The organism is Psychromonas aquatilis, assembly GCF_038155185.1.
Lineage (GTDB): Bacteria > Pseudomonadota > Gammaproteobacteria > Enterobacterales > Psychromonadaceae > Psychromonas > Psychromonas aquatilis.
Genome location: NZ_JBAKAZ010000023.1, coordinates 1 through 47,367, shown reverse-complemented (window position 1 = coordinate 47,367; position 47,367 = coordinate 1). Strand labels below are relative to the sequence as shown.

53 protein-coding genes are annotated in these 47,367 nt (G+C 37.2%); 20 read left to right on the top strand and 33 right to left on the bottom strand.

Annotation, left to right across the window (positions count from 1 at the left end; all coding sequences use genetic code 11):
- The first annotated feature begins 454 nt into the window (after positions 1 to 454).
- The 5 genes from leuS (at position 455) to V6256_RS07835 (ending at position 5,756) form a co-directional block, all read left to right on the top strand.
- A complete protein-coding gene (leuS, locus tag V6256_RS07855; protein WP_341597542.1) occupies positions 455 to 3,043 on the top strand; it encodes a leucine--tRNA ligase in 2,589 nt (862 codons plus the stop codon).
- Between the two features lie 142 nt (positions 3,044 to 3,185).
- Positions 3,186 to 3,713 carry an LPS-assembly lipoprotein LptE gene (locus V6256_RS07850; RefSeq protein WP_341597540.1) on the top strand — a complete coding sequence of 176 codons (528 nt, stop codon included), beginning with the start codon at positions 3,186 to 3,188 and terminating at the stop codon, positions 3,711 to 3,713.
- 6 nt (positions 3,714 to 3,719) lie between these two features.
- Entirely contained in the window at positions 3,720 to 4,718 is a 999-nt protein-coding gene (gene holA, locus V6256_RS07845; protein ID WP_341597538.1) for a DNA polymerase III subunit delta, read from the top strand.
- An 8-nt stretch (positions 4,719 to 4,726) separates the two neighbouring features.
- Complete coding sequence (gene nadD / locus V6256_RS07840) at positions 4,727 to 5,398, top strand: nicotinate-nucleotide adenylyltransferase (protein ID WP_341597536.1); 672 nt, start codon at positions 4,727 to 4,729, stop codon at positions 5,396 to 5,398.
- Between the two features lie 46 nt (positions 5,399 to 5,444).
- The gene (locus V6256_RS07835; RefSeq protein ID WP_341597534.1) at positions 5,445 to 5,756 is read left to right on the top strand and encodes a hypothetical protein; all 312 of its coding nucleotides are present in this window, start codon (positions 5,445 to 5,447) and stop codon (positions 5,754 to 5,756) included.
- Between the two features lie 77 nt (positions 5,757 to 5,833).
- On the opposite strand, the gene V6256_RS07830 is transcribed toward V6256_RS07835, so the two are convergent.
- The 4 genes from V6256_RS07830 to V6256_RS07815 all read right to left on the bottom strand — a co-directional run bounded on the left by V6256_RS07830 (position 5,834) and on the right by V6256_RS07815 (position 7,640).
- A complete protein-coding gene (locus V6256_RS07830; RefSeq protein ID WP_341597533.1) occupies positions 5,834 to 6,253 on the bottom strand; it encodes a GNAT family N-acetyltransferase in 420 nt (139 codons plus the stop codon).
- On the bottom strand, positions 6,254 to 6,565 hold the full coding sequence (locus tag V6256_RS07825) for a putative signal transducing protein (protein ID WP_341597532.1): 312 nt from the start codon (positions 6,563 to 6,565) through the stop codon (positions 6,254 to 6,256).
- Positions 6,566 to 6,624: 59 nt separating this feature from the next.
- Positions 6,625 to 7,101, bottom strand: coding sequence for an acyl-CoA thioesterase (locus V6256_RS07820; RefSeq protein ID WP_341597531.1), 477 nt, complete (start codon positions 7,099 to 7,101; stop codon positions 6,625 to 6,627).
- Positions 7,102 to 7,241: 140 nt separating this feature from the next.
- Complete coding sequence (locus tag V6256_RS07815) at positions 7,242 to 7,640, bottom strand: MerR family transcriptional regulator (protein WP_341597530.1); 399 nt, start codon at positions 7,638 to 7,640, stop codon at positions 7,242 to 7,244.
- A gap of 105 nt (positions 7,641 to 7,745) precedes the next feature.
- Between V6256_RS07815 and V6256_RS07810 the strand changes: the two genes are divergently transcribed.
- From V6256_RS07810 to V6256_RS07790, 5 genes are all read left to right on the top strand, one after another.
- Positions 7,746 to 8,399 carry a cation efflux transmembrane domain-containing protein gene (locus tag V6256_RS07810; protein ID WP_341597529.1) on the top strand — a complete coding sequence of 218 codons (654 nt, stop codon included), beginning with the start codon at positions 7,746 to 7,748 and terminating at the stop codon, positions 8,397 to 8,399.
- 457 nt (positions 8,400 to 8,856) lie between these two features.
- Entirely contained in the window at positions 8,857 to 9,492 is a 636-nt protein-coding gene (locus tag V6256_RS07805) for a glutathione S-transferase (protein WP_341597528.1), read from the top strand.
- Between the two features lie 12 nt (positions 9,493 to 9,504).
- A complete protein-coding gene (locus V6256_RS07800; RefSeq protein WP_341597526.1) occupies positions 9,505 to 10,032 on the top strand; it encodes a cytochrome b in 528 nt (175 codons plus the stop codon).
- Between the two features lie 27 nt (positions 10,033 to 10,059).
- Entirely contained in the window at positions 10,060 to 10,629 is a 570-nt protein-coding gene (locus V6256_RS07795) for a YceI family protein (RefSeq protein ID WP_341597525.1), read from the top strand.
- Positions 10,630 to 10,784: 155 nt separating this feature from the next.
- Entirely contained in the window at positions 10,785 to 12,209 is a 1,425-nt protein-coding gene (locus V6256_RS07790) for an anti-phage deoxyguanosine triphosphatase (protein WP_341597524.1), read from the top strand.
- A 140-nt stretch (positions 12,210 to 12,349) separates the two neighbouring features.
- On the opposite strand, the gene V6256_RS07785 is transcribed toward V6256_RS07790, so the two are convergent.
- From V6256_RS07785 to yceD, 21 genes are all read right to left on the bottom strand, one after another.
- On the bottom strand, positions 12,350 to 13,789 hold the full coding sequence (locus V6256_RS07785) for an FAD-dependent oxidoreductase (protein ID WP_341597523.1): 1,440 nt from the start codon (positions 13,787 to 13,789) through the stop codon (positions 12,350 to 12,352).
- Positions 13,790 to 13,871: 82 nt separating this feature from the next.
- On the bottom strand, positions 13,872 to 14,546 hold the full coding sequence (locus V6256_RS07780; RefSeq protein ID WP_341597521.1) for a phosphoglycolate phosphatase: 675 nt from the start codon (positions 14,544 to 14,546) through the stop codon (positions 13,872 to 13,874).
- A 139-nt stretch (positions 14,547 to 14,685) separates the two neighbouring features.
- Positions 14,686 to 15,483, bottom strand: a complete 798-nt coding sequence (locus V6256_RS07775) for a DUF2189 domain-containing protein (RefSeq protein ID WP_341597520.1) — start codon at positions 15,481 to 15,483, stop codon at positions 14,686 to 14,688.
- Positions 15,484 to 15,623: 140 nt separating this feature from the next.
- On the bottom strand, positions 15,624 to 16,331 hold the full coding sequence (gene cobB / locus V6256_RS07770; protein WP_341597518.1) for a Sir2 family NAD+-dependent deacetylase: 708 nt from the start codon (positions 16,329 to 16,331) through the stop codon (positions 15,624 to 15,626).
- A 165-nt stretch (positions 16,332 to 16,496) separates the two neighbouring features.
- Positions 16,497 to 16,802: an integration host factor subunit alpha gene (locus V6256_RS07765; protein WP_341597516.1), complete on the bottom strand. Its 306-nt coding sequence runs from the start codon at positions 16,800 to 16,802 to the stop codon at positions 16,497 to 16,499.
- A gap of 3 nt (positions 16,803 to 16,805) precedes the next feature.
- A complete protein-coding gene (pheT, locus tag V6256_RS07760; RefSeq protein ID WP_341597515.1) occupies positions 16,806 to 19,193 on the bottom strand; it encodes a phenylalanine--tRNA ligase subunit beta in 2,388 nt (795 codons plus the stop codon).
- A gap of 12 nt (positions 19,194 to 19,205) precedes the next feature.
- Positions 19,206 to 20,186: a phenylalanine--tRNA ligase subunit alpha gene (pheS, locus tag V6256_RS07755; RefSeq protein ID WP_341597514.1), complete on the bottom strand. Its 981-nt coding sequence runs from the start codon at positions 20,184 to 20,186 to the stop codon at positions 19,206 to 19,208.
- A 190-nt stretch (positions 20,187 to 20,376) separates the two neighbouring features.
- Positions 20,377 to 20,988, bottom strand: a complete 612-nt coding sequence (locus V6256_RS07750; RefSeq protein ID WP_341597513.1) for a fumarylacetoacetate hydrolase family protein — start codon at positions 20,986 to 20,988, stop codon at positions 20,377 to 20,379.
- A gap of 37 nt (positions 20,989 to 21,025) precedes the next feature.
- Positions 21,026 to 21,802, bottom strand: a complete 777-nt coding sequence (locus tag V6256_RS07745) for a TatD family hydrolase (RefSeq protein WP_341597512.1) — start codon at positions 21,800 to 21,802, stop codon at positions 21,026 to 21,028.
- A gap of 2 nt (positions 21,803 to 21,804) precedes the next feature.
- Positions 21,805 to 22,848 (bottom strand): DNA polymerase III subunit delta', encoded by a 1,044-nt coding sequence (gene holB / locus V6256_RS07740; protein ID WP_341597511.1) that lies wholly within the window; start codon positions 22,846 to 22,848, stop codon positions 21,805 to 21,807.
- Positions 22,849 to 23,502 carry a dTMP kinase gene (gene tmk, locus V6256_RS07735; RefSeq protein WP_341597510.1) on the bottom strand — a complete coding sequence of 218 codons (654 nt, stop codon included), beginning with the start codon at positions 23,500 to 23,502 and terminating at the stop codon, positions 22,849 to 22,851. It lies immediately after the preceding gene.
- Between the two features lies 1 nt (position 23,503).
- Positions 23,504 to 24,499, bottom strand: coding sequence for an endolytic transglycosylase MltG (gene mltG / locus V6256_RS07730; protein WP_341597509.1), 996 nt, complete (start codon positions 24,497 to 24,499; stop codon positions 23,504 to 23,506).
- A 2-nt stretch (positions 24,500 to 24,501) separates the two neighbouring features.
- Entirely contained in the window at positions 24,502 to 25,317 is an 816-nt protein-coding gene (gene pabC, locus V6256_RS07725; protein WP_341597508.1) for an aminodeoxychorismate lyase, read from the bottom strand.
- A 109-nt stretch (positions 25,318 to 25,426) separates the two neighbouring features.
- Positions 25,427 to 26,668: a beta-ketoacyl-ACP synthase II gene (gene fabF, locus V6256_RS07720; protein WP_341597506.1), complete on the bottom strand. Its 1,242-nt coding sequence runs from the start codon at positions 26,666 to 26,668 to the stop codon at positions 25,427 to 25,429.
- A gap of 193 nt (positions 26,669 to 26,861) precedes the next feature.
- Positions 26,862 to 27,095, bottom strand: a complete 234-nt coding sequence (gene acpP / locus V6256_RS07715; RefSeq protein ID WP_025562459.1) for an acyl carrier protein — start codon at positions 27,093 to 27,095, stop codon at positions 26,862 to 26,864.
- A 175-nt stretch (positions 27,096 to 27,270) separates the two neighbouring features.
- Positions 27,271 to 28,005 carry a 3-oxoacyl-ACP reductase FabG gene (gene fabG, locus V6256_RS07710; RefSeq protein WP_341597504.1) on the bottom strand — a complete coding sequence of 245 codons (735 nt, stop codon included), beginning with the start codon at positions 28,003 to 28,005 and terminating at the stop codon, positions 27,271 to 27,273.
- A 1-nt stretch (position 28,006) separates the two neighbouring features.
- Positions 28,007 to 28,948: an ACP S-malonyltransferase gene (gene fabD, locus V6256_RS07705; protein WP_341597502.1), complete on the bottom strand. Its 942-nt coding sequence runs from the start codon at positions 28,946 to 28,948 to the stop codon at positions 28,007 to 28,009.
- Positions 28,949 to 29,003: 55 nt separating this feature from the next.
- Positions 29,004 to 29,963: a beta-ketoacyl-ACP synthase III gene (locus tag V6256_RS07700; RefSeq protein ID WP_341597501.1), complete on the bottom strand. Its 960-nt coding sequence runs from the start codon at positions 29,961 to 29,963 to the stop codon at positions 29,004 to 29,006.
- Positions 29,956 to 30,996 carry a phosphate acyltransferase PlsX gene (gene plsX / locus V6256_RS07695; RefSeq protein WP_341597500.1) on the bottom strand — a complete coding sequence of 347 codons (1,041 nt, stop codon included), beginning with the start codon at positions 30,994 to 30,996 and terminating at the stop codon, positions 29,956 to 29,958. The genes V6256_RS07700 and plsX overlap by 8 nt, the downstream gene beginning before the upstream one ends.
- 9 nt (positions 30,997 to 31,005) lie before the next feature.
- Positions 31,006 to 31,176, bottom strand: a complete 171-nt coding sequence (gene rpmF / locus V6256_RS07690; RefSeq protein ID WP_025562454.1) for a 50S ribosomal protein L32 — start codon at positions 31,174 to 31,176, stop codon at positions 31,006 to 31,008.
- Between the two features lie 18 nt (positions 31,177 to 31,194).
- Entirely contained in the window at positions 31,195 to 31,716 is a 522-nt protein-coding gene (yceD, locus tag V6256_RS07685) for a 23S rRNA accumulation protein YceD (RefSeq protein ID WP_341597499.1), read from the bottom strand.
- Positions 31,717 to 31,852: 136 nt separating this feature from the next.
- Here yceD and V6256_RS07680 point away from each other — a divergent pair, with 136 nt between their 5' ends.
- On the top strand, positions 31,853 to 32,434 hold the full coding sequence (locus V6256_RS07680) for a Maf family protein (RefSeq protein WP_341597497.1): 582 nt from the start codon (positions 31,853 to 31,855) through the stop codon (positions 32,432 to 32,434).
- Between the two features lie 46 nt (positions 32,435 to 32,480).
- Here the strand turns inward: V6256_RS07680 and uvrB are convergent, their stop codons facing one another.
- Positions 32,481 to 34,508: an excinuclease ABC subunit UvrB gene (uvrB, locus tag V6256_RS07675; protein ID WP_341597496.1), complete on the bottom strand. Its 2,028-nt coding sequence runs from the start codon at positions 34,506 to 34,508 to the stop codon at positions 32,481 to 32,483.
- 1,032 nt (positions 34,509 to 35,540) lie between these two features.
- On the opposite strand from uvrB, the gene V6256_RS07670 reads away from it, so the two are divergent.
- Entirely contained in the window at positions 35,541 to 36,131 is a 591-nt protein-coding gene (locus V6256_RS07670) for a YajG family lipoprotein (protein ID WP_341597495.1), read from the top strand.
- A 36-nt stretch (positions 36,132 to 36,167) separates the two neighbouring features.
- Positions 36,168 to 36,701 carry a peptidylprolyl isomerase gene (locus tag V6256_RS07665; RefSeq protein ID WP_341597493.1) on the top strand — a complete coding sequence of 178 codons (534 nt, stop codon included), beginning with the start codon at positions 36,168 to 36,170 and terminating at the stop codon, positions 36,699 to 36,701.
- Positions 36,702 to 36,837: 136 nt separating this feature from the next.
- Here V6256_RS07665 and minE read toward each other — a convergent pair whose 3' ends face one another.
- From minE to minC, 3 genes are read right to left on the bottom strand one after another with little or no spacing between them, the layout of a single operon-like run.
- On the bottom strand, positions 36,838 to 37,104 hold the full coding sequence (gene minE, locus V6256_RS07660) for a cell division topological specificity factor MinE (RefSeq protein WP_341597492.1): 267 nt from the start codon (positions 37,102 to 37,104) through the stop codon (positions 36,838 to 36,840).
- 2 nt (positions 37,105 to 37,106) lie between these two features.
- Positions 37,107 to 37,919: a septum site-determining protein MinD gene (gene minD / locus V6256_RS07655; protein ID WP_341597491.1), complete on the bottom strand. Its 813-nt coding sequence runs from the start codon at positions 37,917 to 37,919 to the stop codon at positions 37,107 to 37,109.
- 21 nt (positions 37,920 to 37,940) lie between these two features.
- Positions 37,941 to 38,666 (bottom strand): septum site-determining protein MinC, encoded by a 726-nt coding sequence (gene minC / locus V6256_RS07650; protein WP_341597489.1) that lies wholly within the window; start codon positions 38,664 to 38,666, stop codon positions 37,941 to 37,943.
- 126 nt (positions 38,667 to 38,792) lie between these two features.
- Here minC and V6256_RS07645 point away from each other — a divergent pair, with 126 nt between their 5' ends.
- The 4 genes from V6256_RS07645 to arsC are packed head-to-tail and all read left to right on the top strand — an operon-like array spanning position 38,793 to position 40,919.
- On the top strand, positions 38,793 to 39,080 hold the full coding sequence (locus V6256_RS07645; RefSeq protein ID WP_341597487.1) for a YcgL domain-containing protein: 288 nt from the start codon (positions 38,793 to 38,795) through the stop codon (positions 39,078 to 39,080).
- A complete protein-coding gene (locus tag V6256_RS07640) occupies positions 39,080 to 40,093 on the top strand; it encodes a lytic murein transglycosylase (protein WP_424141052.1) in 1,014 nt (337 codons plus the stop codon). The genes V6256_RS07645 and V6256_RS07640 overlap by 1 nt, the downstream gene beginning before the upstream one ends.
- A 10-nt stretch (positions 40,094 to 40,103) precedes the next feature.
- A complete protein-coding gene (locus tag V6256_RS07635; protein WP_341597486.1) occupies positions 40,104 to 40,544 on the top strand; it encodes a YcgN family cysteine cluster protein in 441 nt (146 codons plus the stop codon).
- Between the two features lie 24 nt (positions 40,545 to 40,568).
- A complete protein-coding gene (arsC, locus tag V6256_RS07630; RefSeq protein ID WP_341597485.1) occupies positions 40,569 to 40,919 on the top strand; it encodes an arsenate reductase (glutaredoxin) in 351 nt (116 codons plus the stop codon).
- 312 nt (positions 40,920 to 41,231) lie between these two features.
- On the opposite strand, the gene hda is transcribed toward arsC, so the two are convergent.
- Together hda and V6256_RS07620 are read right to left on the bottom strand one after the other, a co-directional pair.
- Positions 41,232 to 41,960 (bottom strand): DnaA inactivator Hda, encoded by a 729-nt coding sequence (hda, locus tag V6256_RS07625; RefSeq protein WP_341597483.1) that lies wholly within the window; start codon positions 41,958 to 41,960, stop codon positions 41,232 to 41,234.
- Between the two features lie 8 nt (positions 41,961 to 41,968).
- Positions 41,969 to 43,006, bottom strand: coding sequence for a DUF2066 domain-containing protein (locus V6256_RS07620; protein WP_341597482.1), 1,038 nt, complete (start codon positions 43,004 to 43,006; stop codon positions 41,969 to 41,971).
- Positions 43,007 to 43,279: 273 nt separating this feature from the next.
- Here V6256_RS07620 and purM point away from each other — a divergent pair, with 273 nt between their 5' ends.
- Both purM and purN read left to right on the top strand, forming a co-directional pair.
- Positions 43,280 to 44,320 (top strand): phosphoribosylformylglycinamidine cyclo-ligase, encoded by a 1,041-nt coding sequence (gene purM, locus V6256_RS07615; protein WP_341597481.1) that lies wholly within the window; start codon positions 43,280 to 43,282, stop codon positions 44,318 to 44,320.
- 4 nt (positions 44,321 to 44,324) lie between these two features.
- Entirely contained in the window at positions 44,325 to 44,978 is a 654-nt protein-coding gene (purN, locus tag V6256_RS07610; protein ID WP_341597480.1) for a phosphoribosylglycinamide formyltransferase, read from the top strand.
- 90 nt (positions 44,979 to 45,068) lie between these two features.
- Here purN and V6256_RS07605 read toward each other — a convergent pair whose 3' ends face one another.
- Both V6256_RS07605 and V6256_RS07600 read right to left on the bottom strand, forming a co-directional pair.
- On the bottom strand, positions 45,069 to 45,749 hold the full coding sequence (locus V6256_RS07605; protein WP_341597479.1) for an LrgB family protein: 681 nt from the start codon (positions 45,747 to 45,749) through the stop codon (positions 45,069 to 45,071).
- Entirely contained in the window at positions 45,749 to 46,228 is a 480-nt protein-coding gene (locus V6256_RS07600; protein WP_341597478.1) for a CidA/LrgA family protein, read from the bottom strand. The genes V6256_RS07605 and V6256_RS07600 overlap by 1 nt, the downstream gene beginning before the upstream one ends.
- A gap of 158 nt (positions 46,229 to 46,386) precedes the next feature.
- On the opposite strand from V6256_RS07600, the gene murQ reads away from it, so the two are divergent.
- A complete protein-coding gene (gene murQ, locus V6256_RS07595) occupies positions 46,387 to 47,280 on the top strand; it encodes an N-acetylmuramic acid 6-phosphate etherase (protein WP_341597477.1) in 894 nt (297 codons plus the stop codon).
- Positions 47,281 to 47,367 lie beyond the last annotated feature (87 nt).

Sequence of the window (47,367 nt, the reverse complement as noted above, 5' to 3'; positions counted from 1 at the left end):
GCTGGTTTTCAAGACCAGTGCATTCAGCCGCTCTGCCACCCCTCCGCAGAACGAGATGAATAATACAGAGTTTAGTGCTTGCTTGTAAAGGAACTTTTTGCAAAAAAAAACTGATTGTCGAATATTCAAACAAACCGTTCAAATAAACAACGCCAAAGCCATTTTAAACCGGAAACTAGGTGAGAAAATCTAATTGTGCATGATTTCCACTCGAATACTTATTCATTAGAAAAGAACTAATACTACCCCTAAAAAAATCAGATAATCTGTTGATTAGGTCGGTTATAACAGGGTTATTTTCTATACTGCCCTACTTTTCTCATTGTTCCTTGCTAATAAATGACCGTATTTTTTAAAAATTTAAGCTTCATTACTCATAAATATTGTTGCAACGTGCTAGCTACTGTATCCTACAGCCCTTATTATTCCATTTTTAATTGCAGGCAGACTGAATATGCAAGAGTTATACAATCCTAAAGAGATTGAAGCTAAATTCCAAAAATATTGGGAAGACAATCAATCATTTAAAGCGACAGAAGACCCATCAAAAGAGAAATACTACTGCCTCTCTATGTTCCCTTACCCAAGTGGCAAATTACACATGGGGCACGTGCGTAACTACACTATCGGCGATGTAGTTTCTCGCTTCCAACGTATGCAAGGCAAAAACGTAATGCAGCCAATGGGCTGGGATGCGTTTGGTTTACCAGCTGAAAATGCAGCAATTAAAAACAATACAGCACCTGCTGGCTGGACTTACGAAAATATCGCCTACATGAAAACCCAACTTAAACAGCTAGGTTTTGGTTATGACTGGAGCCGTGAATTAGCGACTTGTCAACCTGAATACTACCGTTGGGAACAGTGGTTCTTCACTAAACTATTAGAAAAAGATTTAGTATACAAAAAAATGGCAACCGTAAACTGGGATCCAGTTGACCAAACGGTATTAGCCAATGAGCAAGTAATTGACGGACGAGGATGGCGCTCAGGTGCTGTTGTTGAGCAAAAAGAGATCCCACAGTGGTTCATTAAAATCTCAGCTTACGCACAAGAATTATTAGATGATTTAGACCAACTAGAAGAGTGGCCTGAGCAAGTACGTACCATGCAGAAGAACTGGATAGGTCGTTCTGAAGGTATCGAGATGGACTTTAAAGTGGCAAACAGTGATGAGACTTTCTCTGTTTACACAACACGTCCTGATACAGTAATGGGTGTGACATATGTTGCTGTCGCAGCACAACACCCGTTAGCACTTGAAGCAGCAAAATCAAACCCTACATTAGCAACCTTCTGCGAAAGCTGTAAAAACGTTAAATTAGCAGAAGCTGATTTAGCAACTATGCCTAAAGAAGGTGTAGATACAGGCTTAAAAGCAATCCACCCTATTACTGGTAAAGAAGTACCAATTTGGACGGCTAACTTTGTATTAATGGGTTACGGCTCTGGTGCGGTTATGTCAGTTCCTGCACATGACCAACGTGATTTTGAGTTTGCTAAGCAATACGGTTTAGATATTAAAGCGGTGATCAAACCTGCAGATGCAGAGGTTGATGTTAGCGCTGAAGCATACACTGAAAAAGGTGTTTGTTTTAACTCTGGTGATTTCGCAGAACTAGAAGGTTTAACCTTTGAAGCAGCATTTGATGCCGTTGAAGCTAAATTAGTCAGTGAAAATAAAGGTAAGCGTCAAGTTAACTTCCGTCTGCGTGACTGGGGTGTTTCTCGCCAACGTTACTGGGGTGCACCAATTCCAACATTAACATTGGAAGATGGTACCGTAGTACCTGTACCAGAAGATCAATTACCTGTTGTATTACCTGAAGATGTGAAAATGAATGGTATTACTTCACCAATCAAAGCAGATTTAGAGTGGGCAAAAACAACTTACCAAGGTCAACCTGCAACACACGAAACAGATACTTTTGATACCTTTATGGAATCAAGCTGGTACTACGCACGTTACTGTTCACCACAAAGTGATGACCAGATGCTTGACCCAGAAAAAGCAAACTACTGGTTACCAGTAGATCAATACATTGGTGGTATTGAACATGCGATTTTACACCTTCTATACTCGCGCTTCTTCCATAAACTATTACGTGACTTTGGATTAGTAAATAGCGATGAGCCATACAAGAAGCTATTAACGCAAGGTATGGTATTAGCAGACGCTTATTACTATGAAGATGAGAAAGGCGGTAAAGTTTGGGTTGCACCAACAGATGCAATCACAGAAACAGACGCGAAAGGTAAAGTCATTTCTGCAAAAACAGCTGATGGTCAAGAATTGGTTTATGACGGCATGAGCAAGATGTCTAAATCAAAAAATAACGGTATTGACCCACAGTTAATGATTGATAAGTACGGCGCGGATAGCGTACGTTTATTCATGATGTTTGCTGCGCCTTCAGACCAAACACTTGAATGGTCTGACTCTGCATTAGAAGGTTCTTTACGTTTCCTTAAACGCTTATGGAAATTAGCATTTGACCATGTTCAAGCTGGTGATGTGGCAGAGTTAGATGTGAAAGCATTTAATGACAACCAAAAAACATTGCGTAGAGAAGTACATAAAACCATTGCTAAAGTAAGTGATGATGTTGGTCGTCGTCAAACATTCAATACTGCTATTGCTGCGGTAATGGAACTGATGAACAAACTAACAAAAGCACCAACAGCTGATGCGCAAGATCGTGCAATTTTACAAGAAGCACTGATTGCTATCACTAAGTTGCTATCACCAATCACTCCACATATTTGTGCTGAATTACACACATTATTAGGCTCTGAAGGTGATATTCTATGTGCACCTTGGCCAACAGTAGATGAATCAGCATTAGTTGAAGATTCGAAACTAATTGTGGTACAAGTAAATGGTAAGTTACGTGCAAAAATAACAGTGCCAGCAGATGCTTCACAGGAACAAGTTGAAGCTCAAGCGAACGCTGAAGAAAACGTAAATAAATTTACGGAAGGTAAAACAGTACGTAAAATCATTTACGTACCAGGTAAACTACTTAACATCGTTGCTAATTAAGCGTTAACGACTAACAAGTAGCAAACCTTAATAGAAATAAAAACCTCTTACCTTGAATGGTAAGGGGTTTCTTATTAATAATAATGATGACAATAAACTTTGTTCTTATATCCAAAAGTTAAACATTAAAAAGGCTTTTACTATGCATTCACTCTCTTCTCAAGCTTTTTACCGTAAAGCCACTTTGATCATGGCTTTTGTTTCTACCTTAGTATTAACTGGTTGTGGATTTCATTTAAAAGAAAACAATGGTTTAGTTGAAAAATTTCCAGAGGTTTACTTACAAACACCTGACCCTAAAAGTGATTTAACACGCTTAATGAAGTTACGCTTACGTGGTGCGAATATAAAAATATTAACGCAGCCCTCCCCTGATGTAGCCGTCATCCATTTAATTTCTGAAAGTCAGACAGAACGTACAATCTCACTCTATGCTAACGCACAAAATGCGGAAAAAGAGATAGGTTATACAATGAAGTACTCACTAAAAATGCCTAATTACACGGCAAAGAATTTCAGTGTCAATTTATACCGTGATTTCTTATATAACTCGAATCAAGCATTAGCTAAATCGCGAGAAGCAGAGCTGCTATTAAAAGAGTTACGAGTGATTGCAGCAGATCACGTGATAACTAATATGCTCAGTATAAAAAACGAAGCAACTGAGTAAAGGTTAATGCGCATATACCCAGATCAACTTGCTAATCAAATTAAGCAATCTTTGCCTAGTTGCTGTCTAATTTTCGGTGATGATGCGTTATTGAGTATTGAGGCTTTAGATCAAATTCACGCGCAAGCAAAGCAGCATGGCTTTTTAGAACGTTTTAGCTATAGTCTCGATGGAAATTTCGATAAAGATCAGATTTTTAGCCAGTTTAATACCCTCTCGCTTTTTTCTGAAAAGCAGATCATAGAGTTAACGCTGACTAAAACCACCAAAGAAAACACTGATTTTATTCGTGAAATCACACCATTACTTAATCCTGATATATTGCTGATATTAAAAGGCCCTAAGCTAAATCAACAACAATTAAAAAGTGTTTGGTGCAGCCAGTTGGAAAAACAAGGGTTGCTGATTTCCACCAATGCGTTACTTCCAAATCGTTTCCCTCAATGGATATTTCAGCGCTTAAAGTCTGTTGGCTTAAGTGCAGATAATGAAGTTATCAATTTTTTAGTCTTGCATTTTGAGGGTAATTTATTAGCCGCAAAACAGGAAATTGAAAAACTATCGATCCTGTTTCCCAAACAGTCTTTACATTTAACACAAGTAGAGCAAAGCATCACCACTCATAATCACTTTAATGTGTTTCAATGGATTGATAGCTTATTAGCAGGCGATAAAGCACGTAATGCACGCATTATGAAGCAATTGCAAGCAGAAGGCACTGAACTGCTTTTATTAAGTGCAACCTTAGCCAATGAAATTAGCAAGTTACTCTCTTATTCATATCAACTAAAAGAGATGCCCATTGCAGCATTATTAGCACAACAAAAGCCTAAATTATGGGATGCTAAACGAGAGTTGCTAACAAAAGCGTTGACCCGTTTAAAGGCTCCTCAATTAGAAGACATGCTAATTCAATGTGCTCAATTAGAAGTCTCTGTGAAAGTTGAAAATAAAACCGACACTTGGTTGCAACTTAATGCCATTTGTTTTCAGTTTTTGAAATAGAGGAATGAATGAATAAAGTAAACGGTGCTGCGATAGGCTTTTTAGGAGGGACTTTTGATCCGATTCATTTTGGTCACCTTCGTCCTGCAATAGAAATTCAACAAGCACTTAATCTTAAGTCGCTTTTTTTAATGCCGAATTACATCGCACCACATAAAGCGAAAAGCTTAGCCAGCACCCAACAACGTATTGATATGGTGAAACTTGCGATTCAAGATACCCCCTCTTTGCAAATTGATACACAAGAACTACTTCGTAATTCACCTAGTTATACTATAGAGACTCTAAAATTATTAAGGCAGCAACACCCCACTACTCCGATTTGCTTTATTATGGGAATGGACTCTCTCATCAATTTTGATACTTGGTATCAATATCAAGAGATCTTAAATTATTGTCATATTGTCGTTAGCCACCGACCAGGCTGGAAACCACAGTTTAATGAGGTAGTGACGACGTTATTATCTGCTCACCAGACAACTGATAGTAAACAACTTCACCTTACGCTCTGTGGTAAAATTTACTTTCAAAAAACCACTCAGTTAGCTATATCATCGTCTCAAATAAGAGAGCTCGCGGCACAACACAATAGCATTCAGTTTTTAACGCCTGCCGTGGTTTGTGAATACATTCAAACACAGCAATGTTATGCTCCTGATAATAAAACAGCGACTGAATAAACATTATTTGGTAACGCTACAGCGATAACCGTTTAAAGGACCTAATATGACTCAACCAGAGATCACAAAAGCACAACTTATTGAGACATTAACATTATGGGATCAAAAAAAGATAGATAACGCACAACTGCAGGACTGGATGGTGACACACTTTGATCCACCAGAAACCTTAATTGGTGAAGCTGAGCCTGAACTTGTACAGGAAGCGATGCATATTATTATGAATGAATATGAGTTAGCTAAATTAGATAAATTCAAGCAAGAAGGTTATCAATATGCAATGCAATTACTGCAATGCACTGAAGAAAATTTTGAACAGTTAAGACATCAATTTATTCATCGAGGCTTTGCAGACTAATAATGCAGTTTAGATAGGCAGACGTTCTGCCTTACTTTTTGGTGATAATAAAACACACAATGAAGTAATTGCGCTTATTATAAGTGCTTATGCATTTTATAATAGGCTACTTTATTTTTATAGAAAATGTCACCTTCTGCTTCAAAGCCAAACCTTTGATAAAAACCAAGTGCTGAGGCTCTTGCATCAAACCACAAGTAATCTATCCCTTGTCGCTTTAAGATTGTTATCAGGTGTTCGATCATAACAGAGCCAACGCCTTTACCTTGCAATAAAGGAAGCGTTGCAAATTTTCTCAACCTCGCAGACTTTGCATCTTGATCAATATAAATTGATGCCACACATATTAATGTGCTTTTATTTAACACACCAAAATGCAAAGCATCAATATCTCCTGGCACCTGACAAAACTCAAGAGGCTCATTTGGCCATAACACCTGATGACGAATAGGTAATGTTTGTTGCCAATCAAGGGCAACTAACTGCAAATCCATCATTCAATCATCAGAAGGATCATGCTGACAAGACCAGCAGACTTCAAAAGCGGCATCATTCTTTTCATTACAATGCTCACAAACCCACTCTGCATTTAATTTTGTAGATTGTGATAAGGCAACAATTGATTTTGCTTTTTCAAAATCGGCATCTTCATAAACCCATACTTCAGGCCAACAATCAAATGTTGAAACTTCTCCCATCGCACCTTTAGCAAATTCATTCTTGAGAAAAGTAGCAATCCCTTCAGCTTCAATAATATTTTTAATATTACTCACTAGAAACTGATTTTCATGGGTATAAACAAGTTTCATAACATTTCCGCCACACTATGGGTTAATAACAGTAACTGCAATGACCTAAAAGCAATAAGTTAATCAGCAAACACTTCCATCTCTTCGCCAATTTTCTTTCTCATTTCCATCAACTTCTTAGCTGTCTCATTCTGTCTAATGTCTTCTTCTGATTCAGGCACCCACTGCGGTACTTGTTCAGAATGACCATTCTGATCAACTGCAACCATAATAACAATACAGTTTGTTGTTAGACGTCTATTAAGCGACTTTGGATCACATGCATTAACTTCTAAAGCAATATGCATTGAAGATTTACCTGTATAGATAACCTTTGCATCCACTTCTACTAAACTGCCTACATGGATAGGTGCAATAAAACGAATACCACCAGCATAAGCAGTTACACAGTAGCGTCCACTCCAACCAGCAGCACAAGCATAAGCCGCTAAATCAATCCATTTCATCACGGCACCGCCATGCACTTTCCCACCAAAATTCACATCTTGTGTTTCTGCTAAAAATCTTAGGGTTATATCTCGTTGTGGTTTTTTCATTGTTTTTCTCTAAATTTGACAAGTAATGTAAATTTATATCCTTAACAGGAAGTTAGCAAATAATTAATGAGTAATTCACAAAACAACTTACTCTAAAGTGCTAAGGTGATAAAATTTTAGTTTTTAAGGTGTATTACTCATTATATTTGTTGATTAAGGCTTTTTAATACTAAGCAATCTTCTGATTCAGAGGTTTTACAATTATGCACCATAGTCAGTAACTCCTCTTCTAAGGACTGAAGCTGCTCTATTTTTTGTCGTACCTCTTTTAAATGGTGTTCGACAATGTCATCTGCTTGATGTTTTTTATGCTTTTGACAATGCCTTAGGTGCAATAACTCCCTTACCTCCTCTAGGCTAAACCCCAAAGAGCGGCAATGACATATAAATTGCAAAGACTGATATTGATGGTCTGTGTATTGTCGTTGGTTTCCAGCACTGCGTTGTGCTTTATCCAACAAACCAATCTCTTCATAATAACGAATGGTTGGCACTTTACAATTTGTCTTTTTACTAAGTTGTCCAATTGAATATATCATCGTAATCAACCTCATTTATTTTAAAAGAAAGCTTGAACCTCTAGTTACTAGAGGTTGTATAGTCAGTTTATTACTGAAAATATATAAATCAAGAAGGAGTAGTATATGGCTGGTTGTTGTGATCATAAAGTGGACTTCACAGGTATCGATCCCATTTACAAACGCATTTTAATTGCTGTTATTTTAATTAATGTCATCATGTTTGTTGTTGAGATGTTTGCTGGCGTTAAATCAAATTCACAAGCTCTTCAAGCTGATGCATTAGACTTTTTGGGGGATACGCTCACTTACGGTATTAGTTTATGGGTTATTGGGAAAGCCTTATCTTTAAGAAGTAACATCGCGTTGATAAAAGGAGTAAGTCTATTCTTAATGGCAATATACGTATTAGGGTCAACCCTTTACAAATTGTTTTTTAGTCAGACGCCGGACCCAACTATCATGGGTAGCATCGCTATTTTAGCGTTTATCGCTAATGTAATCAGTGTCCTATTGTTAATGAAATATAAAGATGGAGACGCTAATGTGCGTTCAGTTTGGTTGTGTAGTCGTAATGATGCCATTGGCAATTTAGTGGTATTACTGGCTGCTTCCGGCGTATGGGCTACAAAAAGTCCATTACCGGACCTTATTGTTGCAGGTTTTTTAGCCGCCTTATTTTTAAGTTCTGCGAAACAAATTATCGAGCAGGCACTTAAAGAGAAAAAACAGTCAGTCAATACGGCCAACAAACACAAACATCACTGTAGTACAGATTAATCTACAAGCACGAGCAGTAAAAATAGTATTGAGAGCAAGCTGCTTCGCAACCACTTAAAAAAGCTCCGTAACACTGACTAATACTCATTATAGTAAATAAGTGCTGTAGATGTTGCGCAGAAGAAGTGGCTTAGCTTAAGGCGTAATTTGAGCCTTTCGTCGATTAACTTCGTTAATAGTCTGTCGGAGAATTAACGATAAGGTGCTAATTCTTTAATAGCTATTCTATTTGCAAAAATCACAATGAAGAAATAAGTTATTTTAACAAATAAAATCGATCTGTTAATTAGTGTGATTGGTATAAATGACACTTATAACGCTCACGTTTATAAGGTGTATTTCCCTAGTACATCGATCTAATGATAGATTGCTAATTAATATAGTGCAGCGTCATAGACTAGGTTAATATATTTACCTAGTTAGCTGATAACAATCAAAAATAAAGCGAGAAATTACTATGCAACCAACGTTATATTCGTTTAGACGCTGTCCATATGCGATGCGAGCAAGACTAGCGATTGCGGTAAGCGAACAAAATGTTTTATTAAAAGAAATAGTACTTAAACATAAACCCGAAGAGCTATTAGCGATATCCCCTAATAAGACTATCCCTGTTTTAGCATGCGATGATCAAGTTATAGATGAAAGTCTAGAAATTATGGTATGGGCTTTATCCAAAAACGATCCTAAACAATGGTTACAAGCACCATTAATGGAAATGTTATCACTGATTGATTTAAATGACTTTGAATTCAAAGGTTGGCTGGATAAATATAAATACGCAGATCGACATCCCGAATATCAACAGTCTTATTATAGAGAAGAAGCTGAAGAGTTTTTAATGCAATTAGAAACACGCTTACAACAAAATAGATATCTTTTTTCAGAACACATTAGTTTAGCTGATATGGCTATATTCCCTTTCATTAGACAATTTTCAATGGTCGAGCCTGCTTGGTTTGAACAAAGTAACTATCCCATGGTCAAACAGTGGTTATCTGAATTAATCAATAGCGATCTATTTATCAGTTGTATGAAAAAATACCCAATTTGGTTAGAATCAGGCGAGGCTTTTTTGTTTCCAAATAAATAAAAGGAACTTTTTATGGGTAATAAACCGTCAAGTTATAATACATTGAGCAAAATACTGCACTGGGGTTCAGCTATCACAGTGTTTGGTTTATTTGCTGCTGGTTACTGGATGGTTGATTTATCTTATTATAGCGAATGGTATAACACAGCTCCCCATTGGCATAAATCAATGGGTATTCTCCTGTGTTGCGTGACTATTATTCGTCTATTGTGGAAAGTCCTTTCACCCGCGCCTGCTATATTAGGCTCACCGCTTGAGAGAAAAGCGGCGATTTCTGCACACCACCTTCTATACCTTTTATTATTTACTTTATTTACAACGGGTTACCTAATCTCGACTGCAGATGGTCGCGGTATTGATGTATTTGATTGGTTCGAAGTCTCTGGAATGGGATCTTTTTTTGAAGACCAAGAAGACCTTGCAGGATTAGTTCATCGATATACAGCTTATACAGTAATGGGGCTAGTGAGTATCCATGCCATTGCTGCTTTAAAACATCACTTTATCAATAAAGATAATACACTTAAAAAAATGCTTTAAACTCAATTTACTGAATAAGGAACTTACATGAAAAAGATCATCATCGCATCCGCACTAAGTGCTGCTATCACATTGCCGATGTCAGCAATCGCTGCTGACTATAAGGTAGATACTAAAGGAGCACATGCTTCAGTTAATTTCAAAGTTAGCCATCTAGGTTATAGCTATATCGAGGGACGATTTAACACGTTTGAAGGACAGTTTAGCTACGATGCAGATGCAATAGAAGCATCTAAAGTAAATATCAGCGTCGATACAACAAGCTTAGATTCGAATCATGCAGAACGAGATAAACACCTGCGTGGTGATGACTTTATCGATGCTAGCCAATTTTCAACAGCGACTTTTGTGAGTACTAAAGTAGATAAAAAAGCAGATGGAGGTTTAGCTATAACCGGTGATATGACACTTCATGGCGTGACTAAATCGATTGTTGTAGATGCTAACTTCATTGGCGAAGGCAAAGACCCTTGGGGTGGATACCGAGCTGGTTTTGAGGGCAAAACACGTTTACAGGTGGCTGATTTTGGTATTAAAGAAATCGGCGCTTCCACTTATGTGGACTTAACGATTCAACTTGAAGGTATTCGTCAATAACCTCTTATCAACTTGGGCTTATATTTATTTAAGCCCAACTTTCGCTTGTTATCTTCTATTTATTATTTTCAATTCAATCATATAGGTACTTAACAGTAGGCTTTAAATAAAAAACACGTTACACTTTTTTCTACTTAGTCATAAGGTGAAAAATTATGAAATTAGAGAAAGAAAGCAATTTAAATACAAATAAAAAGTCTCAATCTCATTTAAATACACTCCCGTCTGACCTTTCTATCAAAGATATCTGGTTAGCACGTTTATCAGATGAGCCTAATCAAAATAGACGGCTTGACCAAAGAAGTGTTTTCCAACGAGACAAAGCACGCGTTCTGCATTCTGCCGCTTTTAGACGACTCCAATCTAAAACACAAATTCATAATAATGGATTAAGTGACTTTTACCGTACCCGATTAACGCACTCCTTAGAAGTAGCGCAAATAGGCTCTGGTATTATTGCCAATCTGAAGAAAATACAACCTGAATTCAAACCACTATTGCCTAGCTACAATTTAATTGAAACCATTTGTTTAAGTCATGATATTGGACACCCACCTTTTGGACATGGCGGAGAAACAGCACTTAATTATATGATGGCAGACCATGGTGGTTTTGAAGGTAATGGGCAAACCTTTAGAATACTAACCCAGCTTGAACAATACACTGAGCACAATGGAATGAACCTAACACGACGTAGCTTATTGGGTGTTTTAAAGTACCCACTTTGCTTAAGTGAGCTTAGCGCCCCCTATCCAGAAAATGACACCGGTAACTTCCGTCAATTAAAAGCTTCTGAGTGGGTTCCTGCAAAAGGCATTTATGACATTGATAAAGGCCTATTAGAAGACGTTCTTTCCCCTTTATGTGAAAGTGATCGACTACTGTTTGCCAGCACCAGAACACCTGAGAACACTTGTAAACAACATTTAAAGTCTAAATATAAATCTTTCGATTGTTCGATCATGGAGATTGCAGATGATATTGCCTATGGCGTGCATGATTTAGAAGATGCAATTGCCATGGGGATTATTCATAAAACGCTATGGCAGGAAAAAGTCATTCCGCAGTTACTTGAGATTAAGGACTTTTGTTTAAGAGATAAAATACAATCATTAACTGACAACTTATTTTCAACGCAGCACTTTAAGCGCAAAGATGCCATTGGCTCATTGGTTAATGCACTGATCACCTCTATCAATATCCAATTAGTGGATAAGAAGTTTAAAGAGCCTTTATTAGCCTACAATGCTTACTTAGATACCGCAATGTTCAATGTGCTAGAGATATTGAAAAAATTTGTATTAGAATATGTTATTCACAGCCCAGATTTGCAAATACTAGAGTATAGAGGACAGCAAATTGTGATGGAGTTATTTGAAGCTTTTGAATCTGGTCCAACACGATTCCTTCCTGAAAAAGCGAGAGCATTGTGGGCATCATATGATGGTGATGTATCTCGACAACAACGTGTTATAGCAGACTATATTTCTAGCCTCACTGATAATCACGCATTACGCTTACATGCGAGTTTATTCAGTAGTAATCAAACCGCACCGATGATTGGTGAGCACGCTTTTTAAATAAGCACCAAAAAATTTGTAAAAAAATGGAGCATTAATGCTCCATTTTTATTGTTTGTATTTATGACTACAAGGATCAGTTACTTTAAAACGATTTAGGTATGAAGTAACTGTCTTTGTTTTATTTATCGTTCAGGCCTTTAACTTTCGCTATCAACACCTTTCATATTTCGATACGCTAATGCGATGGGATACCCTCGCTGCTCAGTGTAAAGCTCAGAACGCTCAGTAATCACTTGGTCATCAAGAGAGTGGGTAATAGGAAATAACCTAGCACCTAGTTTATCTGAACTTACAAAACCTAACTCGCATAGTTTTTCAGTGATCGCATCTGCACTTGAAAGTACTGAAGAGGCCTTTACTATTTCACAACGAGCATAATTATTCGCTTCAAAAGAAACACCTGCTGCACGTAAATTAGCGTCTTCACCAGGTATTTGTTGTGCCCCAAATAAAGGTTTTCCAGCAACTGTCGCATCTTTAAAAGCAGGGATATATTGAGAAATATGCTCGATAGCAAGTTGACCTCGTGTCTCGATCTCTTGTGCTAACCACCCTGTATCTATTTTACGTAAAAACTTAGCATCTAATTGCGGTTGAGAACTATTGTTAGTATTTTCTACTAAGCCGTCTTTAAACAGCGTAATATCTTTGGTCATACCGTGCAATTGTACTAAGTTACCAGGGTACGGTGTAAATTGAGCCATTCCCTGAGGTGTGCCTCGTGTGCCATGAATAATAACTTCTGGCCAAAAGCCACCAGTCCCCTGCCAATGAGTGACATAAGCAGCCTTAAACTCTACTAAACGGTCACGATGAAAACCTGCTAAATCATCTATCTCACCCGTTTTGAACCCGGCAGCGTTAATCACATAATCAAATTCATGCTCATCTTCTACATCACCTTCAGTGTAACCTAACTGCCACTTATCTGACTGCTGCGTTAGTTTGGTTACCTTACTGTTAAGGTGAATTTGGCAGTTGGCATTTTTTTCTAATGATAATGCAGCTGTTGCACCTAAACGAAACACATTCCAACCAAACTCTTGCACCAGTACCACTGGAAACTTCAACAAAGATAAATCAGTATGTTTGGCAAAAGGAATGAGCCATTGATCAGCCGTTTTTGGCACCGCTTGCTCATCTAAAGTAGCAAGGTGCTGCAACTCTTCTAATTCAACTAAACGATAATATTCACTGACTTCACCCAGCACTTTATTGTTACTGTCTTTATCAATTAACTTTTGATATTCATTTTGCAGCAAGGTCAAACGTGGTAACAGATCCAAGGGTTGCCCTGCATCATGTTTTGGTACTGCAATGACAGTCGGTCGGTAATCAATTGAGTCAGGGTACAGACGTAACGCCTCTATCGACTCCTCTAACAGCGTAATACATTGCTCGTCAGGTATTTCTCGGTATAAATTACCACCTGCATGCAAGTGGCAAATTGGCGGCCCATTAACGAGGCTGGTGCTCTTCTCAAATAAATCTATTTTTAATCCAATTTCACTCAGGTACAGAGCAATCGATGCCCCTGCAATGCCACCGCCTATTACTGCAATTTTTTTATCAGACATATCGCTTCTAGTCACTATTAAACCGTTCATATTTGCGTAAAAAAGAGGGAAACTAATCAGTTAAACCTAATTAATTAGTGTCCTAAAGTGTTGCAATGATATTTGCAAAATCATCAAAGCTTACGTCAGGCCTATGCTCGTTAATATCTTCACCATAGTTATAACCATAGGTTAAACCGATGCTCTGCATGTTCGCTGCATTTGCAGCTAAAATATCGTTTTTAGAATCACCGACCATCACACACTGCTCTACTGTAACGCCTAACTTTTCACAAGCATAGTGCAAAGGCAATGGGTCGGGTTTACGTTTCTCTAGGCTGTCTCCACCCACTAATAGCGAAAATAAGCCATTCAATGATAAACCGTCTAGAATTGGCTGAATAAAGTCATAAGGTTTATTAGTTACAATCGCAAGTTGATAACCTTTATCCTTCAATGCGTGAAGAGATGGCACAACATTAGGATAAGTAACTGTATCAACACAAAGATTTTTCGCGTAGAAATCTAAGAAAATAGCTAACGACTTTTCTAATAACGCAGGGTCTAAATCAGGATCAATCTCTGTTTGTCCAGATAAACCACGTTGAACTAAAACACTTGCGCCATTACCTACCCAAGAACGAATAATAGTCGGTGATATCTCTTCTCGGCCGATACTGGTTAACATATGATTAATAGCAAGTGCTAAATCTGGTGCACTATCGATTAACGTGCCATCTAAATCAAATAAGATTGCTTTTTTATCTATGAATCTCAAGAGTAACTCCTAATTTTTATTATTATATTTGAGGAAATGAGCTGACATTCATAGTCTAATACGGGTGGTTTTCCCATTAAGCTCACTTATTTTTATTAATTATTTAACTTATTTTCTCATTCTTATAAAAATAGGCAATTTATGCTTCAAAATTACCATTATTCGAACCTGAATCTTGGTCATCATCTTTAGCTTCTGGCTCATTATCTGTTGTTTCTGATACAGAGACGCCCACGCCACAAATTTGACGATAAATAATACCTAACAAATTAATAGAAAATGGAATAACAAAAAATAGCCCTAGACCAGACGTGATTGCACCAAACGCTAACAGAGTAATAAAAATAATAAGTAAAACACTAAATTGTCCAATATTTTTATGAACCAATTTAAAAGACAGTTTTAAAGCATTAAGCGGAGATACTTGTTTTTCTGCAATAAGAGGATAAACCAAGCAAAAAGACATTTTTAAATACAATAAAGCAACAATCGATAACATAAAGCCAAGATCGCCAAACACTAACGTTAACAGTTTACCAATCGCATTAGTGACTAACGTTATCATTAACGCCGCAAGGGAGAGCTTTAGAATTATTTTGAAGTAGTTAAATAGATGAAGCGAATTAGTTTTTAAGCCAATTGAGTGATGAACACCCATCATCATTAAACCGGTCATTAATGGAGGAGCGACAAGGATTGAAGCAACAAAAAACACACCAATCACCATCGGATCATTAAGTGAATTTAGATCGACTATCATCAAGCTCGCCAATGTGAAAAAGACGACCATAATAAAAATACAAGCACTTAATAACGGTAAAAAGTTTTTTTTAGTAACTTGAAACGCATCAGATAGCAATTTTTTTAAATCGAAACGATAACCTTCGACTAGTGACTTTTTAATATCACCACCCAATATAAAATTTTTTGAACTCATAACAGCCAACTTCCCCAAAATGAATAATAGCGCTTTTCAATAGCAAATCATTGTAGGTTGTTCTGTTAGCAATTCAAGTATATTAAGGCTATATGATGCTTATTTAAAATAACAATAGCACGCTAACGCTTTCATTTTATTTATAATAGTAACTTTTTGACTAATGCAGGTACTTGCTCACTGGCTTTACCTTGTAAAACGCTATCAAAATGACTATGTAAATCGCTTAGCTCAAGGTTAACCTCTACTGTCTCTGCTCCAACGCTATGCGCCTCTTCTACAAAACCAGCAGCAGGATAAACAGTTCCAGAAGTACCAATTGAAATAAACAGATCTGCTTGAGCAAGTTGATGGTAAATCATATCTAAACCGATAGGCATTTCTCCAAACCATACAATATGTGGCCTTAAAGGTAATGGGTATTGGCAGCAGGTACAAACATCATTACTGGTTAGATCTGCTTTCCATGGAATAATCTGATTGGTTTTAGCACAACGCGCTTTTAATAGCTCACCATGCATATGAATAACATTCTTTGAACCGGCTTGTTCATGTAAGTTATCGATATTTTGCGTGACCAGTAAGAACTCACCATCAAACTGTCTCTCTAACTCAGCTAAGGCATAATGCGCAGCATTGGGCTTGCTTCCGCCATGACAAAAGTCTTTACGACGTTGATTATAAAAGTCCAGTACAAGTTCAGGGTCGCGTTTATAGCCATCCAACGTAGCAACATCTTCGAGTTTATATTTTTCCCATAATCCATCTTTAGCTCGGTAAGTTTTAATGCCAGATTCAGCAGAAATACCCGCCCCAGTTAATACAACGATATTTTTGTACTTACCCATTGTTTGTCCCTACGAAAATATAAACAAGTTGAATTGTAATATGAAAGTAAAAATAATTTGTGTTTTAGTTCATATCCTCCGGATTTTTAGACAAAAAAAAGCCGCAGAGCGGCTTTTTTAAAATGATATCGTAAATTATTTTCACAGAGTAAGGAAAAACAAAGGTTATTCTTTTGCCTTATCTGCCAAGCTAGTTTCCACTAGCTCTTTTAGCTTCTGACCCGCTTTAAAGGTAACAACCCGTCGGGCTTGGATAGGAATATCTTCACCAGTTTTTGGGTTACGTCCAGGACGCTCCCCTTTATCCTTAAGTTCAAACCCACCAAAACCTGAAATCTTAACTGGCGAACCAGATTCAAGCGTTGATTTTATTTCTTCGAAGAAAGACTCAACAAACTCTTTTGCTTCTCGTTTGCTTAATCCTATTTCTTCCGATAAGTGTGCTGCTATTTCAGCTTTTGTCAGTGCCATAAATTAATCTCTCAACGATGCATTAAACTCCGAAGAAACTGCTTCAACGATTGCATTCACACTCTCAGCAATTTCTTGTTCTTCTAAGGTACGTGTCGAATTTTGTAAGATCAAGCCTATTGCTAAGCTTTTCTTACCTTCCTCTACACCTGCGCCTTGGTATACGTCAAACAAGTTTATGCTAACTAGATCAGAACCGCCAATTTTTTCTATAAATTTTAAGACCTTACCAGCATTTACTTGCTCATCTACTACAAAAGCCAAGTCTCGGCTGTTTGCTGGGAATTTAGAAAGTCCTGTTGCTTTAGGTAGCTGGCGATTTAAAATTGCATCAATTTCAATTTCAAATACAATCGCTTGGCCTGTTAATGAAAACGGTTTTTTCAAGCTTGGATGCAAGCTGCCAATGTAACCAATATTCACACCATTGCGATAAATACCTGCTGATTGTCCAGGGTGTAATGCACTGTGTTTTTCAGCAACGAATTCAAAACTAGATGCATCTACAGCTAGGTCTAGCACGGCTTCCAGGTCAGCTTTAAGATCAAAGAAGTCAACCGCACGATTTTCAATTGACCAATGTTCATCATGCGTATTACCAATAATAACCGCTGACAACATTGCTTGTTGACGAATACCATTTTCAGCATTTTCATCTTTAATAAAACGTAAACCTGTTTCAAATAAACGAACACGACCTTGCTGACGCTTTTGATTTTTAGAAACACTTTCTAATAACCCAGACCATAAACTAACACGCATTGCTGACATATCTTTAGAGATCGGATGTGGTAACACCAATGCATCTGATTCTGGGTGTAATTTCAGTTGCTTGTCTGGATCAACAAAGCTGTAAGTGATTGCTTCTTGATACTCACGATTTACTAATACATCACGAATTTTAGATAATTTTAAACGTGATTCATTATGTGCTGGCATAGTAAGTGCAGCTTGAGGAGCAATATTTGGGATGTTGTTGTAACCGAATACACGTGCAACTTCTTCAATTAGGTCTTCTTCAATTTCCATATCAAAACGGTAGCTTGGTGCAATTGCAGACCAACCTTCAGGCGTTTCTGTTACTTCACAACCTAATTGCGATAGAATTTCTTGAACACGCTCTGCATCAATTGAAATACCGATTAAACGATCTAACTTGCTACGACGTAAAGTAATGGTTGCCTGTTTAGGTAAGTTTGCTTCACTCACAGCTTCTGTAATCGGGCCAACTTCACCACCACAAATATCTACTAATAACTGCGTAGCACGTTCCATTGCAGTTGCTTGTAATAGCGGGTCAACACCACGCTCGTAACGATGTGAAGCATCTGTATGTAAACCGTAGCTACGTGCACGACCAGCAATTGCTAATGGTGCAAAGAAAGCACTTTCTAAGAAAATATCAGTTGTACCTTCTTGAACACCAGAGTCTTGACCGCCAAAAATACCCGCCATTGCTAGCGCTTTTGACTGATCTGCAATCACTAATGTATCTGCATTTAATTTAACTTCTTTACCGTCTAGTAGCGTCAATGCTTCGTCTTGATTAGCTAAACGAACTTCGATACCACCTTCAAGCTTAGATAAATCAAACGCATGCATTGGATGACCAAACTCTAGTAATACATACTGAGTAATATCTACAACAGCATCAACACTGCGTACACCACAACGACGAAGTTTTTCAACCATCCATAGCGGTGTTGTTGCATTTTGATTGATCCCTTTGATCACACGACCTAAGTAGCGCGGACATGCTTCAGTAGCTTGCAAGTTAATAGCAACTTGATCATCAATTGATACCGCAACATTTTCCCAAGTTGGTTGAGTTGCTTCAATGCCATTTAATACAGCGACTTCACGAGCAAGACCTGCAATACCTAAACAATCTGCACGGTTTGCAGTTAAATCAACATCGATGATCACGTCATCAAGGTTTAAATATTCACGAACACATTGACCAATAGGTGCGTCAGCAGGTAATTCGATAATACCGTCAGCACTATCAGCCATACCTAGTTCTGATTCACTACACAACATACCAAATGATGGTTGGCCACGTAGTTTTGCTTTTTTAATTTTAAAATCACCCGGTAAAACAGCACCCACAACCGCAACAGCTACTTTTAGCCCTAAACGGCAGTTTTTAGCACCACAAACGATATCGATTAACTCTTCTTCACCGATATTGATTTTAGTTACTTGTAGTTTGTCAGCATCTGGATGTTGGCCACATTCAACCACTTCGCCTACTAATACTTTTGTAAATTCACCAGCAACTGGGTCTACGTCATCAACCTCAAGACCAGCCATCGTAATTTGGTGTGTTAATTCATCACGTGTAATGTTTGGGTTAACCCACTCGCGTAACCAAGCTTCACTAAATTTCATTATTATTAACCCTTATTTGAATTGCTTGAGGAAACGAAGATCGTTTTCAAAGAATGAACGTAAATCATTAACGTTGTAACGTAACATTGTTAAACGCTCAATGCCCATACCAAAGGCAAAGCCAGAGTATTTATCAGGATCAACACCCATTGATTTTAAAACGCTTGGGTGGACCATGCCACAACCTAATACTTCTAACCAACCATTCTCACCTTTAACATCCACTTCAGCAGAAGGCTCAGTGAAAGGGAAGTATGATGGACGGAAACGTACTTCTAAATCTTGCTCAAAGAAGTTATGTAAGAAGTCATGCAAAATACCTTTAAGCTGTGTAAAGCTTACGTTTTCTGCAATCATTAACCCTTCAACTTGATGGAACATTGGTGTATGTGTTTGGTCGTAATCGTTACGATAAACACGTCCAGGAGAAATAATACGAACTGGCGGCTCTTGCTTTTCCATTGTACGAATCTGTACACCTGATGTTTGCGTACGTAGTACTAAATCAGGATTGAAATAGAAAGTATCATGATCTGCACGGGCTGGATGATGTGGTGGAATATTTAATGCATCAAAGTTATGGTAACCATCTTCAACTTCAGGACCATCTTTAACTTCAAAACCCAACTCACTAAAGAATTCAACAATACGTTCAGTGGTACGTGTCACTGGGTGAACATTACCCTGCTTTGAGCCGCGTCCTGGTAATGTCACGTCGATAGTTTCAGAAGCAAGTTTCTCATTTAAGATTGCTTCTTCCATACCTTTTTTACGTTCAACTAAAACGGCTTGGATAGCTTGTTTTGCTTTATTGATTAACTGCCCTGCAGCTGGTTTTTCAGCCGGTGGTAATTTACCTAAACCTTTCATTTGCTCGGTCATAAGACCTTTTTTACCAAGATACTGTAAACGAATTTCTTCTAGTTCATTTGTATCTGCGGCGTTATCGATCTGCTGTTGCGCATTAGCAACGATTTCATCTAGATGCTGCATTTAATTTACTCTACTTTAAAAGAAGTGATAAAAAATATGAACGTAATTTTACGCAGATCAAATAGATATGGCTAGTGTTGTGGAGTGTTTGCTGAAGATTAAACGCTGAAATGAACAAATATTTTAAATTCACCTCAGCGTAAATAACTTAAGAATAACGATTGTAATAATTTACCGGTTTATTCCTGCGTTACAGAACAACCCAATCTTTTGAGAGTAAGAGCTCACCCTGTGCAAAAAGCTGCCCTGTAAATTTATCACCTTGCTTAATTTTACCGACGCCTTTAGGCGTGCCCGTCATTAAAATATCGTTTGTCTCAAATGACATGAACTCTTTAACAGCATCAACAATTTGGTTTGGCTTATAAATCATTAAGTCATAATTAGCTTGTTGAATGACTGCATCGTTAATGGATAACACTAAACTCAAGGTATCCACTTCATTATTAATTGCTACAAATTCAGAAAAAACCGCAGATGCATCAAATCCTTTCGCTCGTTCCCAAGGTAAACTTTTGCTTTTTAATACACTTTGTACTTGACGCTTAGTCAGATCTAAGCCGATACCTGCACCAATAAACTGATTGTCTTTAACAATTAACGATATTTCAGCTTCATAGTGAACTTCATCAACGGCATGAGTTTTAATTTGTGATGAAATAGCAGAGTTTGGCTTAACAAAAATAACCGGTTCTGTTGGTACTTCATTATTTAATTCAGCAATATGTTCTACATAGTTACGTCCAATACAGACTACTTTAGACGGTATAATTTCTTGTCCACTTAACCATACTGTTTGCATACTTCACTTCTCCTAAAACCATTAAAATCGAATCAAATTACTGTTTAGCACCTTTAAATAAATTAAAGTAATTTTTGGTTGTTATTTCAGCAAGCTCTTCATAAGTCACGCCTTTTAACTCTGCCACAAACATCGCAACATCATGTGTAAAAGCGGGCTCATTCTCTTGTCCTCGGTGTGGCACTGGCGCCAAGTAAGGAGAATCCGTTTCCACTAATAAACGATCGAGTGGAATTGCTTTGATAACCGATTGCAGTTCCTTCGCATTTTTAAAGGTCACTATCCCAGACACTGATACATAAAAGCCCATCTTCATTGCTTCTTCAGCCATTTCGATAGACTCTGTAAAACAATGCAAAACGCCCCCGACTTCTTCAGCTCCTTCTTCTCTTAAAATATCTAAGGTATCTTGACGAGCGCCACGAGTATGAATAATCAATGGTTTTTTAAGCTTTTTTGCGACACGAATTTGTCGACGGAAAGCATCTATTTGCCATTCCTTTGTTTCTGGTGAATAGAAAAAATCTAATCCAGTTTCACCAATTGCGACTACTTTTTCTGCACTAGCATACTCAAGTAACAAATCTTCATCCATCACCGCCTCTTTGTATAACGGATGAACACCACAGGTGCTAGAAACTTGTGGGAAAGGTTTTATCATTTCCGCCATCGCTGGGTAATCATCTAAAGTCACGCAGACACTGAGTAAATGAGTGATGCCTTTATCTTTTGCTTTATTAATTACATCCGCAATATCATTATGTTTTTCTTTATAATCTAATCGGTCAAGGTGACAATGAGAATCAACTAACATAATTATACTTCCTTAAATTCGTTTTTTATTTTTATTAATAATGCATTAATTAATAATTCTTTTTTTAGTGAAGAATGCGCTGTTAATAAACTACGTGTTTTTAATATTTCTTCACTTAATAAACGTAAACTTTTTAAACTTAATTGTAACTGCCATTGCTGTAATTGAGGTAACGCAAAGTAGTATATTGCATCGTTATTAAGCTGATTTTTATTTATTTTTAGCTTATGAATATCATGCAATAGATGAAATAGCAGTAATAGATTTTGTTCTACATTAGCCGCCAATAATTGGCTAAACTTAAATAGATTAACCGGTTGGTACAATAAACTAAATAAACCCTCTACACATTGGCGCCTTGTATCAAGCGATGCATCTTCTTGTAAGGCTTTCAAATGATTTAATAGCGATAAAGGGCTATTTTGAAACCACCTTAACACGCCCAAATCACTGACTTGATAGCCTAACTCATATAACCAATTAATTAATGTTTGATCATCAGGACTATGTAAGTGAGTTTGTTGTAAACGGCTTAATAATGTTGGCATTAATTGATGATGTGTTCTAGCTAATAAAATTAAATAACTATCACCTTGAGGTTCTTCTAGGGTTTTTAACAAAGCATTGGCAGCCGCTTCAGTTAATTGCTCAGCACCTTTAAGTAACACGACTTTATTATTACCAAGTTGTGGTCGTTCATTTAACTTTTCTGTCAATAAACGCACTTGATCGATACCGATCGATTTATTTTTTTCAGCTTCTAGAAAATAGTAGTCTAAGTGATTATTTGCCTTCATTAATAAACACGAATGACACTTAAAACAAGCATCATTATCCTGTTTATCTGTACACAATAAGTACTGAGCGACTTGTTTAGCAACCTTAAACTTTCCTATTCCGTCACTTCCAGTAAATAATAAGCCATGAGGAAAACGCCCTTGCTGATAAGTATTCTGTAAGTGTTGATAGAAAGGAGTTAACCAAGGTGTAGTCACATGATTAAATATTTCTTCGCTATTGTCTATTGGTTGCTTTTCTTTGGCCATTTATAAACCTGCTAACCAGTGATCAAGTTGTTGATGAATTGCTTCTTCAACCTGCAAAAAACTCTGACTGGCATCAATACACACTGCATTAGTTTCCGCCTCAGTTAAGTCTTGAAAGACTTGACGAGAACGATTAAAAAAGTCGATATTTAAACGTTCAATCCGATCTAACTCGCCACGACCTCTTGCTCGACGTAATCCAAGTTCTGGGTCAATATCTAAAAACAATGTAAAGTCCGCTTTGAAATTTCCTAACGCAACTTCTTTAATATCTTTAATTAAGCCAAGATCAATACCACGACCTCCCCCTTGATAAGCTAAAGAAGACCAATTATGACGATCACCAATCACAACCTTCTGGTTAGCCAATGCAGGTTTAATTTTATGTTCCACAAGTTGCACACGTGCAGCATACATAAGTAATAATTCAGCTTTATCATCCAATGTTTCGTCAAGCACATCCATTTTTACAATATCTCGTATTTTTTCCGCTAATACTGTCCCGCCCGGCTCTCGAGTTAATTCAATATTTTCTTCAGCTAAACCTTTATCAGTTAACCAGTTCTTAATATATTGAATAGCGGTACTTTTACCCGCGCCTTCTAAGCCTTCAATAACGATAAATTTACCCGCCAGTTTTTGTTGCGCAGACATACTATTTTCCTCGGATATATTTATTAACGGCATTATTATGTTCTCTTAAATTCTTAGAGAAATACGATGTTCCATCGCCTTTACTAACAAAATATAAATACTTTGTTTGAGCTGGATGCAAGGCTGCATAAAGTGCTTCTTCACTTGGCATTGCAATTGGTGTTGGCGGTAAACCATCAATAGTATAAGTATTATAAGCAGTGTTTTCTCTTAAATCTTTTGTACGTATACGCCCATCATAGCGTTCGCCCATGCCATAAATAACCGTTGGATCCGTTTGCAGACGCATCCCAATTCTTAAACGATTAACAAACACAGAAGCAATTTTATCCCGATCATCACTTAAGCCACTTTCTTTTTCAATAATTGAAGCCATGATCAAAGCTTCATAAGGTGTTTTATAAGGCAAGTCAGGATCACGTTTTTCCCATAGTTTTTTAACCACGGCTTGTTGATGTAAATAGGCCTTTTTAATCACACTATAGGCACTCATATTGGCCGTGTAGTGATATGTTTCAGGGAAAAGTAATCCCTCTATCTTTGTTTCTTTACTGCCTAATTTCGATAATAGATCTGCTTCTGAATATTCTAAAGGTTTAAGTTGCTTTGCCTTTGCTAGTACATTCAGCCAATCTTTGTAAGTACTGCCTTCTACAAACGTTAACTTAAATTGAAATGCTTTACCTTCATTGAAAATAACCAGTAGCTCTTCTAAGCTTGCACCTTTAGGCAATAGATAAGTACCAGATTTTATATGGGTTAGCTCCGGTCTTAATTTTGATAGTACGCGCCACCAACGATCATTGTCCAATAATCCCTGCGCTATTAATTGAGGTGCTAAATGTGAAAAGTAGCTACCATCTGGTAAGGTAAATAACTGCTCTTCATTAACTCTTGGAGTCTCTAAGTAGGTATTTAGCTGTTGTTTACCCCAAATTAATACGCCCAGCATAGCGACACCTAAAAATAAAAAAACCAGTAATATTTTCTTTACCATTATCAGTAACTTCCTTGGTTGATCAGCATTTGTAATTTAGTCACATGCTGCAATTGTTGTTTTGAATAACCCTTACCTTGATAGTTATTCACTGGAATAATACCCATTAAAGCGTTTGTTAAGCATAAACAATCTGCTTGATTTACTTCATCTAATGTTATTTCGCGCTCAACGATAGATAAGCTGGGATGTTGTAAAATACGCGCACGCATAACACCTGCAACACCAGAGAAATCTAAACTTGGCGTTACCCATTGCCCATTTAAATAAATGAATAAGTTAGCACTACAGGCTTCAATAACATGACCAAACTCATCACATACCAATCCTTCTAACGCATTTAAACTGGCTAGTTCTTGTTTAATTAACACTTGTTCTAATCGAGCTAAGGACTTTATCCCGGCGAGGTGTTTATTACGGCTTAACTGTGTTTTACACTGGACGATAGCAATGCCATTCTTCTGCCACTCTAAATATCCTTCCGGAAAAGCTGACAGGCTGATAATACGCTGTACGTCATCACAACCAGTTATACTATAACCTCGGCCGCCACTACCTCTTGTCAACATTACTTTTAAAACATGATGTGCGAAATGTGCTGTCGTTTCAGCATAACTAACAATTTCTTGCTCTAAAACAGCCCAATCAATTAAAGGAAAAAATAAGCGTTCAGCCCCCAGTTTTAAACGAGCTAAATGTAATGGCCAATCAACTACTTTTCCTTGTTCAACTTTAATCGTAGAAAAAAGACCATCGCCATAAGCCAATCCACGATCGCTTGCATTGATTGAATTTTTTTCTAGACCATTAATTAACATAAATCATTCACCTTAGACAAAATGAAAAGATGATTGTAGCAAGTTCATGAGACATAAAAAAACCCGATTAATACAATCGGGTTTTTATTATTCGAGACAAACGAAAAAACTAGATACGTTTGAAGATCAATGTCCCGTTTGTACCGCCAAAGCCAAATGAATTTGATAATGCATATTCAATATTGGCAGGACGTGCTTTACCGTCAACAACATAATCTAAATCACACCCTTCACTTGGGTTAACTAGGTTAATTGTCGGTGGCGCAACTTGATCTTTCAGAGCTAGTACGCTGAATATCGCTTCAATTGCACCCGCAGCACCTAATAGGTGACCGGTCATTGATTTAGTTGAGCTCATCATAACTGAGTTTGCAGCTTCTCCCCAAATGCTTTTAACAGCTTGTGTTTCAGCGATATCGCCCGCTGGAGTAGAAGTACCATGAGCATTGATATATTGAATTTGACTTGCATCAATACCTGCATCACGGATTGCATTTTTCATTGATAATGCAGCACCTGCACCACTTTCTGGTGGTGACGTCATGTGGTATGCATCACCACTCATACCAAAGCCAACAACTTCAGCATAAATTTTTGCACCACGTGCTTTAGCATGTTCATATTCTTCAATAACTAATACGCCAGCACCATCACCTAAAACGAAACCGTCACGTGATTCGTCCCATGGACGACTTGCTGTTTCTGGAGAATCATTACGTGTTGAAAGTGCACGAGCAGCACCAAAGCCACCCATACCTAATTCAGTCGATGCTTTTTCAGCACCACCTACAAACATAACATCTGCATCACCATGTTGGATCATACGAGCACCTAATCCAATGCTGTGCGTTCCCGTTGTACAAGCTGTTGTAACAGCGATGTTTGGGCCTTTCAGACCTTTATTGATTGATACATGCCCAGAAATCATATTAATGATTGATGCAGGTACAAAAAACGGACTAATTTTACGTGGACCCGTTTTGTTTAAGTTATCTTTATTCTGCTCGATAATACCTAAACCACCAATACCAGAACCAATTGCAACACCAATTCGCTCGGCATTATCATCATTAACCGTTAGACCTGAATCTTGAAATGCTTGTTCAGCTGCAGCAACACCGTATTGGATAAATAAATCCATTTTACGTGAATCTTTCTTTGGCATGTATTCTTCAACATTGAAGTCTCTTACAAGACCTGCAAACTTAGTTGAAAATTTCTCTGTATCAAAGTGTTCAATATTTGAAATTCCACTTTTACCAGTTTGAATTGCTTCCCATGATTGCTCTACCGTATTACCTACTGGTGAGATCATACCTAAACCGGTTACTACAACACGACGATTTGACACTAGACTCTCCTAAATGAAGCTTTAAAAACAATAACTAAAAACTTTATGTTTATATCAATATGATTAGTGAATAGATTGTTTAAGTTGATATGAAAATACTTAGCTATTATTTGCGTACAATTTATTAATGTTTAAATAGACAAAAGGCGGTCACAAGACCGCCTTTAGAAATTTCTACACTAAACGTGAAGAATTAACCGTTGTTAACAACGTAATCAATCGCAGATTGAACAGTAGTGATTTTCTCTGCTTCGTCATCTGGGATCTCTGTATCAAATTCTTCTTCAAGAGCCATTACAAGCTCAACTGTATCAAGTGAATCAGCACCAAGATCGTCAACGAAAGAAGCTTCGTTTTTAACTTCGTCAAGTTGAACACCTAATTGCTCAACGATGATGTTTTTTACGCGTTCTTCGATATTGCTCATTTTTTATCTTCCTATGTAATTACGCTTTTGCGTTAAGTTGCGGTAGTTTATTCTATCGCGTTTAATATTCAAGTATTCTATCACTGGTTAGACCAGTATTTATAGATTTTAATCAATAAATTAGACGAATTACTATCTTTTTGTAGATTAATTGTTTAACACCATTTGTCAACAATTAGACCATGTACATGCCACCATTGACGTGAATGGTCTCACCATTTATATAAGCAGCTCCTTCAGAGGCTAAAAATACAACAGTTGCAGCAATCTCTTTTGGATCACCTAAACGACCAGCAGGTACATTCGCTAATGTAGCAGCGCGCTGCTCATCATTTAATGCTTTAGTCATATCTGTTTCGATAAAACCAGGTGCGACAGTATTAACAGTAATACCACGGCTAGCGACTTCACGTGCTAATGATTTAGTAAAACCAATCACGCCTGCTTTCGCTGCAGCATAGTTTGCTTGTCCTGCATTACCCATTGTACCAACAACAGAGCCAACATTAATAATACGGCCTACACGTTTTTTCATCATTGGACGAAGTGCAGCTTTACTTAACTTAAAAATAGGCGTTAAGTTAGTTTCAATGATGTCATCCCATTCAGAATCTTTCATACGCATTAATAAGTTATCACGTGTAATACCAGCGTTGTTAACTAATACATCAACACTACCAAATTCAACTTTAATATCTGCAAATAAAGCTTCAATTGATTGGTTTTCTGTAACATTTAAAACAAAACCTTTACCTGAAGTACCAAGGTACTCACTAATTGAAGCAGCACCGCCTTCGCTTGTTGCTGTACCTAAAACAGTCGCACCTAATGCAACAAAGCTTTCAGCAATTGCTCGGCCGATACCACGACTCGCGCCAGTTACTAAAACAACTTGATCTTGCATACTCATTTTATTCTCCTTTAACCGCAGCACTTGCTGCGTCTAAACTTGCTGTATCATTAATCGCTTGCGCAGCAAAACTTTTATCTATACGACGAACTAAACCACTTAATACTTTGCCAGGGCCCGCTTCAACTTGTAAATTAATACCTAAGTCAGCCATTTTAACAATAATATCTGTCCAACGAACTGGACAATATAATTGGCGAACTAATGCATCTTTAATTTTTTCAGGGTCTGTTTCAATTGCAACATCAACATTATTAATCACTGAAATAGTTGGTGTATTAAATTTAACAGTTTGCAAAGCAATAGCTAGCTCATCAGCGGCAGGCTTCATTAAAGCACAATGTGATGGCACTGAAACAGGTAGAGGCAACGCTCTTTTCGCGCCTGCTTCTTTACATAATGCACCAGCACGCTCAACGGCACCTTTGTTTCCAGCGATAACAACTTGCCCTGGAGAGTTAAAGTTAACAGGCGAAACAACTTCACCTTCAGCTGCTTTCTCACAAGCCGTTTGAATCTCTGCATCGCCTAAACCAATAATGGCGTACATTGCACCAACGCCAGCTGGTACAGCCTGTTGCATTAATTGACCGCGAAGCTCAACTAACTTAATCGCTTCTTTGAAATCAATGACTCCCGCACAAACTAAGGCAGAATACTCACCTAAACTGTGCCCTGCAATTGTCGTTGGCTTTTCACCACCTAATTCAGACCATACACGCCAAATAGCAACAGAAGCAGCTAATAATGCTGGTTGTGTTTTATCTGTTTGGTTTAGTGTTTCTACAGGACCTTCTTGGCATAATGCCCAAAGATCATATCCAAGTGCATCACTTGCTTCTTTAAATGTATCAATCACTACAGGGTATGTTGCTGCTAAATCAGCTAACATACCTAAGCTTTGCGAACCTTGGCCAGGAAAGGCAAATGTAAAATTTGTCATTTTTACCCCTAATCTCTTTTAGTATTTTTATTTATAATGCAATTACAAATATAATTTACATTACAACTAGTGCACTACCCCAAGTAAAACCACCACCGAATGCCTCTAACAGCACCAGGTGACCAGGTTTAATCTTACCACTTCTTACACCTTCATCGAGTGCAAGTGGAACAGAACCTGCTGAAGTATTACCGTGTTTATCGAGTGTTAGAATAACTTGATCCATCGACATACCCAATTTTTTTGCGGTTGCAGCAATAATTCGCTGATTCGCTTGATGCGGTACTAACCAATCTAGTTTCTCTTTTTCAATATCATTTGCAGCTAATGTATCCACTACAACTTGGCTTAGTTTTTTAACAGCCACTTTAAACACTTCATTGCCGGCCATTGATAAATAAGAATCTGTAACAGACCTTTCTTCACCACGGACAACGTTTGGTAATTTTAATAAATCCCCAAAACGACCATCAGCGTTAATATGTGTCGATAAAATACCAACCTCTTCTGTTGCTGTTAAAACAACTGCACCAGCACCATCACCAAATAAGATAATAGTACTACGATCTTCTGGATCGCAAGTCGCAGCTAATGCATCAGCACCAATCACTAATACATTTTTTGCATTTCCCGCTTTAATAAAGTTGTCAGCAACACTTAATGCATAAGTGAAGCCAGCACAAGCAGCTGCAACATCAAAAGCAGGAATATCGTAAACACCTAATAAATTCTGTACTTCACATGCTGCTGAAGGAAATGCATTTTGATTACTCGTTGTTGCAACAACGATTAAATCTAAATCATTCGCAGATAAGTTAGCAGCTTGTAAAGCCTTTTCCCCAGCTTCTTTACCCATGAATGCAATCGTTTCTTGCTCACTGGCAATACGACGCTCTTTAATACCAGTTCGCACTGTGATCCACTCATCACTGGTATCAACCATTTTCTCTAAATCTTGGTTAGTGCGTACTGCTGCTGGTAAATAACTACCCGTACCTATAATTTTGCTATTCATGTAATAAACAATCTCGCTCTGCTGAGACAGATGCTAGTCTTGTACTAATACAAGAAGGTATCTGCCATTGAATTTCTTTTGTGGCTTGATCTATAGCATGGCTAAATGCATCTACATTAGCACCACCATGACTTTTTACCACAATACCACACAATCCTACTAAACTAGCCCCATTATACAGATCTGGATGTAAATGTTTTAACTGGTTTTTTATCAATGGGTTTAATAACTTACCCAATAATCTAGTATACCAATTGGTATTGATTGCTTTTTTCAGTTCCGATAAAAATAGTCTGCCCATTCCTTCATAACTTTTTAATGCAATATTACCGCTAAAACCATCTGTAACAATAACATCAGCATCTCCATCAAATAGCTCATTTGCTTCAACGAAACCTGTATAATTAATATATTTGGTTTCTTTTAACAAACTCGCACAATGTTTTATTGAGTCACTGCCTTTGTTATTTTCACGACCAATGTTTAACAATGCCACATTAGGCTTGCTTCTGCTTTCTACTTTTTCGCATAAAACACTCCCCATCACAGCAAAGTTAAATAAAGTATCGCATTCGCACTGTAAATTGGCCCCTAAATCCATAAAATAGGTATTATTACCTTTTTTATTAGGAATAGCCGAAACTAATGCCGGCCGAGAAATTCCTTTTATTGTTTTTAAAATATACTTGGCCAATAACATCAACGCACCAGTATTACCTGCACTTACACAAGCATCAGCTTTGCCTTCTGCTACCAATTGTAACGCAACTAACATTGAAGACTGAGATCGATGACGTAATACTAAAACGGGATCATCTTCCATTGTTATAATTTCAGGGGCGTGCACAAATTTAACTCGAGTGTGGTCTGATAAATGGTATGTTTGCAATAAAGGGGTAATTTGCTGACTATCACCAACAATAATTAGTGTTAGATTAGGATGTTTCTGTAGAGATTTTAAGCTTGCAGGTAAAGAAATATGGGGGCCAAAATCACCCCCCATGGCATCAAGCGCAATGGTAAAGTTACGCAAAGTAATAACTTACTTTTCGATTACTTTTTTGCCTTTGTAGAAGCCGTCAGCAGTAACGTGATGACGACGGTGAGTTTCACCAGAAGTACTATCAACAGTTAAAGTAGGTGCACTTAGTGCATCATGCGAACGACGCATACCGCGTTTTGAAGGAGTCTTACGACTTTTTTGTACTGCCATTTTAAAAATTCCTGCTTGTTACTTGAGCTTTAGCTGTGCTAGAGCATCAAATGGGTTAGGACGTTGTTGTTCTTCTTCAATTTCGCCAAAGCTACTTTCGTAGTCACTGTATTGACAATCCTCAATTGCATGCATTGCAATTTGTGGAAGTGTTAATAACAGCTCGTCTTCAACTATTTGGTGAAGATTTACCTCCCCATTTTCATCGTAATAAATGGGTTCATAAACGTCTGGTAAATTATTTTCCTGCTCTTCATTCAGAACAGGACAATACGTAAATTCAGCTTCACATTGATAAATCATAGGCTCATTGCACCGTTGACAAGTGAGTTCTACTGCGACGCTTGCTTTCCCATGGAAGATTCTCAGCCTTTGCTGATCCACTTCAAAAGAAAAATAAACGTCGATATCAGAGTGAATACTGTTTGTTGATTCTCTTAATCTGCTTAATAAAGCCTTATCTAAGCTAGCGTCTAGCTCAAGTCTATTATTAGCAGCGCGAACAGAATCAACGCTAATCGGTAGTTTAACCTTTTGCATGGTGGCGAATAATATAGATAGAGTTCAATATAGTCAAAGAAAAAGCGCTATTTTTATTAAGTTTTTATTCAACTATCGCTATATTCTTTTATACCCCTTAAAATAAACTTATTTTTCCCCTTAACGAAGGTTTATTATGTCACAAAAGCTCGTATTAGCATCAACTTCGCCATTTAGAAAACAGTTACTAGAAAAGCTACGTTTAGACTTTTCCACAGCTAACCCACAGGTTAATGAAGATGAACTGCCTGGTGAAACGGCTATTCAGTTAGTAGAGCGATTAGCGATTGCTAAGGCACAAGCAGTTTACAAAGATTTTCCTGATGCGTTAATCATTGGTTCCGATCAAGTTTGCTTAAACAACGGTAAAATATTAGGTAAACCAGGCAACTTTGAAAATGCCTTTAAGCAATTAAAAGCGGCCAGTAAACAACATGTCACCTTCTACACAGGATTAGCACTGTATAACGGTAAAACAGGTCAAGTTCATTCGTTAGTAGAACCCTATGATGTTTACTTCCGTGAGTTAACTGATGAAATGATCACAAACTATCTTAACAAAGAAGAACCTTATAATTGTGCTGGTAGCTTTAAAAGTGAAGGGTTTGGTATCAGTTTATTTAGCAAACTAGATGGCAAAGATCCAAATAGTTTAATTGGCTTACCATTGATCTCATTAATAGCCCTATTAGATAAAGAAGGGTTAAACGTTCTGTAAAAAGCATGATTAGCGAGTACCTTAATGCTCGCTAATCCTCCAATCCTTACCCTGTAGCTAATAATTGTTCATGAAGTTTAGTTACTTGATCGCGCAGTTGGGCTGCTTTTTCAAATTCTAAATCCTTCGCAAAAGCAAACATTTCTTTCTCTAATCGCGTAATCTCTTTTAAGATATCTTGCTCACTACGAAGCCCTTTATTACTTGCATATGGGCTGTCTTGCTCTGCTACTTTATTAAGTGGTTTAATATTACTCTTAGGTTGTGGGTTTTGCCCTAATTGCATGACATCAGTAACCTCTTTGGATAATCCTTTAGGCTCAATGCCATGTTGTTTATTGAAATCATCCTGTAAGACACGTCTGTCCTCAGTCACTTTAATCGCTTTTTTCATCGAGTCAGTAATTCTATCTGCATAAAGAATAGCTTTACCTTCTAAATTACGTGCAGCACGACCCATGGTTTGGATTAAAGATCGTTCTGAACGTAAAAAACCTTCTTTATCTGCGTCTAAGATTGCCACTAGAGACACCTCAGGAATATCTAACCCTTCTCGTAATAAGTTGATCCCAATCAGAACATCAAACACACCTAGGCGTAAATCTCGAATGATCTCTACACGCTCAACAGTATCAACATCTGAATGTAAATAACGCACCTTGATACCATGCTCATTTAAATATTCAGTTAAATCTTCGGCCATACGTTTGGTGAGCGTCGTAACTAATACGCGTTCATTTTTGACAATTCTAATATTAATTTCAGATAAAAGGTCGTCAACCTGTGTAGCAACCGGTCTAACTTCAATAATCGGATCTAATAACCCTGTTGGTCGGATCACCTGTCGAATAATATCACCTTGTGATTTATCTATTTCATAATCACTCGGTGTTGCTGAAACATAAATAGTTTGTGGTGCTAACTTTTCAAACTCTTCAAATTTAAGTGGTCGATTATCTAATGCGGAAGGCAAGCGAAAGCCATAGTTAACTAAATTTTCCTTACGGGAACGATCGCCTTTATACATGGCACCGATTTGCGGAACCGTCACATGACTTTCATCGATGATTAATAGGCCATCACTTGGTAAATATTCAAATAAAGTAGGGGGCGCTTCGCCAACACCACGGCTCGATAAGTATCGAGAGTAGTTTTCAATACCAGAACAATAGCCCAGCTCATTCATCATCTCTAAGTCATATAAAGTACGCTGTGAAATACGTTGCTCTTCGATTAACTTATTTTCCGCTAAAAAGGTCTTCTTACGCTCTTGTAATTCTTCTTTAATCCCTTCAATCGCATTTAATATTTGTTCTCTAGGAGTTACATAGTGGGTTTTAGGGAAAATAGTCGTTCTTAATAACTTTTCGATTTGATGTCCAGTCAGTGGGTCAAAAACACTAATACTTTCAACTTCATCATCAAATAACTCAATTCGTATCGCTTGTTTTTCAGAATCAGCTGGAAAAACATCAATCACTTCCCCCCTTACCCTAAAAGTACCACGGCTTAGTTCTGTTTCATTACGCGTGTATTGAATATCCACTAAACGTTGTAAAATATCACGACTAGAGATCATTTCTCCGACACTGATATGCAACATCATTTGCAAATAAGATTGCGGATCCCCCAACCCATAAATAGCAGAAACAGAGGCAACTAAAACAACGTCGTTTCTTTCTAACAAAGCCTTGGTTGCAGAGAGGCGCATTTGTTCAATATGCGCATTAACTGCCGCATCTTTTTCGATAAAAGAATCGGAGCTAGGCACATAAGCTTCCGGTTGATAATAATCATAATATGACACGAAGTACTCAACGGCATTATGAGGGAAAAATGCTTTCATCTCGCCATATAGTTGAGCGGCTAAGGTTTTATTAGGGGCGAGAATTAAGGTCGGACGATTTAATTTTGCAATAGTATTAGCCAAGGTAAAAGTCTTACCCGATCCGGTTACCCCTAACAATGTTTGAAATGCAAGACCAGATTCTACGCCATCGACTAGCTGTTCAATTGCTTGAGGTTGATCTCCCGCGGGTGAAAACGGACAAACTAATTCAAAAGTTTTATTCATAGATCCTCGTTCTTGTTCATTAAAATTAAAGTTTACCATTACTATCTGTTTACTGAATATTTCTTTTAAGGTTTAGCCACATTTGCAAAAAGTTAAAAATAACTAATAGATAGAAATACACATCACAAACAAAATAAATACCCAAGTCGCTATTTATATACCTAATAGTAAGCATAAAGCAGTCAAATAGCCTTTATATTTATACACCTTATTTAAAATTCAGCGTGCCTTTGTTAAACAGCGAATGTATCCTACTCGAATCAACCGCTCAGTTATTGAGCAATAATAAATTCTTAAAACCAGACTTTGTCAACTAAAAGAATTATTTTATTTTCAATTTAATTCACAAAAAGGTATTGACAGATTGAAAAATAAAAGAGACTTTATAGAGATAGACGGCAACATAAAAAAAACCACTTGACGATAGTAACTCATTGATAAAAAAAGACTTTTTTATCAGCTCAAAAATACTTCGATCTAATGAGAAGCAAGGTGTAGCAAGGGCTTCAGCATGATCTTCAATAACTTCCCACAGAGTTATCCACAGAAAAAGTGGATAACCATCACTAGCCTAGCGTTTATCAGTGTTACAGTATGATTAAAGTAATATGACCAAGATCTTCCAGAAAAGTTATTTAACAATTTTGATCTAATTTTCAATAAAATGTCATTGCGCTCTTCAACTTGCTAATAGCTTACTTTTTGATAGTTTCAATGATATGTATCATAAAATTGAGTATAACTTTAGCGGCAATGTTCAATATTTAAATCACCAGTTCAATTTGCTAATAATTTAAATTCAGATAATTAAAATCTACATTACATATGCCTAAGATGATTACTGTTATTGGTGATTTTATAATGCCCTATCCCTACTTCAGTTCAATACCGTAATTTACTCTTCAGTCCCTATAACCAGTCTTATCAAGAATAAGCAATAAATCTAGCGAAGAACTTAACGCTCAGGTTATTTGTTATTGAATCTCAATGAGGTTTGTTATGATACGGTTTCATTTTTTACAGGGTTATATTATGTTTACTCTCTATGCTAAATTAACAGCCGTTTTAATCTGTCTTTTTGGGTTAATTGGATGCGCAACAGCCCCCACCTCTACTCAGATACAACCGACTATCACAACAGATAATTCAACCATTACTTTTTCAAACCGACCTTGGAGCATATCAAGCCAAGATGAACGTATTGAACGCCACTTAATTGAAATAGAAAATGGTGACGACATGGCTCAATTAATTAATGAAAAACAATCATTACGGTTAGCAATTGAAAAAAGTTTAACAACAGCTTGGCTTAATAATAAATTAAATATTGAACAAATGAGCAATGATCGTCTAGAAATAAAATTAGTGAAGTCTTTAGCCACAGTAACTGAAAGCACTTTTGGGTATGAGGTATCATCTGAGATGCAAATTAAAATAAAGCTATCTCATCAAGGTAATTCCTTCACCAAATTATTTACTGAAAGCAAACAATGGGATAAAGGCTTTTCTGTCAACATTGAAGATATAACAGAACACTTAGATTCTCAATTATCAAGCTTATTAACCCGTATCGTAGAAGATCAGGAGTTAAATAATGAACTCCAAAATTTAAATAACCTTTAACTATTACACCTCATAAAAGACACCCTAGGAGTTGCCATGAAAGCCATCTTATTTTTCGTTTTACTATTATCGAGTCACCTTGCACTTGCCGCCAATCCAAACATAATAATAGATACCAACAAGGGTAAAATGACCCTAGAGCTATACCCAGATAAAGCACCAATCACCGTTGCCAACTTTAAACGTTATATTAAGCAAGACCAATTTCAAGGCACTATATTTCATCGTGTGATTAATAACTTTATGATTCAAGGTGGTGGTTTTTTAAGCTCAGGGCAGAGAGCGAGTACTTTCCCACCGATTCAGAACGAATCAGTAAATGGGTTAAGTAATGCACGAGGCACTATTTCTATGGCAAGAACCAATGATCCACACTCAGCAACACGACAGTTTTTTATTAATCAAAAAGATAATGATTTCTTAAACGCAAGAGGAACACAATGGGGCTATACAGTATTTGGTAAAGTCACCTCTGGGATGGAAGTGATTGATGCAATTGCTAACGTCCCTAAAAAGGCTGATAAACCACTACAAGATATCATCATCAATAGCATCACTTTAGTAGAGTAACAACTAACCTGTTCTAACAAGGGTTATGTTTAATCTTGTATAGGTAAAATAAAAAATGCGACTAATAGGTCGCATTTTTTTATCAGGATAAAACCAAGTTACTTTTATAAAGTCAGATTACTTTTATAAAAACAGGTTACTTTTGTTTTGGTAAGGTAACATTCAACTCTAGTACTGACATATCGTCATTTTCTTTGTCGCTGAATTCACATTTTACGTCATCCGATGAAATATCCATATACTTACGAATAACGGCAACTAACTCTCTCTGTAATTCAGGCATATAACCAGGAACATCAAAACTGGAATGTTCATGTGCAACAATAATTTGTAAGCGGTCTTTTGCTGACCTTGCAGTCCCTTTATTAGGTTTGTCTTTTATAAAATATTGCAATAATCCCATTTTTATCCCCCAAATATGCGGCTCAAGAAGCCTTTCTTTTCCACCGATACAAAACGTAAGTCTCGTTGCTCACCTAATAAACGATCTACGGCATCCTGATAAGCTTTACCTGCATCACAACTCTCGTTCAGAATAACCGGTTCACCAAGGTTAGAGGCACTTAGTACATCTTGAGACTCAGGAATAACGCCCATTAAATCAATGCCTAATAAATCATCAATATCTTCAATACTCAACATCTCTTCTCGCTCAACACGCTCTGGCGAGTAACGAGTAATTAATAAGTGTACTTTAACAGGATCTAGACCCTGCTCTGAACGATATGACTTACTTGAAAGCATGCCAGTAATACGATCTGAATCGCGAACAGAAGAGACTTCTGGGTTTGTTGTCACAATCGCTTCATCTGCAAAGTACAATGCCATCATAGCACCTTGTTCAATACCGGCAGGTGAATCACAAATAATATAATCAAACTTATCAGCTTTCAGCATTTCAATCACTTCAGAAACACCTTCTTTCGTTAAAGCGTCTTTATCACGTGTTTGCGAAGCAGGTAGAATGTACAGCGTATCAACACGTTTATCTTTAACTAGCGCCTGCTGTAAATTAGATTCGCCATTGATAACATTAATCAAATCATAAACAACGCGGCGCTCACAACCCATTATTAAGTCTAAATTTCTTAAACCAATATCAAAATCAATAATGACTGTTTTAAAACCTTTTTTCGCTAAACCTGTACCGATAGCAGCACTACTTGTTGTTTTACCAACGCCGCCTTTACCTGAAGTGACAACAATTACCTTTGCCATATACCTTATCCTTTGTCGTTATTAATTTAAATTTGAAAAAACCATGTCTTTATCTTTCAAAGAAACAGAACATGAAGATGACCATATATCTTCAGGAATCGTTTCACTTAATTTGTAAACACCCGCAATAGACACTAATTCAGGTTGTAAATGTGAACAAAAGATAGCTGCACCTTTTTCTCCCATCGCACCTGCTAATGCTTTGCCTCTTAAAGAGCCATATATATGAATATTTCCATCAGCAATAACTTCTGATCCTGCGCCGACATCACCTACGACAATAAGATCTGACTCTTTAGCATAAATTTGCTGACCTGAACGTACCCGACCTACATGCACTTTTGATTTAACATCATGTGTTTCAAATTCAGTTTCTACTACTGTTTCTTTTACTTCTTTAACTGTTAGTGTTACATCTTCATTTTGCTCTTTCTTAGATGATTTTATCACTTTTCTTTTTGAGCTATGCAAGACAGGAATTGCATACTTACTGGCTTCTACTTTTTGTTCGTCGGATACTTTTCCTGTTATCCCCGCTAAGATAAAGCCTTGCTCTGCAACTGTTTTTTGCAACTCCTCAAAATCCACCTTGAGTGAGTCAACTGCAAAATTGATAACGATAGGGGTTAATGCAAAAAATTCAGGCGCCATTAAGCGTCTTTTATTTAACTCATCCGCTAACCCTGACAGTATTTCGCTCTCAATATTTACCACCAACAAGGTAAAATTTAATGATTTTAACGCCATAATTGTCCTTTATACTAAAATCTTTCTTATTTGACATAAAATTCAGCGAATTTCTATAAAAAATAAACGCTCATGCATGTTATAGTTTGCGTTAACATTAGGCAAGTAAAGGGCTAGATAAGTATTATGTTATGTGCTGTATATAAAAGCATCCGTAAACCGCAAACCTATATCTTTGTTGCAAAGCGAGATGACTTTTCTAAAGTTCCAACTGCTTTGCTTGAACAATTTGGACCACCTCAATTGATATCGGTATTAAATATTACTGATTCTACTAAGATGGCGATGGCGGATGCAAAAAAAGTAATTAAAGAGGTTACTTTTGCAGGGTTTTATTTGCAATTACCTCCTCCGCCGGTCAATTATTTAAAAGAACATAAAAACCGCAAACAACGTGAATTGGAATCAGAATAATGAAGTTAGTTTCAAAAAGTATAAGTCGCTCTATCAAAGCAATGTCCCTATTCGCTTTGTGTGCTCTTTCAAATAGTAGCTTTGCAGCCGATCGTGAAATAACATTTGAACAATATGTCGATGGTTTAAAAAAAGAAGCCGTTGAATCTGGATTAAAACAATCAACCGTTGATGATGCATTTTCGACTGCAACGTTTCTAAAGCACAGTGTTAAAGCAGATAAACAACAACCTGAATTTAAACTAACATTAGATACTTATATCCCAAGAGCAGTGCCTGACTGGAAAATTAAACAGGCGAGAGCTGCCTATAAAAAGCATTACCATTTATTACAAAAAATAGGTAAAGAATATGGTGTACAACCACGCTTTATTGTTGCCCTATGGGGAATTGAAACTAACTTTGGCCGCTTAACTGGTCGTAACTACATTATATCAGCCCTAACCACCATGGCTTATGATGGACGTCGTGAAGCGCTATTCAAAAAACAATTATTTGCAGCACTGAATATTTTAGAGCAAGGCCATATTAGTAAAGATAAATTTATTGGCTCTTGGGCTGGTGCAATGGGCCAAGTGCAATTTATGCCAACATCCTATTTAAACTATGCAGTTGATTATGATGGTGATGGAAGAAAAGACATTTGGACAACACCTGGAGATGTATTTGCTTCTGCTGCAAATTATCTTAAAACAGAAGGTTGGGACGATACATATACTTGGGGACGCCAGGTTAAATTACCTACCGATTTTGATATCGAATTGGCCGGCATTAAACAACAAAGGTCATTACTAGAATGGCAAGCATTAGGTGTTCGTAAATATAATGGTGATGATTTACCAGATGTTGATTTGCAAAGTTCAATCGTTATTCCTGATGATCAGAATGGTAGAGTATATTTAGCTTATAACAACTATAAAGTGTTAATGCATTGGAATCGTTCTTACTACTTTGCTACTGCAGTAACCTACTTATCAGATCATATTTTGTATCCAAAGATCACGGTTGAATAAAGGCAGTACAATGGAAAAATTTTGGGAAACGAAGACCCTTTCACAAATGTCATCACAAGAGTGGGAATCCCTTTGTGATGGTTGTGGTAAGTGTTGCCTCAACAAATTAGTTGACGATGAAACTGAGGAGCTACATTTTACCAATGTAGCTTGTCACTTATTACATACAAAAAGTTGTCAATGTAAAAAATATGAACAGCGTTTAAAGATCGTGCCTGAATGCGTTAAGGTTTCTTTAGATGATGTTGAGCAATTTCATTGGTTGCCAGCAAGCTGTGCTTACAAACGTTTGATTGAAGAGAAGCCACTACCAGAGTGGCACCCTCTCATTACAGGAAGCCAATCAGCGATGCACAAAGGAGGCCACTCTATTCGAGGTAAAGTGATTTCTGAAACAAAGGTTGACCCGGAGTATTTAGAAGATTACATCGCCCTTTGGCCAGCTGAATAAATTTAATACTAAACAGAGGTTATTATGACTGATATTACTTTTTACCATAATCCACGTTGCTCTAAAAGCCGAGAAACATTGGCACTAGTTGACAATGAGCAACATCAGGTTGAAATAATCAAGTATTTAGAAACACCGCCAACAGTTGAAACTATCGAACAAATAATCAAGCTATTAGGCTTTGATTCTGCACGTCAATTAATGCGTACTAAAGAAAGCCAATATAAAGAGCTAAATTTGGCTGAACAGGATAATGAAACAGCGCTTATTAAAGCAATGCATGAGTATCCAAAGTTAATTGAACGTCCAATTGTACTGGCCAACGGTAAGGCTGCAATAGGCAGACCACCAGAATCTGTTTTAGCAATACTTTAATAATCAATCCCCCCCTGTTTCAAGTTCCACCAAACAGGGGGGATTACTTATGACTAATAAGCTATAACCAACAAGGCGCTGGCCTCATTATCTAGCCAACACATTCCCAAGTTACTTTGACAACGCTTACTTTTTAAAAGATCAACCTGTAATACCATAAAACCATTTATCGTAATCGACCTGCCGCCATCATATTTAGAGCTTAAGAAGAGTCTAATGACCTGAATATATTTAGGTCTTGGTTATAGTTTAAGGCAATGGCGAGAGGTGATAATAGAAAGGTCCATCATACGAGGCTGTAACCAAGTAAATTTAGAGGTTTAGCACTTCCTTAACGAAAGGAATAGTCAGCTTGCGTTTAGCTTCTAATGAAGCATTGTCTAACCGGTCTAAGGTATTTAGTAGCATACACATTTCACGAGATAGACGGTTTAATAAAAATCGCCCAACATCAATTGGTAAGCGCATCCCTTTTAATTGAGCGCGTAACTGTAATGCCCCTAATTTTTCTTCATCATTAAGAGATTGTAAGTGGTGGCAGGCGCCCCACTCTAACCTTGAAATCAGGTCCACTAAATCAATACCTATTTTTTTAGGTAAGTCACTGGCTGAAATAACTAAATTCGCACCTGGTGCTCTGTTATCTTTATTATCTAGCCAACGATTATAAAAATCAAAAAGCGCTTTTTCCCATTGAGCATCGCCAGCAATAGCATCGACATTATCAATACAAACAAGGGAGATATTTTCCATGTTCTCGAAAATATCTAATGTCATACTGCGATAGTGATGCAATGGGATGTAAGCAACACTTTCACCTTGTTCATCAACCTCAGAGCATAAGGCATGTAATAAATGCGAGCGACCACTGCCTGATTCACCCCACATATAAAGTATAGGTTCCCCAATCCCCACAACATTATTTTTTAGTTGCGTTAATAGTGCGGCATTTTGTCCTGGATAAAAACTGGCAAAAGTCTCATCATCTGGAAACTTTAATGCCAGTAAAGGGTATTGAAATCTTAATTCATCTTGAGGCATTAAATACTCTATGGTTGCCAATTATAATCAAATGGTGATGGTGTTATTAAATTTTGTTGTAGTTTTGAATGAGAATTTAAAGCATTAGTTAAGCTTTTTATACCACCTTTTAATGAAATTAATAATTCAACTTCAGTTTCTGTCATATTAACCACTTCAAAAGACTCTACCGCATTCAGATTCTCTAATAGTGCATTTATTTTAATAATATCTTGGAACGAAGTAATATTTTTAATTGTAATGGTTTGCGTGGTTTTCTCACCCGTTGTTTCCAACACAGCAAATTTATCTGCATAATAATCTGCTATTTCACTTATCATAGCAGACATAACTGAGGTTTTGTTGCCATTGCTAACTTGTTTTATTATCACTTCACTTTTTTTATTAGCGGCCGTATATTCTACAAGATCCCACTTTAATTCCCACTGATCATTACCTAGATTAGTTAAATTAGCTGCGACATAAGTGTTGGTACCATAACGACTCGCTGCTTGCCCCATAGTTTGATAAAAACGACCACCTACATCAGCCTCAGAAATGGCTAATGCATCATCTAAATCCATCAATGGAAATTGAGTTGAAATACCTCGGGTTAATTCCCCCTCCAACAAGCCAGAGGATAATTCTCCACCAATCATACTTTCTGAGGTTAGCTTTTTATTTTCATTAAGTAACCAGATTAACACTTCAGGGCGACCATCAGACCAAATAGGTTGTTTCATTGCTCTTATCGCGTCGTCAATATTCGCTTTATCAAAGTTAGCGTAATAATAGCTTTTATTATCCACTGTTTTATATCCAAACTCAGACATAATTGAGCTGAGTTGGCTATCTAAAGCATTACTGCCTTCCAATTTATTAATATCAGCATTACCTGACACTTTAATAAACACTTGCTCCAATGCTTTTTCTTGCAATTGTGCTTCTGTACTGTTGTCTGCAGGCACCACTCCTTGGTAGGGACTCATTTCAGATAATGCCATACTAGACATGGAGAAAAACAAGCTACAAATAGCAACAATAGGGACCAATACATTTAATTTCATTTACTTACACAACCTTAAAGATCTAAACCAACTCGATTTTATGCAGTTCTCTTATTAATGCAAGCACCAAACAAGAAATATACATAAAGGAAAGAATCCACGCCTTATTTAGAGCTTTTTTATCGCTTAAGGTTCAATCTTTTTACAAAAGTGTAAATTCTTTAAAGAAATAATTCGACCCTCGTCGTATAGATGTTAAAATACGCGCAATTTTTTACCTTCTAAACTTTTAAAGCGAGATTCGCTTTTAACTTCTATCTGTGGGGAAACCAAGTGAGCAACCAAAAAACCTCTTTAAGCTACAAAGACGCTGGTGTTGATATAGACGCGGGAACAGCATTAGTTGAACGTATTAAGGGTGTAGCAAAAAGCACTAAACGTCCTGAAGTAATGGGCGGACTAGGTGGTTTTGGCGCATTATGTCAACTACCAACGGGTTACAAAGAGCCGCTATTAGTTGCTGGTACTGATGGTGTTGGTACTAAGTTACGCCTAGCGATTGACCTTAAAAAACACGATACTGTTGGTATCGATTTGGTTGCTATGTGTGTTAATGACCTAATCGTACAAGGTGCAGAGCCACTATTCTTCTTAGATTACTATGCAACAGGTAAGCTAGATGTTGATGTTGCTGCTGACGTTGTAACAGGTATCGGTGAAGGTTGTCTACTATCGAACTGTTCATTAATCGGTGGTGAAACAGCTGAAATGCCAGGTATGTATGAAGGTGACGATTATGATATCGCTGGATTCTGTGTTGGTGTTGTAGAAAAATCAGAAGTGATTGACGGTACTAAAGTTGCTGCTGGTGATGCATTAATCGCAGTTGCTTCAAGTGGCCCTCACTCAAACGGTTACTCTTTAGTACGTAAAATTTTAGAAGTATCTGAAGCAGATACCAATGCACCATTTGGTGATTCAACGTTAGGTGAAACACTATTAACACCAACAAAAATTTACGTAAAATCGACATTAGAATTAATCAAAAACTGTCCTGTACATGCTATTTCTCATATCACTGGCGGTGGTTTCTGGGAAAATATCCCTCGTGTATTACCAGCAGGTAGCAAAGCTGTTGTTGATGGAAAAAGCTGGGAATGGCCTGCTATCTTCGACTGGTTACAAGAAAATGGTAATGTAGAAACAGAAGAGATGTACCGTACCTTTAACTGTGGTGTTGGTTTGATGATTGTTGTACCAGCAGAAGAAAAAGAAAAAGCAGTTGAGATCTTAAACGCACAAGGTGAAAACGCTTGGGTATTAGGTCACATCGAAGATGCTGCTGAAGGTGAATCTCAAGTAGAGATTAAATAAGCAGATGAGCATTAAAAAAGTCGTTGTACTTATCTCTGGAAGTGGCAGTAACTTACAAACATTAATGGATAAGTTACACCAACAACAGGTAAATGAACAACAAGTTGAAGTGGTTGCTGTGATCAGCAATAAAGCAGATGCCTACGGTTTACAACGTGCAGCTGATGCCAATATTCCTGCTATATTAGTAGAGAGTAAAGGTGTTGCTTCACGTGAAGAGTATGATGCTTTATTAGCTGCAGAGCTTGATAAATTACAACCGGATCTTATTTTGCTAGCTGGGTTTATGCGTATTTTAACACCTGATTTTGTTAATCAATATCAAGGTAAAATGCTAAATATCCACCCTTCTTTGCTACCAAAGTACCCGGGAGTTAATACACATCAGCGAGCTATCGATGCTGGTGATAAAGAGCATGGGGCAACCGTGCACTTTGTAACACCAGAACTAGATAGTGGTCCAACAGTACTGCAAGCTAAAGTGCCTATTTTTGCAGAAGATAGCGCGCAAGACCTAGCAGAGCGAGTGTTAACACAAGAGCATCAAATATATGCTTTAGCGGCCTCATGGTTTGTCAGTGGACGCTTAGCGATGCAAGGGAAACACGCCTTTTTAGATGGTCAACAACTTACTGAATTTGGTTACGCAGCAGACTAAGTCGCTCATTTACTAGATAATAAAAAACCGAAGCTTGCTTCGGTTTTTTGTTTTATGCCATTTTATCCTAGGTATTTACTGAGTTAACCTTTATTCAATTAACCAGTGATATAAAACAGGCATAATCAAGGCCGATAAAATAGCACAAAGAATCAAAGCAATAGAAGAAAAAGCACCTGACTCTTCATTCTCCTCTAATATTTTCGCTGTCCCTAAAGCATGTGAAGCACAGCCAATCGCGACACCGACTGCTTGTGGGTTACGCACTTTACATAGTCTTAAAAAAGGTAAGCCAATACTTCCGCCTATAATCCCGGCAAAAATAACCATCGCAGCTGTTAAAGAAACAATACCGTTTAAGTTAGCACTAATCTCCATTGCAATTGGTGTAGTAACAGACTGTCCAGCAAAAGAAGCGGAAATGATGCTATCAGCCCCTAGCAATGGCATAACCCAAAACGCACAACTAAACGCCACAAAAACAGATAATAAACAACTCAGCACAATCATTTTCAGCTTAGCTCGAATCAATTTCAATTGTAAATATAACGGCACTGCTAAGGCAACAATAGCCGGCTCTAATAGCATTGTAATAATTGATGTACCCTTTTGGTAATCAGCATAGGGAATCTGAAAGATAACTAAAAGAAGAATTAAACTAAATATAGTCACTAACACAGGGTTTAATAATGAACTAGGCTTAATGCTATACAGCTTTTTGGCTAAGAAAAACAATAATAAAGTTAACGGGGCGGCAATATAAATAAACATTACTCTTTCTCCCCAGCTAACCATTGATAACAATGACCGACCATAAATAAAGTGAATAAAGTAGTAAAAAATAAAGAAAATACAATAACCAGCCAATGTGCTGCAATTAAGTCAAAATAGTTAATTAGGCCAACACCTATCGGAATAAATAATAATGCGAGGTATTTTAAAACCAGATTTCCAGTGAACTCAACCCAGCTCAACTTAACAACACCTAAGGACAGCGCTAAAAACAACATCAACATACCAAGAATAGATCCCGGAAAAGTACTGTCAAAATAACTTACAATCATTTTAGCTAGCGATAAAAATAACATAATAATCAGGAAACCTAGGATTAACTGTAAACTATGTTTCACTAACAGTGCCATATGTTGTTTTTTAGTTAATGTTGAATAAGTGACCTTGTATTCATCTGGTTCTGAAGCTTTCTGGATCGCTTCATTTTTATTGTTATTATTTTCAGAAGAGTCTGTCATGATAGTAATTCAGCTAGATTAAGGGAGCTATTATTATATACTAAGCTTATTTAATATTTAACCAGAGTTGTTGATTGAATCAAAGAACATTGTTTTACAACAATAATTAAATATAACCAACTATATATCTCACCCACTCACCATTAAAAGTAACCATTATGACGCTATCATTACAAACCTTTATTACTGAAAGTCGCAACCTAGCGAGTGAAAATATTGATATGTTATCAACAATCGATATGTTAACTATCATTAATAATGAAGATAAAAAAGTTGCTCAAGCAATTGAACAGATTTTACCTGCCATTGCTGATGCAGTTGACTTAATACAGACTACTTTTAATCGAGGTGGACGATTAATTTACTGTGGGGCAGGTACATCGGGACGTTTGGGAATTTTAGATGCGAGTGAATGCCCACCTACTTTTGGTAGCCCGGCTGAACAGGTTGTTGGGATCATTGCAGGTGGAAAAACAGCAATATTAAAAGCGGTTGAAAATGCAGAGGATAATAAACAAGCTGGGCAAGATGATTTGCAAGCATTACAATTAACAGACAAAGATATTGTGGTCGGGATAGCTGCGAGTGGGCGTACACCTTACGTGATTGGCGCAATGGCATATGCTAAACAAGTAGGTTGTAAGGTTATTAGCCTTTGTTGCAATAACAACAGTGAAATGAGCGATATTGCTGATGTTGCTTTAGAGGCGATTGTCGGACCTGAAGTGGTAACAGGCTCTTCAAGGTTAAAAGCAGGCAGTGCACAAAAAATGATACTGAATATGCTAACAACCGGTGCCATGATTAAAACGGGTAAGGTATTTGGCAACTTAATGGTGGATGTACAAGCGACAAATGCCAAGCTTATTGAACGTCAAAAGAAAATAATAATGGAAGCGACTGACTGTACGCGTGAGGTTGCAGAAGCAGCATTAACCACCTCAGGAAATCATTGTAAAACAGCGATTGTAATGGTGTTAACAGGGCTAGATGTGCAGCAAGCTAAGCAGATGTTAGCATCAAAAAAAGGCTTTATTCGCGATTGTATTTAAACATGCAATAAAGGGATAAAAAAATACCGTTCGAGACTGTAATAAAAACTGTGTAACTGCTTATTTATAATCCTACTATTTGGAAAA

What these genes read in the sequence shown, in the direction of transcription:
- leuS (WP_341597542.1), top strand. Translation starts at nt 455, where the DNA reads ATGCAAGAGTTATACAATCCTAAAGAGATTGAAGCTAAATTCCAAAAA.
- V6256_RS07850 (WP_341597540.1), top strand. Translation starts at nt 3,186, where the DNA reads ATGCATTCACTCTCTTCTCAAGCTTTTTACCGTAAAGCCACTTTGATC.
- holA (WP_341597538.1), top strand. Translation starts at nt 3,720, where the DNA reads ATGCGCATATACCCAGATCAACTTGCTAATCAAATTAAGCAATCTTTG.
- nadD (WP_341597536.1), top strand. Translation starts at nt 4,727, where the DNA reads ATGAATAAAGTAAACGGTGCTGCGATAGGCTTTTTAGGAGGGACTTTT.
- V6256_RS07835 (WP_341597534.1), top strand. Translation starts at nt 5,445, where the DNA reads ATGACTCAACCAGAGATCACAAAAGCACAACTTATTGAGACATTAACA.
- V6256_RS07830 (WP_341597533.1), bottom strand. Translation starts at nt 6,253, where the DNA reads ATGATGGATTTGCAGTTAGTTGCCCTTGATTGGCAACAAACATTACCT.
- V6256_RS07825 (WP_341597532.1), bottom strand. Translation starts at nt 6,565, where the DNA reads ATGAAACTTGTTTATACCCATGAAAATCAGTTTCTAGTGAGTAATATT.
- V6256_RS07820 (WP_341597531.1), bottom strand. Translation starts at nt 7,101, where the DNA reads ATGAAAAAACCACAACGAGATATAACCCTAAGATTTTTAGCAGAAACA.
- V6256_RS07815 (WP_341597530.1), bottom strand. Translation starts at nt 7,640, where the DNA reads ATGATATATTCAATTGGACAACTTAGTAAAAAGACAAATTGTAAAGTG.
- V6256_RS07810 (WP_341597529.1), top strand. Translation starts at nt 7,746, where the DNA reads ATGGCTGGTTGTTGTGATCATAAAGTGGACTTCACAGGTATCGATCCC.
- V6256_RS07805 (WP_341597528.1), top strand. Translation starts at nt 8,857, where the DNA reads ATGCAACCAACGTTATATTCGTTTAGACGCTGTCCATATGCGATGCGA.
- V6256_RS07800 (WP_341597526.1), top strand. Translation starts at nt 9,505, where the DNA reads ATGGGTAATAAACCGTCAAGTTATAATACATTGAGCAAAATACTGCAC.
- V6256_RS07795 (WP_341597525.1), top strand. Translation starts at nt 10,060, where the DNA reads ATGAAAAAGATCATCATCGCATCCGCACTAAGTGCTGCTATCACATTG.
- V6256_RS07790 (WP_341597524.1), top strand. Translation starts at nt 10,785, where the DNA reads ATGAAATTAGAGAAAGAAAGCAATTTAAATACAAATAAAAAGTCTCAA.
- V6256_RS07785 (WP_341597523.1), bottom strand. Translation starts at nt 13,789, where the DNA reads ATGTCTGATAAAAAAATTGCAGTAATAGGCGGTGGCATTGCAGGGGCA.
- V6256_RS07775 (WP_341597520.1), bottom strand. Translation starts at nt 15,483, where the DNA reads ATGAGTTCAAAAAATTTTATATTGGGTGGTGATATTAAAAAGTCACTA.
- cobB (WP_341597518.1), bottom strand. Translation starts at nt 16,331, where the DNA reads ATGGGTAAGTACAAAAATATCGTTGTATTAACTGGGGCGGGTATTTCT.
- V6256_RS07765 (WP_341597516.1), bottom strand. Translation starts at nt 16,802, where the DNA reads ATGGCACTGACAAAAGCTGAAATAGCAGCACACTTATCGGAAGAAATA.
- pheT (WP_341597515.1), bottom strand. Translation starts at nt 19,193, where the DNA reads ATGAAATTTAGTGAAGCTTGGTTACGCGAGTGGGTTAACCCAAACATT.
- pheS (WP_341597514.1), bottom strand. Translation starts at nt 20,186, where the DNA reads ATGCAGCATCTAGATGAAATCGTTGCTAATGCGCAACAGCAGATCGAT.
- V6256_RS07750 (WP_341597513.1), bottom strand. Translation starts at nt 20,988, where the DNA reads ATGCAAACAGTATGGTTAAGTGGACAAGAAATTATACCGTCTAAAGTA.
- V6256_RS07745 (WP_341597512.1), bottom strand. Translation starts at nt 21,802, where the DNA reads ATGTTAGTTGATTCTCATTGTCACCTTGACCGATTAGATTATAAAGAA.
- holB (WP_341597511.1), bottom strand. Translation starts at nt 22,848, where the DNA reads ATGGCCAAAGAAAAGCAACCAATAGACAATAGCGAAGAAATATTTAAT.
- tmk (WP_341597510.1), bottom strand. Translation starts at nt 23,502, where the DNA reads ATGTCTGCGCAACAAAAACTGGCGGGTAAATTTATCGTTATTGAAGGC.
- mltG (WP_341597509.1), bottom strand. Translation starts at nt 24,499, where the DNA reads ATGGTAAAGAAAATATTACTGGTTTTTTTATTTTTAGGTGTCGCTATG.
- pabC (WP_341597508.1), bottom strand. Translation starts at nt 25,317, where the DNA reads ATGTTAATTAATGGTCTAGAAAAAAATTCAATCAATGCAAGCGATCGT.
- acpP (WP_025562459.1), bottom strand. Translation starts at nt 27,095, where the DNA reads ATGAGCAATATCGAAGAACGCGTAAAAAACATCATCGTTGAGCAATTA.
- fabG (WP_341597504.1), bottom strand. Translation starts at nt 28,005, where the DNA reads ATGAGTATGCAAGATCAAGTTGTTTTAGTAACTGGCGCGAGTCGTGGT.
- fabD (WP_341597502.1), bottom strand. Translation starts at nt 28,948, where the DNA reads ATGACAAATTTTACATTTGCCTTTCCTGGCCAAGGTTCGCAAAGCTTA.
- V6256_RS07700 (WP_341597501.1), bottom strand. Translation starts at nt 29,963, where the DNA reads ATGAATAGCAAAATTATAGGTACGGGTAGTTATTTACCAGCAGCAGTA.
- rpmF (WP_025562454.1), bottom strand. Translation starts at nt 31,176, where the DNA reads ATGGCAGTACAAAAAAGTCGTAAGACTCCTTCAAAACGCGGTATGCGT.
- yceD (WP_341597499.1), bottom strand. Translation starts at nt 31,716, where the DNA reads ATGCAAAAGGTTAAACTACCGATTAGCGTTGATTCTGTTCGCGCTGCT.
- V6256_RS07680 (WP_341597497.1), top strand. Translation starts at nt 31,853, where the DNA reads ATGTCACAAAAGCTCGTATTAGCATCAACTTCGCCATTTAGAAAACAG.
- uvrB (WP_341597496.1), bottom strand. Translation starts at nt 34,508, where the DNA reads ATGAATAAAACTTTTGAATTAGTTTGTCCGTTTTCACCCGCGGGAGAT.
- V6256_RS07670 (WP_341597495.1), top strand. Translation starts at nt 35,541, where the DNA reads ATGTTTACTCTCTATGCTAAATTAACAGCCGTTTTAATCTGTCTTTTT.
- V6256_RS07665 (WP_341597493.1), top strand. Translation starts at nt 36,168, where the DNA reads ATGAAAGCCATCTTATTTTTCGTTTTACTATTATCGAGTCACCTTGCA.
- minE (WP_341597492.1), bottom strand. Translation starts at nt 37,104, where the DNA reads ATGGGATTATTGCAATATTTTATAAAAGACAAACCTAATAAAGGGACT.
- minD (WP_341597491.1), bottom strand. Translation starts at nt 37,919, where the DNA reads ATGGCAAAGGTAATTGTTGTCACTTCAGGTAAAGGCGGCGTTGGTAAA.
- minC (WP_341597489.1), bottom strand. Translation starts at nt 38,666, where the DNA reads ATGGCGTTAAAATCATTAAATTTTACCTTGTTGGTGGTAAATATTGAG.
- V6256_RS07645 (WP_341597487.1), top strand. Translation starts at nt 38,793, where the DNA reads ATGTTATGTGCTGTATATAAAAGCATCCGTAAACCGCAAACCTATATC.
- V6256_RS07640 (WP_424141052.1), top strand. Translation starts at nt 39,080, where the DNA reads ATGAAGTTAGTTTCAAAAAGTATAAGTCGCTCTATCAAAGCAATGTCC.
- V6256_RS07635 (WP_341597486.1), top strand. Translation starts at nt 40,104, where the DNA reads ATGGAAAAATTTTGGGAAACGAAGACCCTTTCACAAATGTCATCACAA.
- arsC (WP_341597485.1), top strand. Translation starts at nt 40,569, where the DNA reads ATGACTGATATTACTTTTTACCATAATCCACGTTGCTCTAAAAGCCGA.
- hda (WP_341597483.1), bottom strand. Translation starts at nt 41,960, where the DNA reads ATGCCTCAAGATGAATTAAGATTTCAATACCCTTTACTGGCATTAAAG.
- V6256_RS07620 (WP_341597482.1), bottom strand. Translation starts at nt 43,006, where the DNA reads ATGAAATTAAATGTATTGGTCCCTATTGTTGCTATTTGTAGCTTGTTT.
- purN (WP_341597480.1), top strand. Translation starts at nt 44,325, where the DNA reads ATGAGCATTAAAAAAGTCGTTGTACTTATCTCTGGAAGTGGCAGTAAC.
- V6256_RS07605 (WP_341597479.1), bottom strand. Translation starts at nt 45,749, where the DNA reads ATGTTTATTTATATTGCCGCCCCGTTAACTTTATTATTGTTTTTCTTA.
- V6256_RS07600 (WP_341597478.1), bottom strand. Translation starts at nt 46,228, where the DNA reads ATGACAGACTCTTCTGAAAATAATAACAATAAAAATGAAGCGATCCAG.
- murQ (WP_341597477.1), top strand. Translation starts at nt 46,387, where the DNA reads ATGACGCTATCATTACAAACCTTTATTACTGAAAGTCGCAACCTAGCG.